Source organism: Formosa haliotis, from assembly GCF_001685485.1.
Taxonomy (GTDB): Bacteria; Bacteroidota; Bacteroidia; order Flavobacteriales; family Flavobacteriaceae; genus Formosa; species Formosa haliotis.
Window position 1 is genome coordinate 865,071 of sequence record NZ_BDEL01000001.1, and the last position, 57,430, is coordinate 922,500.

At 34.3% G+C, this 57,430-nt stretch carries 44 protein-coding genes and 1 pseudogene (2 of these 45 only partly in view); 9 read left to right on the top strand and 36 right to left on the bottom strand.

Features of this window, described 5'->3' with window-relative positions; translation table 11 throughout:
* The 4 genes in view from A9D35_RS03625 to A9D35_RS03640 are tightly spaced (at most 42 nt apart) and all read right to left on the bottom strand, a layout consistent with a single transcriptional unit that may run on beyond the window.
* Nucleotides 1-1,084 carry the 5' portion of a RagB/SusD family nutrient uptake outer membrane protein gene (locus A9D35_RS03625; protein WP_066219162.1) on the bottom strand. It extends 422 nt beyond the left edge of the window, so only the first 1,084 of its 1,506 coding nucleotides appear in the window; the start codon lies at nucleotides 1,082-1,084; its stop codon lies beyond the left edge, outside the window.
* 33 nt (nucleotides 1,085-1,117) lie between these two features.
* On the bottom strand, nucleotides 1,118-4,045 hold the full coding sequence (locus A9D35_RS03630) for a SusC/RagA family TonB-linked outer membrane protein (protein ID WP_141675465.1): 2,928 nt from the start codon (nucleotides 4,043-4,045) through the stop codon (nucleotides 1,118-1,120).
* 42 nt (nucleotides 4,046-4,087) lie between these two features.
* Nucleotides 4,088-5,182, bottom strand: a complete 1,095-nt coding sequence (locus A9D35_RS03635; RefSeq protein WP_066219170.1) for a hypothetical protein — start codon at nucleotides 5,180-5,182, stop codon at nucleotides 4,088-4,090.
* Between the two features lie 4 nt (nucleotides 5,183-5,186).
* Nucleotides 5,187-5,708: a DUF5004 domain-containing protein gene (locus A9D35_RS03640; RefSeq protein ID WP_066219173.1), complete on the bottom strand. Its 522-nt coding sequence runs from the start codon at nucleotides 5,706-5,708 to the stop codon at nucleotides 5,187-5,189.
* Between the two features lie 486 nt (nucleotides 5,709-6,194).
* On the opposite strand from A9D35_RS03640, the gene A9D35_RS03645 reads away from it, so the two are divergent.
* The 6 genes from A9D35_RS03645 (at nucleotide 6,195) to A9D35_RS03665 (ending at nucleotide 18,952) form a co-directional block, all read left to right on the top strand.
* Nucleotides 6,195-7,862 (top strand): tetratricopeptide repeat protein, encoded by a 1,668-nt coding sequence (locus A9D35_RS03645; protein ID WP_066219176.1) that lies wholly within the window; start codon nucleotides 6,195-6,197, stop codon nucleotides 7,860-7,862.
* A 233-nt stretch (nucleotides 7,863-8,095) separates the two neighbouring features.
* Nucleotides 8,096-8,236: a hypothetical protein gene (locus tag A9D35_RS18650; RefSeq protein ID WP_159427036.1), complete on the top strand. Its 141-nt coding sequence runs from the start codon at nucleotides 8,096-8,098 to the stop codon at nucleotides 8,234-8,236.
* A gap of 14 nt (nucleotides 8,237-8,250) precedes the next feature.
* A complete protein-coding gene (locus tag A9D35_RS03650) occupies nucleotides 8,251-15,723 on the top strand; it encodes a S8 family serine peptidase (RefSeq protein ID WP_066219178.1) in 7,473 nt (2,490 codons plus the stop codon).
* Between the two features lie 438 nt (nucleotides 15,724-16,161).
* Complete coding sequence (proC, locus tag A9D35_RS03655; RefSeq protein WP_066219180.1) at nucleotides 16,162-16,968, top strand: pyrroline-5-carboxylate reductase; 807 nt, start codon at nucleotides 16,162-16,164, stop codon at nucleotides 16,966-16,968.
* 46 nt (nucleotides 16,969-17,014) lie between these two features.
* Nucleotides 17,015-17,743, top strand: coding sequence for a glutamate 5-kinase (proB, locus tag A9D35_RS03660; protein WP_066219183.1), 729 nt, complete (start codon nucleotides 17,015-17,017; stop codon nucleotides 17,741-17,743).
* 9 nt (nucleotides 17,744-17,752) lie between these two features.
* Nucleotides 17,753-18,952: a glutamate-5-semialdehyde dehydrogenase gene (locus tag A9D35_RS03665; protein ID WP_066219186.1), complete on the top strand. Its 1,200-nt coding sequence runs from the start codon at nucleotides 17,753-17,755 to the stop codon at nucleotides 18,950-18,952.
* A gap of 893 nt (nucleotides 18,953-19,845) precedes the next feature.
* Here A9D35_RS03665 and A9D35_RS03670 read toward each other — a convergent pair.
* The 6 genes from A9D35_RS03670 to A9D35_RS03695 form a co-directional block, all read right to left on the bottom strand.
* Nucleotides 19,846-21,234, bottom strand: coding sequence for a sugar transferase (locus A9D35_RS03670; RefSeq protein WP_066219189.1), 1,389 nt, complete (start codon nucleotides 21,232-21,234; stop codon nucleotides 19,846-19,848).
* 260 nt (nucleotides 21,235-21,494) lie between these two features.
* On the bottom strand, nucleotides 21,495-22,232 hold the full coding sequence (locus A9D35_RS03675) for an energy transducer TonB (RefSeq protein WP_066219192.1): 738 nt from the start codon (nucleotides 22,230-22,232) through the stop codon (nucleotides 21,495-21,497).
* A 590-nt stretch (nucleotides 22,233-22,822) separates the two neighbouring features.
* A complete protein-coding gene (locus tag A9D35_RS03680; RefSeq protein ID WP_066219197.1) occupies nucleotides 22,823-23,836 on the bottom strand; it encodes a glycosyltransferase family 4 protein in 1,014 nt (337 codons plus the stop codon).
* Entirely contained in the window at nucleotides 23,790-25,178 is a 1,389-nt protein-coding gene (locus tag A9D35_RS03685) for an O-antigen ligase family protein (RefSeq protein ID WP_066219200.1), read from the bottom strand. Before A9D35_RS03685 ends, A9D35_RS03680 begins: the two co-directional genes overlap by 47 nt.
* Before the next feature lie 4 nt (nucleotides 25,179-25,182).
* Entirely contained in the window at nucleotides 25,183-26,283 is a 1,101-nt protein-coding gene (locus tag A9D35_RS03690; RefSeq protein WP_235817842.1) for a glycosyltransferase, read from the bottom strand.
* 800 nt (nucleotides 26,284-27,083) lie between these two features.
* Entirely contained in the window at nucleotides 27,084-28,004 is a 921-nt protein-coding gene (locus A9D35_RS03695) for an NAD-dependent epimerase/dehydratase family protein (RefSeq protein ID WP_066219206.1), read from the bottom strand.
* 346 nt (nucleotides 28,005-28,350) lie between these two features.
* Between A9D35_RS03695 and A9D35_RS03700 the strand changes: the two genes are divergently transcribed.
* The gene (locus A9D35_RS03700) at nucleotides 28,351-28,647 is read left to right on the top strand and encodes a GIY-YIG nuclease family protein (protein ID WP_066219210.1); all 297 of its coding nucleotides are present in this window, start codon (nucleotides 28,351-28,353) and stop codon (nucleotides 28,645-28,647) included.
* 993 nt (nucleotides 28,648-29,640) lie between these two features.
* Here A9D35_RS03700 and A9D35_RS03705 read toward each other — a convergent pair.
* From A9D35_RS03705 to A9D35_RS03755, 12 genes are all read right to left on the bottom strand, one after another.
* A complete protein-coding gene (locus tag A9D35_RS03705) occupies nucleotides 29,641-30,774 on the bottom strand; it encodes a glycosyltransferase family 4 protein (protein WP_066219213.1) in 1,134 nt (377 codons plus the stop codon).
* A 17-nt stretch (nucleotides 30,775-30,791) separates the two neighbouring features.
* Nucleotides 30,792-31,787 carry a glycosyltransferase family 2 protein gene (locus A9D35_RS03710; protein ID WP_066219215.1) on the bottom strand — a complete coding sequence of 332 codons (996 nt, stop codon included), beginning with the start codon at nucleotides 31,785-31,787 and terminating at the stop codon, nucleotides 30,792-30,794.
* A 6-nt stretch (nucleotides 31,788-31,793) separates the two neighbouring features.
* Complete coding sequence (locus A9D35_RS03715; protein WP_066219217.1) at nucleotides 31,794-32,822, bottom strand: glycosyltransferase family 47 protein; 1,029 nt, start codon at nucleotides 32,820-32,822, stop codon at nucleotides 31,794-31,796.
* Nucleotides 32,815-33,768, bottom strand: coding sequence for an O-fucosyltransferase family protein (locus A9D35_RS03720; RefSeq protein ID WP_066219219.1), 954 nt, complete (start codon nucleotides 33,766-33,768; stop codon nucleotides 32,815-32,817). The genes A9D35_RS03715 and A9D35_RS03720 overlap by 8 nt, the downstream gene beginning before the upstream one ends.
* The gene (locus tag A9D35_RS19090) at nucleotides 33,758-34,267 is read right to left on the bottom strand and encodes a glycosyltransferase family 4 protein (RefSeq protein WP_235817932.1); all 510 of its coding nucleotides are present in this window, start codon (nucleotides 34,265-34,267) and stop codon (nucleotides 33,758-33,760) included. Before A9D35_RS19090 ends, A9D35_RS03720 begins: the two co-directional genes overlap by 11 nt.
* A gap of 11 nt (nucleotides 34,268-34,278) precedes the next feature.
* Nucleotides 34,279-34,908 (bottom strand): glycosyltransferase family 4 protein, encoded by a 630-nt coding sequence (locus tag A9D35_RS19095; protein ID WP_235817843.1) that lies wholly within the window; start codon nucleotides 34,906-34,908, stop codon nucleotides 34,279-34,281.
* A 2-nt stretch (nucleotides 34,909-34,910) separates the two neighbouring features.
* On the bottom strand, nucleotides 34,911-36,308 hold the full coding sequence (locus A9D35_RS03730) for a UDP-glycosyltransferase (protein WP_066219222.1): 1,398 nt from the start codon (nucleotides 36,306-36,308) through the stop codon (nucleotides 34,911-34,913).
* Entirely contained in the window at nucleotides 36,305-37,426 is a 1,122-nt protein-coding gene (neuC, locus tag A9D35_RS03735) for a UDP-N-acetylglucosamine 2-epimerase (RefSeq protein WP_066219224.1), read from the bottom strand. The genes A9D35_RS03730 and neuC overlap by 4 nt, the downstream gene beginning before the upstream one ends.
* 316 nt (nucleotides 37,427-37,742) lie before the next feature.
* On the bottom strand, nucleotides 37,743-38,138 hold the full coding sequence (locus tag A9D35_RS03740) for an endonuclease domain-containing protein (RefSeq protein WP_066219227.1): 396 nt from the start codon (nucleotides 38,136-38,138) through the stop codon (nucleotides 37,743-37,745).
* A gap of 250 nt (nucleotides 38,139-38,388) precedes the next feature.
* Nucleotides 38,389-38,775 (bottom strand): endonuclease domain-containing protein, encoded by a 387-nt coding sequence (locus tag A9D35_RS03745; protein ID WP_066219228.1) that lies wholly within the window; start codon nucleotides 38,773-38,775, stop codon nucleotides 38,389-38,391.
* A gap of 542 nt (nucleotides 38,776-39,317) precedes the next feature.
* A complete protein-coding gene (locus tag A9D35_RS03750) occupies nucleotides 39,318-40,358 on the bottom strand; it encodes an N-acetylneuraminate synthase family protein (RefSeq protein WP_066219231.1) in 1,041 nt (346 codons plus the stop codon).
* Nucleotides 40,359-40,787: 429 nt separating this feature from the next.
* The gene (locus tag A9D35_RS03755) at nucleotides 40,788-41,030 is read right to left on the bottom strand and encodes a hypothetical protein (protein WP_066219234.1); all 243 of its coding nucleotides are present in this window, start codon (nucleotides 41,028-41,030) and stop codon (nucleotides 40,788-40,790) included.
* A gap of 897 nt (nucleotides 41,031-41,927) precedes the next feature.
* Here A9D35_RS03755 and A9D35_RS03760 point away from each other — a divergent pair.
* On the top strand, nucleotides 41,928-42,677 hold the full coding sequence (locus tag A9D35_RS03760) for a hypothetical protein (protein ID WP_066219238.1): 750 nt from the start codon (nucleotides 41,928-41,930) through the stop codon (nucleotides 42,675-42,677).
* A gap of 280 nt (nucleotides 42,678-42,957) precedes the next feature.
* Here A9D35_RS03760 and A9D35_RS03765 read toward each other — a convergent pair whose 3' ends face one another.
* The 11 genes from A9D35_RS03765 to A9D35_RS03815 form a co-directional block, all read right to left on the bottom strand.
* Nucleotides 42,958-43,629 carry an acylneuraminate cytidylyltransferase family protein gene (locus tag A9D35_RS03765; protein ID WP_369692142.1) on the bottom strand — a complete coding sequence of 224 codons (672 nt, stop codon included), beginning with the start codon at nucleotides 43,627-43,629 and terminating at the stop codon, nucleotides 42,958-42,960.
* Complete coding sequence (locus A9D35_RS03770) at nucleotides 43,622-44,635, bottom strand: hypothetical protein (RefSeq protein ID WP_066219241.1); 1,014 nt, start codon at nucleotides 44,633-44,635, stop codon at nucleotides 43,622-43,624. The genes A9D35_RS03765 and A9D35_RS03770 overlap by 8 nt, the downstream gene beginning before the upstream one ends.
* A gap of 63 nt (nucleotides 44,636-44,698) precedes the next feature.
* On the bottom strand, nucleotides 44,699-45,550 hold the full coding sequence (locus tag A9D35_RS03775) for a glycosyltransferase family 2 protein (RefSeq protein WP_066219244.1): 852 nt from the start codon (nucleotides 45,548-45,550) through the stop codon (nucleotides 44,699-44,701).
* A gap of 125 nt (nucleotides 45,551-45,675) precedes the next feature.
* A complete protein-coding gene (locus tag A9D35_RS03780; RefSeq protein ID WP_066219247.1) occupies nucleotides 45,676-46,311 on the bottom strand; it encodes a glycosyltransferase in 636 nt (211 codons plus the stop codon).
* 248 nt (nucleotides 46,312-46,559) lie between these two features.
* Entirely contained in the window at nucleotides 46,560-46,814 is a 255-nt protein-coding gene (locus A9D35_RS03785) for a hypothetical protein (RefSeq protein ID WP_066219250.1), read from the bottom strand.
* Nucleotides 46,811-47,716 carry a glycosyltransferase family 2 protein gene (locus A9D35_RS03790; RefSeq protein ID WP_066219255.1) on the bottom strand — a complete coding sequence of 302 codons (906 nt, stop codon included), beginning with the start codon at nucleotides 47,714-47,716 and terminating at the stop codon, nucleotides 46,811-46,813. Before A9D35_RS03790 ends, A9D35_RS03785 begins: the two co-directional genes overlap by 4 nt.
* Entirely contained in the window at nucleotides 47,713-48,675 is a 963-nt protein-coding gene (locus A9D35_RS03795) for a glycosyltransferase family 2 protein (RefSeq protein ID WP_066219258.1), read from the bottom strand. The genes A9D35_RS03790 and A9D35_RS03795 overlap by 4 nt, the downstream gene beginning before the upstream one ends.
* Nucleotides 48,676-48,679: 4 nt before the next feature.
* Entirely contained in the window at nucleotides 48,680-49,891 is a 1,212-nt protein-coding gene (locus A9D35_RS03800; RefSeq protein ID WP_066219261.1) for a glycosyltransferase family 4 protein, read from the bottom strand.
* The gene (locus A9D35_RS03805) at nucleotides 49,881-51,179 is read right to left on the bottom strand and encodes an ABC transporter ATP-binding protein (RefSeq protein ID WP_066219264.1); all 1,299 of its coding nucleotides are present in this window, start codon (nucleotides 51,177-51,179) and stop codon (nucleotides 49,881-49,883) included. Before A9D35_RS03805 ends, A9D35_RS03800 begins: the two co-directional genes overlap by 11 nt.
* A 74-nt stretch (nucleotides 51,180-51,253) precedes the next feature.
* Nucleotides 51,254-51,622, bottom strand: coding sequence for a four helix bundle protein (locus A9D35_RS03810; protein ID WP_066219267.1), 369 nt, complete (start codon nucleotides 51,620-51,622; stop codon nucleotides 51,254-51,256).
* Nucleotides 51,623-51,701: 79 nt separating this feature from the next.
* Nucleotides 51,702-52,583: an ABC transporter permease gene (locus A9D35_RS03815; protein ID WP_066219271.1), complete on the bottom strand. Its 882-nt coding sequence runs from the start codon at nucleotides 52,581-52,583 to the stop codon at nucleotides 51,702-51,704.
* Between the two features lie 738 nt (nucleotides 52,584-53,321).
* Here A9D35_RS03815 and A9D35_RS03820 point away from each other — a divergent pair.
* Entirely contained in the window at nucleotides 53,322-54,128 is an 807-nt protein-coding gene (locus tag A9D35_RS03820; RefSeq protein WP_066219274.1) for an HAD family hydrolase, read from the top strand.
* A 156-nt stretch (nucleotides 54,129-54,284) separates the two neighbouring features.
* On the opposite strand, the gene A9D35_RS03825 is transcribed toward A9D35_RS03820, so the two are convergent.
* The 3 genes and pseudogenes from A9D35_RS03825 to A9D35_RS03835 all read right to left on the bottom strand — a co-directional run.
* On the bottom strand, nucleotides 54,285-54,707 hold the full coding sequence (locus A9D35_RS03825) for a secondary thiamine-phosphate synthase enzyme YjbQ (protein WP_066219276.1): 423 nt from the start codon (nucleotides 54,705-54,707) through the stop codon (nucleotides 54,285-54,287).
* A gap of 909 nt (nucleotides 54,708-55,616) precedes the next feature.
* Nucleotides 55,617-56,800 (bottom strand): annotated as a pseudogene (locus A9D35_RS03830) (asparagine synthetase B).
* Between the two features lie 382 nt (nucleotides 56,801-57,182).
* Nucleotides 57,183-57,430, bottom strand: partial view of an outer membrane beta-barrel protein gene (locus tag A9D35_RS03835; protein WP_066219279.1) — the end only. Its footprint extends 397 nt past the window's final position; the window shows 248 of its 645 coding nt (coding positions 398-645); its start codon lies beyond the right edge, outside the window; the stop codon is at nucleotides 57,183-57,185.

Genomic DNA, 57,430 nt, shown 5'->3' on the forward strand with positions numbered 1-57,430 from the left:
TCGACACATCCTCTGTATAAGATAGTGGCTCTCCGCTATCCATAATAATTACGGATCCTGTTGCTAAATTAATTTGATCGCCTTGTAGCATGGCTGCTTTCCGTCTATCGGCATCCTCAAAAGTAGAATATACGCCAGGCGTTGCACACATACCATTTGCCGACCACGGGTAATCTCCCGTTGGAGACACCGCGAAGCGTTGCAAGTAATGGTAAGACATCGAGCTCATATAATTTCCTAAGGTACCAGCATCGTTGGCATACGGAATAGCTAAAATTGATTCTCCAGAGGTTTCATTATTTGTTGCGAAATTTGCGAAGATGTCTGGTTCTAGCGTATACCCCGATATTTTTTGGCAGACTTCTATACAATCTTGCCAACGCGGTGTTCCAATAAAAGATTCTGCATTTAAATAAAGGCGTGCTAATATGGCATTTGCAACATGCTGGGTGAATTTAGAGTATACTTTCCCCGATGGTAAATACGGAATAGTTTCTAACAACTCCTGCTCTACAAATTGGAATACTTCTGCTCGAGTTGAATTTGAAGGTAAATCTAAATCTTCAAAATCTGTAATGATTGGCACATTACCAAAAAGATCTAATAAATTATAATAGTAATAGGCTCGAACAGCCCTTAATTCGGCATAAATAGGGGTTTTAGCATCTTCTGTTAGTCCAGATTTATCGATTTGATAAATGATGGAATTAATTTTTGAAATTCCAGCATAATTATAACGCCATGCCGATAAGATCATCTTATTTTGAGCATCCCAAGTATGCCTATGTGCTTGAATATATTGTCCGCCATCGTACCAATCTGTACCTCGTGTAGGAATAATGGCTTCATCTGAAGCTACTTCATTCAAAAAAAACACGTATTCGCTGGCAGGCCAATTATTAGAAATTTCGTCTGCAAACCCTCTTAAAGAGGAATAGGCACCACCTACTAGAGTTTCAATTTCTTTAGGGGTTTGCCCAAAATTGTTATCCTGAACTCTATCGTATAACTCTTCATCTAAATTAGTGCAGGAGCTAGAGAATAGAATTCCACCAAGTAATAATAAACTTATTTTAATTTTCATTTGATTCTGTTTTAATATTCGTTATCCTGTAGCTTAATCTTTAAGTGTAATATTTAGCCCAAAGGAGAAGGTTCTCGGTCTTGGGTAACTATTAAATCTATCTATTCCTGGATTATCTAAACCAGTTAAACCTACTTCTGGATCTACGCCACTATAATCTGTAAACACTGCTAAATTTTCTCCCAAGAAATAAACGCGCATTCCACAGCTTGAATTGACATTTGTAGGTATGTTGTACCCCACAGAAAGTGTTTGTAACCTAAAGAAAGAGGCATCCTCTATCCAATATCCAGAGTACGTAGCAGGCGAAGTAATACCGCTACTTAAAAAGTCGTCTGTTACATTATATGTTGGCAAGCGATTAGGGTCGTTAAGCATCATATTTGTAGCATTTAATACCTTTTGGCCAAAATTGCCATAACCTGAAAGTGCTAAATCGAAATTCTTATATGTAAAATTCATTCCGACCCCGATGGTAAAATCTGGTTGCACATCGCCAAGCACAGAATCTTCGTCTGCTAATATAAATTCACCATTGTCGTCTAACCCAGAACTTTTCTTACCCCAAAACGTTCCCACGGGATAACCTTCCTTAATAACTTGAGAAAACTGTCCAGACATACCAGATAGTCCATGTAATGAACCACTGTAAATAACATCGGTTTCGTAAACTTGATTAGATAACTTTTCTATGATTTGCTTATTACTAGATAATGCTACGTTTGCATTCCATGTAAAATCTGAACCTTGTATAATATCGGCATTTAAAGACAATTCAAACCCTTTATTACTTAACTCACCCACATTGGCAAGCATAGTACCTACTAAATAAGGTGGTTGTGGTACTTGGTAGGTGTATAGTAAATCGCTCGTTAACTTATTATAAAACTCTAAAGATCCGCTAACTCTATTAAAAAAGCCAAAATCGATACCAATGTTTGCTTGCGCGGTAGATTCCCATTTTAAATCTGGATTTGGGTTTTGAGTTGGGGAATAGGCCAACTTCCAACTATCGGTAGCCGGATCGTAATAACTATCGCTTCCTACACCTAATATTGCCAGAGATTTATATTCTCCAATACCATCTTGATTACCAGTAACCCCATAGCCCGCACGTAATTTTAAAGTTGTTAACCAAGACGAATTGTTTGCAAAGTCTTCATTAGTTATATTCCAAGCTATAGAAGCAGAAGGAAACACACCCCATTTATGGTTGTCACCAAAACGGCTAGATCCATCGCGTCTTACCGTAGCCGTGATCATATATCGACTATCGTACGAGTAATTAACTCTTCCAAAGAAAGAAATTAATTTAGAATTACCTTTATAAGAATAGACATCTCCTAATCTGTAATTTTGCCCTGCGCCTAAATTATTGTATCCAAATAAATCGGTGTCGAAACCAGCGCGCTGTGCACCAAAGCCGTCGTAAGTATTATCTAAATACGAATACCCAGCCATAGCACCAATGTAATGATTACCTACATTTTTATTATAATTTAGATAGGTTTCCAACTGCATGGTGGTATATTCTCCTAAAGTTTTCTGACCATAACCCCGTTCTGGACGTCCTTGAATAACGGCATAAGAGGGTCTGTAGAAACTATTTTTTGTAGAATTATTTTCTAAAGACATATTAACAGTTGCTTTAAAATCGTTGAAGAAATCGAATTCTGTTTTAAAGTAACCCAGTAAACGATCTTTTTTACTATCTGCAATTCTGTTCGTTAATATTTCTACAGGATTTTCATTTAAGGTACCTCCTACCTCGGTAAAATCACCATTAGCATCACGTACAGGAATTGTTGGATTTAAATTGAAAGCACGTTCGAAAATACTATAATCCACAGGATGCCATTTATCTATATTTGCAAATAAGCCTGCATCAAATTTTAACCGGTTATGAAATGCATATTGATGCCCGCTTAAATTAGCACTAAGACGTTCTAGACCAGATTCTTTTATTATTCCTTCTTTATCTAAGTAAGAAATTGAAGCGCGAAGCCCACTACCATCTCCTCCTGAATTAAAACTTAATACATGCGATTGCGACAAAGCTGTTTGTTCCAACTCTTTTTGCCAATTTGTATTTGCTCCATAATCTATGGCATCTTGAACATTGTTATCTCTAACATAGCCACGCCATTGATTTGCGGATAAAATATCTAAGTGACTGGCTGCATTACTTACACCTGTTAAACCCGTATAGGTTACAGATTTACCTTTTTTAATACTTTTAGTTGTAATCATAATAACACCATTTGCTCCACGAGAACCATAAATTGCCGTAGCTGATGCATCTTTTAATACATCCATGGTTTTAATATCAGACGGTTGCACCGTATTGATATCTACTCCAGCAACACCATCTACAACTACTAACGGATTATTACTTGCTGTTAACGAAGTTCCTCCTCTTAGTCTCATTGATGCCCCTACACTAGGGTCGCCAGTATCTTTACTAATAACCAATCCGGATACTTTACCTTGTAATACCTGCTCTGTAGAAGACACGTTACCTTGTAAAAAGTCGTCTGAAGTTACCGAAGAAATAGCACCAGTTAGATCTGATTTTCGCATAGAGCCATATCCTACAGCCACTAACTCTACAGCGTCTAAGGCATAGGTATCGCTTTCTAACATAACGCTTAGTGGTAAACTTGTTGCATTACTTATAACTAACGATTGTGTAACAAATCCGACATAAGAAATATCTAACTGACTTCCATTTTCTACAGTTATACTAAAATGACCATCGAAATCTGTTGTTGTTCCATTTTGAGTTCCAGATTCTATAATCGTGGCACCTATTAAAGGCTCCTGATTACTATCTACAACTGTTCCTTCTATTGTTTTTTTATCCTGTGCATACATCTCTACCGAGACCATAAGCACTAAGCTCAATACACTTAACCATTTTAAAGTTAAAGTATAGGTAGAGCATATATGTTGTTTTTTCATATTCATTCTAATCAAAAATTTAGTGATGATTGAGTAACTTAATTACTCTACGTTTTTTAAAGGCATTACGGTATCGGAAATAAGTCGATCATTATTATCGGTAACCATTACATGTATTTGTGTTAATCCTGTAATACCATATAATTCCGAAACTAAATCTACAAAGCCTTTAATTTCTGAAGTACCGCCAGAAAATTCGCCTGTAATTACTTTAGGTCCTGCAGTTATTTTATACTTAAGCATAGTAACACCGCGCTCATTATTAATTCTACTCATCCCTAAAAAGTCTTTCTGACTGATATTTAAAGGAAAGAATCTAAACTCAGGATCTGGCGGTTGCACATATTCTGCAGCTAATAAAACTTGGTCTCCAGAGTTTGCTACCCAATCTTTGGCAACCATCAAGAAGTTAATTTTTTCCATAATATACCCGTCATAATACCCTTCTTGGGTACCATAATACTCTGAAGGAATTAAATCCATTCTATAGAAACCATTACCTAAATCTTTTAATTTAGTTTTTTCTACAACTTCGGGAACCCATGCTTGATATTCCTGTAATACCTCCCAATCGTTTAAACCACTATGAAAATGAACACTTGATACACCTTCAAATCCATCTACTAGGTTAGCATTAAATAAAATACTTAAACCACTTGTTAAAGTTGGTTTTTCAGGATACGATCTAATCATTTCGTTAGCCGAATAAAAGGAATCGAAAGGCGTGTAAGGCACTTGCGATACACTAGATTGCATACTTCCTGTTTTGTCCTTAAGGCGAAACCAAAACCCAGCACTAGCGGCAATATCGTCTGCACTTACAGAAAAATAGTCTGTTGGTGTTAAAGTGAAACTCCAAACCATGTCCCCTTCATACTTTAATTTTGCAAAATCTGATGAGTTTTCCCAATTTCCAGCATCCGGTTCAGATGGAGACCAAATCCAAATATAAAGGTCTTGGGCCTCTGCAAAACTGGTATTTACCAAATCGAAATACCAGGTGGTTTCCTCATTATAATTATAAATAACAGGATACGACCATATTTTGCCAACATCTCCAGCTTCAACCTGTGCTTTAATCGTATAAGACGACAAGGAAAAAGCTATTAGTAAAACGTATAGTAAAGTCTTTTTCATAAGTTTAGTTGTTAGCTGTTAAGTTAAATGTGTAAGAAACAAAGGCCACACCGTCGGCAACACGTACAAGCTGAACTTGCATTTCGCGATTACTACCAGGGACAGAGATTACTTTTAAATCGTCTGTTTTTTCAACTCTAGATTCATCTTTAAACAAATGAATTAACAAAGGTGTACCATTAGTTTGCTGGAAAAGGTCGCTCAAAGACCAAAATCCGCTTGGCTCGAAAAGTGGAGGAACATCTCCAATAACTTCGTATGTAGTTGGATTCATATTTCCATCTACATTAAAGTTAATTTGAAAAGTGTCGTAATTAAATAAAGTAGATAAGTTTTGCTCGTCTGGTTTTATGGCGTTCGACTTAGCAAATTCATCAACCATCTTTAAATTCATCAAACTCCAACTACCATTTATTTTTTCATAAATTGTAATAGGATTGACATAATTACCATCGTCTGAATCATTACAGCCCCAAAAGCTTAATGCCATACAAACAAGAAGTAACTTTAAAGTAAATTTTCTCATACAGTTTGGTTTATTAATTAGTTATTTGTTTCACTTTATTCTGTGATATTCAAATGTATTTGGTATTTAAAGGGAAAGAAAAATATTATTAAAAAATCAAGATGATTTTTAATAGACACAAAACATAATTAACTTATTTTCAGTATTTTAAACTTAAATAAAGAATAACAAAATCAAGATAAATCATTTAAAAATCAAGAATAAAAACAAGAGTTAAATCATAAAATCATCAATTTTACCTCTATTTTTTTACGAATCACACATTAAAACACAACTTAAATTACACTTTTATGTTTTAAAAGCATATTTTTAAACAATACACTAATTTAATGCCTAATAATATGATTTTAAGCAAAAAAATCACCACAAATAGCCATTCCTTAGATGGTATATTTCTAAAAAATAATTTTGAAATTTTAGAAACTACAATTTAAATTGTTTAGTTTTTTTAAAAGACTTTTCTTTGTAAAGAACCCTTTTTAATCTATGCATTCCCAATTTTATAAACATACTGTATTATATATCTACTTCTGTTTCCTTGCTTTCAGTACAATAACTACTGCTCAAAACATAGATAGTTTAAAACAAGTATATAATAACCTAACAAAAGACACAGACAAGGTTAATATTTTACATAAAATTGGAGATTATTATAATGCTAAAAATTTAGACTCTTCTCTTTTCTTTCATAAAGAAGCCCTAGTATATGCGGAAAAATCAGATAGTGATAGTTTAATTGCAAAAAGCAATTCTAACTTGGCAATCGTGTACCTTATGAAAGGGAAATTGGATATTTCCATGAGTCATGTATTACAATCCTTAAAATTTTATGAAACACAGGATGATGTAAAGGGTATCGTAAAAAGTCTGAATAACATTGCTTTAATCCATTTTTACCAATCTAAATTTGAAGATGCTTTATTGAATTATAATAAATCTTTTGAAATGGTTGACAAAAGTGCTGAATTAAGCACTAAACAAAAGGCAAATTACAAAGGACAAATTCTAAATAACATTGGTATTATTTACGATAACCAAGAAAATTTAAATAAAGCCTTAGAATACTACACCAAGGCATCTACCTTTAGTAAAACTGCAGAAGACAGCAAAACGGTAGCTTCCATTAATTCGAATATCGGACTTATTTATTTAAAGATGGATAAATACGATCTCGCCGAAGGCTATTTTAATGAATCTTTAGACTTAAGAATATCGGAAAAAGACAATTTCGGGCAATGTAAATCGTATCAACATTTAGGAAATTTATATAAAGCCAAAGGCGATTTAACGACATCGGAAAAGTATTTAGAGTTAGGTCTTCAAAAATGTAGCGAAGCAAATGCTAGCCGAGCAAGAGCACAAATTTTATCTATTTTAAGCGAAACCAACGCACTACAAAACAATTACCAAAAAGCCTATAATTATCATGTATCCTTCTCTACGCTACAAGATAGTTTATCTAATAGCGAAGTTCACAGAAAAATTACAGAGGCAGAAATGCAATTTAAATTCGATAAAGAAGTCCAAGAGAAGGAAGCCCAAATTCAAAAAAGACAATTCATATATATCATCATTGCCATTGTACTGGTATTAGGCTGTTTAATTTTTATTACACTATATTTTCTCTCTAAAACCAAAGCAAAAAACCAAAAATTACTTACAGAAAAAGTCGATTTAGAAAATAAAGAATTATCTCTTCGCAAATTAAATCTTGAACAAGAGCTAGAAACCAGAAGTAAAGATTTAACTACTAATGTGATGTATTTAATTAAAAAGAACGAACTTATTAGTGAAATTTCTCTACGCTTAATTGCCCTTAAACGCGATATGAAAAAGGAAAACCAAAAAGATATCCAGAAAATTATAATGGATCTTCAAACCGCTAAAGACGATGCCATTTGGGATGAGTTTGAAGTCCGTTTTAATCAAGTGTATAATGAATTTTACGAGCGTTTAAACGAGCGCTTTCCTAACTTAACGAGCAACGAAAAAAAGATTTGTGCCTTCTTAAAATTGAATCTTACCTCTAAAGAAATCTGTACGCTTACCAGACAATCTACTAACAGTTTAAACGTGGCCAGAACACGCCTTAGAAAGAAACTTGGTTTAAATAATACCCAAGTTAATTTAACTACTTTTCTAGAAAATATTTAATATTTTCTTAATGGCACCCTATGTTTTTCGCCAGAAACACAGGTTTTCACACAGGCAATTCCATAAAAACTTTCACTACCTAAAGCACTATTTAACAATAAGTTAACTCGCCCTGTATTACTAATGTAATACAGGTGAGCAAGTATGTACATGCTTTGTAATTGTTATTTTTTCTTCAAACCTCAATTTTATCATTAATTAGTTCACATAACAGTTCAAAAATTTAACTAATAATGCAAAAACAAGATGATAAAAAACCTCCCCGAGACCTAGAGAAAGATGATAAAAAATTAAAGGAAATCATCAAAAAAAGAGAAGACCAAACTTCTGCTCTAAAGAAAATTTTAGACCAATTCAAAAATAACAATAACTAAAAACAATTACGTAAATGGTAAACAATTACAAAAGTAATATTCGAGCAGGCTTATTAGTACTGCTATTATTTTGTACCGCCCTTTCGTTCGGGCAAACACCCCAATCTTATAATAACAAAGGTGAATTACAAGGGGTGGTTAGAATTAAAGTCACAAAACCTGTGGCTACAATATTAAAAACAGCCCCTTTACAAACGCAAAGAGGTATTGTTACAACAGGAATTTCGGCAATAGACGAAGTTTCTAAACAAAGTCAAGCAACACATTTAACACGATTATTCCCAGAAAATCCTAATCCTAGATTAGAAGCTAAATTGCGTAAGCATGGTTTAGATTTATGGTACGAAGTACAAATAAACCCTAACCAAGATGCTGCCGAGGTTGCTAGACAATATCAACATCTAGGCGATGTAACCGTTGCAGAAACAGAACGTTTAAAGGTATTATCAAACTATACAACTATAGAAAAATTAGGGACTATAAATACCTTAAATACAGCGCCATTTAACGATCCTTATTTAAAAGACCAATGGCATTATAATAATACTGGGCAAACCGGATATTCTGGTGCCGATATCAATCTTTTTAAAGCTTGGGAAGCAACAGCAGGAAGCAGTGATATTATTGTATCTGTTCACGATGAAGGGATTGATATTGAACATGAAGACCTTAAAGATAATATTTGGATTAATGAAGCCGAATTAAACGGTACAGACGGTGTAGATGATGATGGAAATGGTTATATCGATGATGTTTACGGTTGGAATTTTGCCAGTAGAAACAATGTCATCGACCCAGACCCACATGGTACGCATGTAGCAGGAACCGTATCAGCCGTTAACAATAATGGTATTGGAGTTAGTGGTGTAGCTGGTGGTACTGGTAATAACGATGGTGTTAAAATTATGTCTCTAAAAATTATTGGAGGAACTAGTAACGCTGCAAACTCTTATATATATGCTGCCAACAATGGAGCCATAATTTCTCAGAACAGTTGGGGATATACAGTTCCTGGTAATACAGAACAAGCCGTAAGAGATGCTATTAATTACTTTATTGCTGAAGCTGGAGATTTCCCAGGTAGCCCAATGAAAGGTGGTATTGTTGTCTTTGCCGCTGGAAACGACGACTACGATGCCGAATGGTATCCAGGATTCTATCCAGAAGTATTAACCGTTAGCGCTTTAGGTCCAGAAGGTATTAAGGCTAGTTATTCTAACTTTGGAACTTGGGTAGATATCGCTGCCCCAGGAGGAAATTCAGGAGTATATGGTTCTGCTAGTGGGGTATTAAGTACCTTACCAGGAGATAAAATAGGATATTTAGATGGTACTTCCATGGCGTGTCCTCACATTTCAGGGATTGCTGCTTTAGCCATAGCTAATGAAACGAAGCAAATTACAGCAGACGAGTTACTAAATAAATTATTGACTGGAACCCGAAACATAGACCATTTAAACCCTGATTATATTGGAAAACTTGGGGAATTATCTGATGCCTTTTTATCCATTCAAAATGATTTAAAAATCGCTCCTGAAACTATTACAGATTTAACTGTAGATGGTGTATCTCAAGAATTTGCTACACTGTCTTGGACTGTACCTAACGATCAAGATGATACAAAGCCTCTTAGTTTTGAGTTGTATTATAGCGAAAATGAAATCACGAATGAAAATTTGGCGAGTGCTACAAAGCTTACAATTAAAAACACTAGCGACCAAGGAGAGAAAATAACGTATACGGTTGAAGATTTATATGGTTTAACTACCTATCATTTTGCGGTACTGGCGTTAGATAGATGGGGTAACAAATCTACTTTATCTAATCCAGTATCTGGAACTACAAATTCAGGTCCACAAATAAATGTAGACGAGAATAGTAAAGCTATTACTATAGATGTAGATGCTGCTACAAACCTACTTACAGGAACTCATGATATTAATATATTAAACGAAGCGGAAGGTATTCTAAAATGGGAATACGAGGCAAGACATAAAACAACTTCTTTATCTTATAACAGAACATCGGCATACCAAGTAAAGGGTAAAACTAAATCTGCCACAGCTGCAAAGGTTGGAATGCAAGAACTTCCAGGAACTAAATCGAAAGCCAATGCTATTCCAGCTCCTATGCAATTCGAGAGAGAAATATTAAAGTATTATTATTATGAGAGCGATATAATTGGAGAAGAAGACTTAGAAGTGCCTAACTCGTCTGCCACTAAATTTATGGTTAACAACGAGAAAGGCTTTAACCTAACCCATGTTCAGGCTTTTCTAAATTTCGATCCAGCTTTAGGTCCTGTGGTCATAGAAATTTATAAGGGAGAACAACTTAATAAAGGAAATTTAATATTTAGCCAAGAGTATACCTATTATGCTCACGAAAGACATTGGGCATATGCGCAATTAAACGAACAATTATTTTTTGAAAATGGTGAAACTTTTTGGGTAGTATTTCATGCTCCTTCAGGCAATTTATATCCTTTAGGTATTGGGCCAATGTTAGATCCTGAATCAAATTCATTCAATTATTGCTTTATGTCTTTTGATGGTGGTTCAACTTGGAGTAAATTATCAGATGCTATTAATAGTGAAGATTTTGTTTGGACTACTGCTGCATTTAGCCAAAATGAATATTTAGGCGAATACCTAACTCTAGACCCAGAATCTGGTCAGGTTTCAGGAAACTCAGATGCTATAACTACGCTTACTGCAGACGGATCAAACTTAATTAATGGTAATTATAAGGCCAATGTTATTCTAAAATCTAACGACGGAAAACAGCCAGAATATAGATTACCTGTAACGCTTAACGTCACTAATCATGAACCTGAATTAAGTGCTGTTAGCCAATTAAATTTTGGCAGTGTGTTTCAAGGAAAAGAAAAAGAGTTAACCTTTACCCTATCTAATGTTGGTTTAGGAAACTTCTCTAATATTACTGTAATGAGTACGAATCCTCAATTCGAATTAGTAGGATATGCACCGTGGCAAATTGCAGCAAAACAATTTGTAGATGTTACCGTAAAATATACACCGGGAGCAAATATAGGTAACGACAATGGTGTTTTAAACATTACCTCGTCTAGCACTTCTAAAAATGCGAAAGTTATTTTATTTGGTGTAAGTACAGAACCAGGAAAAATGGTGGTAACACCAGAAGAACAAACCGTAGATAATATCACTATTGGCGATCCTGTATCTGCTAAAATTACTGTTAAAAACGAAGGTGCTTCTACCCTAAGTTACTTTATTCCAAATTTCGATACAAACGGCATAAGTAACGACTGGGAAGATAGTTATAGTACAGCAGGATATAAAGTTAGAACTAATCATCAAGGCGACACCTCTCCTATAGATTATGAATACGAAGATATTTCTGCTACTGGAGAAAATATTACTCAGTATTTTAAAGATAATGGTAATGTTTATAAAACTGTAGAGTTAGATTTTAATTTCCCATATTACAAACACCAAGATCTTCGTACGTTATATATTGCTCGAGGCGGATTTACAACCTTCGATAATACATATAACCCGATAAATAGTCCAACTATTGGTGGTGCCCCATGGACACCAAAAGGTTATATCTCTGTTCTAGGTACGTATGTAGACCTAACAGATGGTGGTGCTGTTTACTACGAAATGAAACCAGACCGTATAATCGTACAATACGATAACATTAATGATGGTTACTGGGGGAATACTATTAGTGCACAAATGGTGTTATTTAAAAACGGAAACATTCGTTTTTACTATAATGATGTTAACTTCACAGAGGATGTTTTATCTTATTTAAATATCCTAATCGAAGATTACGATCAAACAGAAGGTATTTTATATAATTCTTTTGACAAAACACAACCTATTTATACAGGTATGGCTCTTGGATTCGATTACCCTGGTCCAGACATTATTACAAGCATTACTAATGGTAGTGGCGTATTATTACCTGGAGATTCTGCAGAGTTAAATATAAATTTATCTACAGATATTTTAAGCGAAGGGATTACAAATCGTTATATAAATATTATTTCTAACGATCCTAAATCGCCACAATCAATTGCCTTAGTTAAATTAAATGTAACAGACGGCGGTACTCCTGATGTAGCCATTTCTCATACAGAAATTGATTTCGGATCTGTATTTCAAGGTTTAAAAACTTCAAGACAATTTGTATTAAACAACAAAGGTAATGCAGATGCAACTATTACAGATTTTACACAAAGTACAAATAGTTTTAATATTACTGGCGAGACTTCTGGTACTATTGCTTCAAGCTCTATTTTAACCTTTGATGTAGAATTCCCTACCGATGTACTTGGAGATTTTAACGACATGGTAAGCATTACAACAGACGATGGGTCTACCTTCAATGTTAATATTAAAGGTTCTGTTATAGATCCACCTGCGATTGATGTAGACTTAACTGCAATTTCAGAAACTTTAAATCATGGCGAAAAAGCGTCTCATGAGCTTACAATTACAAATCCTGGAAAGGCAAACTTAGAGGTTGTTGCCTCAGGTAACCAATGGTTATCGTTTGGAGATCAAGCAAAACTGTCTAGTAATTTACCAAACTTAACTTATGCAGTAGACACCTACAATACAGGTGAAAACTACAATTGGTTAGATATTAGAAGTCCAGAAACTCAACTTCCTTTTATAACAGAGGACATTTTCGATCCGAAAGAATATTACAGAACAGTTAATTTAACCCGTCCTATTCAATTTTATGGCGAAGAATATTCAACCATTTTTATTGCAGAGAATGGAGCTATTTATTTCGATATGCCTTCAGATGTTATTTTAAGTGGGGAGACAATTCCTACAGAATATACAGATAAAATCATAGCACCTTACTGGACTTTTGGAAGCTTTAACACCCTTCTATTCGAACCTCATGAAGTTGGTATTTTCTATACATCAGACGAATTTAAAACGGTTATTTCTTGGGAATATATAGTTGATAATTTTGGAGGAATAGGTGCCCCAATGTCGGCTCAAGTTATTTTCTATAATAACGGTTCAATGAAATTCCAATATAAAGTAAACGGAAATTTAGATGTTGCTTCGAGCTACACCCTTATTGGTGTTCAAAATAATGACAAAAATGATGCCGTATTAATTTCTATGAAAAGTAGAATTCCACATGGTAATGGTTTAGCTTATATTTTATCGCCTGCAGAAAAGCAAATTATCGAACCTGGTAAAAGCTTTACTGGCCATATAAATATAGATGCTGGAAGTGTATATGCTGGAACGTATAACGGTAATTTAAAATTAAGAACGAATGTTCCTAATCAAGACACTTTAGATAAGCCTATAAACCTTACTGTAATTGGAGATGCAGAAATTTCACCTTCTGTAGATGCTATCGCATTTGGTAGTATTATGGCTTACACCACAGAAAATGGTCCTAAATCTTACATGCGCAGTTTCGATATTACCAATACAGGTGTTGCAACTTTAGACCTTACTGCTGTTACTATTCAGGACACCCCAGAAGATTATGTCTTAGAAATGTATGTGTATGATGATTGGTTTGGTTCTTGGGTATGGACCAACGTAAACTTTGTATGGAACTGGCCTAGTTTAGCTCCTAGCGAAACTGCTAAATTCCGTGTTACTTACGCTCCTAAAGATGCCGGAGAAGTTTCTAATACTATTAATATAACAAGTAGTTTACATAACTTACAATTACCTTTAACCGCTACAGTAATCTTACCTCCTGTACTTGGTTTAGACACAACAGAAGTATACAGTACTATCGCTACTGCTACCGGTACAGATAGTCAAGTGGCGACATTTAACAATGCTGCAGGTAAAGGCGATTTAATGTTCGAAGTAAGTTTAGATTATTTAAGAGCACCATTAAAAACATCGTCTGTAACTACTCCAGAAACAACAGAATCTTTTGCAAACAATAAACATTTAGCATTACACGCAAAAAATGCTGAAAACAATACAATTGCAACAAACTCTGTTAATGATTTTGAAAATGTGTTATCTCATGACTCTAAAACATACCCAGATACTTTTATGGGCTTTAATGGAGTAACAGATTTTATTAGCGGAACACGTTTTAATGCTGGTCCAAATGGTTTTAGCTTATCTCATGTACAAACTTATCTTAAAGCAGATGAGTTATTAGAAGGTACTATAGATTATGAAATTAGATCTGGTGGTACTACAATAAGTAATGCTACAGTAATAGGTAGTGGTAGTTTTAATTATTCTATAACCGATGGAGTTGATGCTGAAATTATTGGTGCATTAAATGAAACGTTTCATTTTTATCCAAATGAAGACTTTTACATCATTCTAACATATCCATTCGAATTAAAATTCCCTCAAAGTGTTGCATACGATGTGGACTATTCTGCAGGTAGATTTACAACTTTAGATAGCAATAAATGGTACGATTTACAGGAAGGATATCCAGATTACGGTTGGATGGTACGTGCCTTAGAGCAAACACACACTTCTAACGCTTGGGTTGTTTTACAAGATGTTAATAATAACACGATAAACATTGGAGCATCACAAGATATCAACTTAGATTTCTTTGCAGAGTTCGCAAACCCTGGTGTTCAACATGCGCAATTAGTTGTTAAAAGTAACGACCCGTTTAACTCGGTAGCACAAATACCTGTGACTTTAAACGTTAACCAAGCTCCTAGTTTCGAAACCAAGCCTGAGTTAATCATGGTCCTTGAAGGAGAAACTAAAATGTCTAGCTTAATGTTGAAGGATTATGAAAACGACGACATCTCGGTTAGTATTGCAAACGCTCCAGAATGGTTAACATACACGGTAAATGCGAATACCTTAAATCTGGAATTAACTCCAGATTATGGTACTGCAGGTGTTTATGAAGTAGCTGTAACACTTACAGATAGCAATAATGCCGCTGCAACAGAAATGTTAAACATTGAGGTGATGCACTCTAACAGAGCACCAGAAGCACTTGAAGTTGAAGACTTATATTACAAAGACCTTAATGTATTCGACAATCAAAGCTTTAGTCGTTATTTTGTAGATCCTGATGGCGATGCTATGACATACCAAATCACGGTAGAAGATCCGAGTATTGTAACGGCATTCACTTCTGGCGACGAGTTTGTAATTAAAACAATTGCTGAAGGGGTTACAACCTTACATATAATGGCTACAGACGCTTACGGTGCGGTAACAGAAATTGATGTGATGGTTTACGTAGGACAAAATTTAAGTATCGGAGATCAAGATAAAATCGATCTTAACTTATTCCCTAACCCAGCAACAGATGTTTTAAACATCACCTCTAATATAACTTTAGATCAAGTTGAAGTATACAATATTAGCGGTCAAATAATTATTAGCACAGATTTAGATGCAGTTAATAAAACAGATTTAGATGTTTCTAATTTAGAAAGTGGCGTTTACTTTGTAAAAGCCATATCTAAAAACAAGAGCTCTATCTTTAAATTTATTAAGCAATAATTTAATTGTAATCAATTCCCTCATGGCTTCTAGTTAATGAGGGAATTTTAAATTCATTTAAACCAAGTGATACCCCTATTTAATTAGAATTTTTGTTTTGAAAATCCGTTCGGTGAAAATCGAACGGATTTTTTTGTGTTTTAATCTTTAAAAATCACAGTAATTATCATCATAAAAAGCGTCAAAATAACATCCCTAATTAAGCCTCAAAACCACATCAATTTCTATCAAAAAAGTCTACAAAATTAGTCGGGTAATATAGAGTTTCCCTATACAAGGTATAAAGCCTAGTTATTACAAATTTCACAATATATCCTCAAAATACTTTCATATTCCTAAAAATACCCCCTAAAAATGGCATTAAAACGCTCAGATTTTGATAATCCATATAATTTACTAGTTTGTACCTATCATTAATTTAATAATAAAAATAACGTAATGAAATTATTAGTAATTGGAGCCGGAAACATGGGTCTAACCTATGCCGAAGCCATGTCGAAATCTAAGCTTCTTAAAAAAAGAAACATTATGATTTTGGACAACTCCGACGAGAAGCTCGAAAGTTTAGAAAAAATCTCACATTTCGATGTCTTCAAAAATCCAAAAGACTGCGTACCACAGGCAGATTTAATTTTTCTAGCAGTAAAGCCTTATCATGCCGACGAGCTTTTTGCTAAAATGGCACCCTTAGTCACTAAAGGTCAAATTGTAATCTCTTTAATGGCTGGAGTCACAATAAGTCATATTCAAACGGCCTTAGATTTAGCCAAAGTTGTTCGTACTATGCCAAACCTTCCAGCTAAAGTTGGTAAAGGACTTACCTCCTACACCGCTTCAGACGAAGTGACGCGTATAGAACTTTTAACTATAGAAAACCTGTTAAATACCACAGGAAAATCCATTAAAGTAAGTAGCGAAAATTATATCGATGCTTCTACAGGTATTTCTGGATCTGGTCCTGCATACGTTTTTTACTTTATGCAAAGTATGCTAGAAGCCGCTTTACAAATGGGCTTTTCAGAAAAAAATTCTAAAATATTAGTGAGTCAAACCTTTACCGGTGCCATAGACTTGTTTAACCAAGAAGACCTTTCTCCAAATACCTGGATGGAACGTGTTGCGTCTAAAGGAGGTACAACCCGTGCTGCTTTAGATAGTATGGACGATAATAATGTAAATGAATTAATCAAGGAGGCTGCTTTTGCTGCCTTTAATAGAGCTATAGAATTAGGTGCAGACAAATAAAACAAAATACAAACAACGAATCGTCATTAAAGTTGGAACCAACGTAATGACCAATAGAGACAACAGAATTGTAAGACCGGTGCTAGACCGTTTAGTCAAGCAAATTGCAGAACTATACGAGCGTGATATTATTACCGTCCTCGTATCATCTGGTTCTGTAATTGCAGGTATGGAGGTTTTAGGACATTCAGACATTAAAGACAAAGCGTCTAGACGTCAAGTATATTCCGCTATCGGGCAACCCCGAATGATGCGTTTATACTACAACATTTTTCACGATTACGGAATGAAATGTGCGCAGGTGTTACCTACTAAAAACGATTTCGATCCGGGGGAACATCGTCGCAATATGCAAAACTGTTACGAAAATTTATTAGCAGAAGGCGTTATTCCTATTGCAAATGAAGATGATACCGTATCTTTATCGCACGCCATGTTTTCTGATAACGATGAGCTAGCTAGCTTAATCGCCGAGATGATTGACGCCGATAAACTTATCATACTTACAGATATAGATGGGCTGTATGATGGGCATCCAGATGCCGATGATTCCTCATTAGTAGGAGAAGTTGGTATTAACGAAAACGTAAATCACTTTATAAGTGATAGTAATAAAGGTGAAGCTGAAGGCCGAGGTGGTATGTTATCAAAATTAAACTACGCCAAACAAACAGCTGCAAAAAATATTCCTACCATTATCGCTAATGGAAAAAGCGAAAACACCATCATCGATATTATAGATGGTAAAGCCGTAGGAACAAAAGTTGAAATTTAAAAAACAAAGATGAAATTATTAAAAACCGACTTAAAAAATAAAGTACTACAATCCATGATTAATTTAATGGATAATAATAGAGCTTTACTTTTAAGCGCGAACAAGAAAGATTTAGAAGCATTTAAAAAAGACGACCAAGCCATGTACGATCGGTTAATCGTAGATGACAAAAAGATAGACGGTATGATAACCGCGGTTACCGAGGTTATGCAACAAGACGACCCGATTGGAAAAACCATTTCGCATCGTGTGTTAGACGACGGATTGGAAATTACCAATAAAACAGCTCCTTTTGGAACAATCATGATTATTTACGAATCGCGACCAGATGTTACCATAGAAGCAGCGGTATTGGCCTTTAAAGCCAATAATAAAATATTCCTTAAAGGAGGAAAAGAAGCCATACACAGTAATAAAGTGTTGGTAGAGTTTTGGCACAAAGCCTTAACCGAAAACGGATTAGACACCAGCTGGATACAGCTTTTAACCCTAAACCGAGAAGAAACGCAGGCCTTCTTAAAAAATCCTACAGAACCATTAGACCTAATCGTACCACGCGGTGGCGAACGTTTAATACAATTTGTAAAAGAACACGCCCGTTGTGCCGTATTGGTGAGCGGCCGTGGTAACAATTTTCTTTTTATCGATAAAACTGCCGATTGGGATAAAACCCTTAAGGTAATTTTAAACGCTAAAACAGATAAAATTTCGGCTTGTAATGCCTTAGATAAAATTCTTGTCCATAAAGACATTCCAAATTACGAAGCCAAATTAAAAGACCTAGAAACCACTTTAAAAGCTAAAGAGGTTACCATCTTAGTCGATGCTAAAACACAGCAGGTTTTAAGCGATGAAGCCCTTATACCTAACGAAGACGTTTGGTATGAAGAATTTTTATCGTTAAAATGCTGTATCGGTACAGTAGATAGTTTAGATGCCGCTATAGAAACTATTAATACGTTTTCTGGCGGACATTCAGCAACCATAATGACAAATAACAAAGAAAAAGCTATTCAATTTATGGAAAATGTAGACTGTGCAGCCGTGTACCAAAATGCCTCTACCCGTTTCACCGATGGTGGAAAAATGGGCGTTGGTGCCGAACTTGCCATTAGTACAGACAAACTACATCACAGAGGTCCGTTAGGACTTAAAGAATTAGTAACTAATAAATATTATATTTTTGGCGACGGACATGTACGCGTGTAACCCAAAGTAATATTTTCATTATAGAACTCAAAGGCTGCTTTTTTAAGTGGCCTTTTGTTTTTGTAGAAACAAGATGCAAGAGTCAAGATGCAAGAGTCAAGAATCAAGAGTCAAGAGTCAAGAGTCAAGAGTCAAGAGTCAAGATAATTAAGTTCGAATTAGGCAAATAACTAATCGAGAAGCAATTAAAAAAGTAAAGCTTATTCAGGCTAGATCAAACAAACAACTAAGAACTAACGACTAACAACCTAACTCATTTCGATACACTGTAATTCCGTTTCTCTGCATTACAGCACTCAATGACCAGGTGTCAATGTAATAATTAACTAATTTGAAAATGTAGCAATTTGATATTTTGAAAACAGGGTTCTCTCTAACAACTAACAACTAAGAACTAACTCATTTCGATACACTGTAATTCCGCTTCTCTACATTACAGCACTCAATGACCAGGTGTCAATCTAATAATTCACTAATTTAAAAATGTAACAATTTGATATTTTGAAAACGGATTCCTCTAAAGACTAACAACTAAGAACTAAAATCACTTCCCCCATTTCGATACACTATAATTCCGTTTCTCTGCATTACAGCACTCTATGACCAGGTGTCAATATAATAATTTACTAATTTGAAAATGTTGCAATTTGATATTTTGAAAACGCATTCCTCTAAAGACTTACAACTAAGAACTAAGAACTAACGACTAACGACTAACAACCTAACTCATTTCGATACACTGTAATTCCGTTTCTCTCCATTACAGCACTCAATGACCAGGTGTCAATGTTATAATTAACTAATTTAAAAATGTAGCAATTTGATATTTTGAAAACGGAGTTCCTCCAACAACTAACGACTAACAACTAACGACTAACAACTAAAAACCTAACTCACTGCCCTCTAAAGAAAATAACGGCACTTACTGTTTTAACCATAATATTTAAATCCAAGAAAAAACTACGATGCTTAATATAAAACAAATCGTATTGCAACTTCATTAAGCTATCGGCTACCGATTCACCATAGCGAATCTTTACCTGTGCCCACCCCGTAAGCCCAGGTTTAATCATTTGTCGTGCTTCATAAAAGGGAATCACCTCAGCCAATTCCTTTACAAATTTTGGACGTTCGGGTCTCGGACCAATTAAGCTCATATCCCCTTTTAAAATATTGATACACTGCGGAATTTCATCTATTCGTGTCAATCTTAAAAACTTTCCAAAGGCTGTGATACGGGCATCGTTTTTAGTCGCCCAAACGGCACCGTTTGTCTCGGCATCCACCACCATGGTTCTAAATTTTATAATCGAAAATAAGTGTCCGTGAAGGCCAACACGTTCTTGCCTATAAAATAAGGGACCGCGATTCCCGATGGCATTTCCTAGTAATACAAAGGGAAGAATTAAAAGACCTACTACACACCCAATTAATGCCGATGCTTTATCGAATAGCCAGCGCTGTAATAAATACAGTTTGTTTTTATTATTCCTACTAAACGGAAAATATTTATAAAAATCCTTTCCTAAATATTGCACCGGGATTCTATTAGTCATTTCCTCAAAGGCCTGAGTATATTCCCGTATAGGAAAACCACGTTCTAAAAGAAACATGAGTTCTTGGTACAAGGCCGGCGTAATTAATTCGGAATTATAGGTAGCTACCACAACTTCAGAAACCTGATGTTTTGCTATCACCTCATTTAAAGCTTCAGGAGCATAAGCTTTAGCCAATTTAGGCAAAGGGTTTGTTGTTTGAGTTTCACAATTAATAAAACCTACTATATTATAATTAGGATCTACTTCCCGAAACGCTTTTACAATATCATCAATATGGCCGGGTTCTCCAACAAGTAATACATGCTTGTAAAATCTTGGACTGGCAATTAGCTTAATGTAGAACATGCGCCAAACAATGATCCCCCCAAGAATTCCTAGAAAAAAATATAAAATCTGTATACGTTTTACGGGTAGAAAAGGTGTAAATATTGGTGTCATTAAATAAAATCCCACCACTACCATGGACATTACAAACACATTGGGTAGAGTCGATTCTAAGGCACTAGATTTCCGAAGGTCGTAAATTTCAAAAACAGTACCGAATATTGTAATATAAACCACAAGTACAATCACCCACGACCAATTCTCATCTGTAATAGTAAAGTAATCAAAGGAAAAAAAATGACTCAATCCAAACAATACAGCTAGTGCCATTATAAGATCTACCACACGCAAGAGAATCTTCCGTTCAGAAATATTGAAAGAGATAGGGGTTTTATTCATAGACTAATAGCAATTTCGAAGTAAATATATGAATTACAATGATACATTCGAGACATATCCAAATAATCTAGAACTTTTAAGACTTAACATTATCAATAAAAATTATAAGCCATATCCTTAAATTAGGCCGGCTAATAAAACACCATTTTAACATTTACGCAAAACTGACGCAAAAACATCCATTAAATACAAATAACGCCTCTATTTATATTATAAATAGAGACGTTATTAAAGCCTTGAAAGGCTAATCTATTTTTCAATTATTGCGCTTGAAACTTAAAGAAAATCGGTAAGGTATACGACACTTTAACGGGGCGACCTCTTTGCATACCCGGTTTCATTTTTGGCAATTCTTTTATGATACGTTCGGCTTCTTGCTCAAGTAATTTGTCTGGACCTCTAGACCGCACTCCGGTAATATTACCATTTTCATCGATGATAAAAACGATCGATACCCGTCCTTGTAAGCCTAATTCAAGAGCTTTTTCAGGATAATTAAAGTGTGTTTTAATATGGGCATTCATCTTTTCTTGAAAACAAGCTTTTGCTGCGGCATTAGACAAGCCCTCACAGCCGGGAAATAAAGGAATTTGTTCTATAACTGCAAAAGGCACCTCAACAACTTCCTCGACCTCTTCGGTCTTCACATCTTCTATCGCTACCTCTTCTGGCGGGGCTGGAATGGCATCCTCTTGCGATGATTCGGTACTTTCTATCACCGTTTCTTCAATATCTTCAAACGATTCTACCACCTGTATCGTTTCGGATATGGCTACCGGAGGAGGTGGTGGAGGCAATGGAATATCGATTTTAGTAATAGGAATATCTTCGTCTACTTCGGTCTCCATAGTAACCAATTCTATAGGTGCCGTACTCCGATCGTAAGTTCGTAATTCGAGAGCTTTCCAGGTTAAGAGTAACATAATATTTAACCCAATAGCAAAATATATACTGCTATTTCTCCCGATGTCAATTTTTGGGTTCTTTTTAGCTTTCATAACGATATATTTTAATAGTGAACATCCTTTTACCGGCACTATTAAGTTACGTTATTATTGCATTATTTCATATGATTTTTGTCAGGTTTAGACACGTGTTTTTGCGGTATTCACCTAATAATCATGTAACAATGTAATAATTTAGAAATGTATTAATGTAACAATTATCCCCTCGATTCACGACTCACTACTAACGACTAAGGACAACTCACGATTTACGATGCAGAGATTTGAAGATTTGAAGATTTGAAAATGTAACATATTAACTCCAATTCACGATTCACGATTTCCGATTCACAATTCACTAATAACTACCAACTAAAAAAAAGATTGCCGCGCTCCTCACTGTTCCGCTCGCAATGACGTTATCCAAACAACTTCTCCTTCCGATTCACGACTCACCGACAACGATTAACGATTAACGATTCACTAAAAACTAAAGACTAACAACTAAGAACTCCCGATTCACGATACACGTCTCCCGACTCACAATTCACTAATAACTATTAACTAAATACTAACAACTAAGAACCCCCGATTCACGTCTCACGATTCACTAATAACTAAAGATTAAAGACTACCAAAAAATCCTACTCCAATACAGAGATCCATTTTGCTTTTACAACCTCCCAGTCATAAGTTTCAACTTTCGCTCGGGCTTGCTTCGTTAATTTTACGACTAATTCTGGTTGATCTTTTAATCGATTAATGGCTTCAACAAAAGCATCAGCATCATTGGGAGGAACTAAGAGACCGTCTTGTTCATGATCGATTAAAAACGGCATCCCTCCTACATTTGTAGAGATTACTGGCAAACCTAAAGCCATAGCTTCTATCACACTTACTGGCATATTGTCGAAGTTCGTGGTGTTAATAAAAACATTATAATCTTGGGCTAAAGTAGTCCATTTTTGTTTGGTGAGTTTCCCGGTAAATGTAACAAAAAGACCTAGAGTATCTGCATATGCTTTCACTTCAGATATCGATCCATCGGTATCTGGTCCCACCATACACAATTCGGCCTTGTGGCCTGTATCTAAAAGTTTTTTTAATATATCAATCGCTAATTTCGGATTATAAATCGTAGAAAATGAACGTACCCATAATAATTTTATTACGGCTATAGGTTTAGATTGAAACAGATAATTTTCTATTTGCAAACTATTAGGGATATATACCACATTTGTATACCCATGAGTTTTAAATACCGATTCCAAATACCGAGATGGAGACACTAACGCTTTAGCAGGTTGAAATAGCAGCTTACATAATTTAGGATTACGCGTTAAGCGCTGTGGTAAATTTCCACCATGCAAAATAGGGATATATGGCAACCTAATAAAACGACACACCTGACTTACAACTAGAGCATAATAAAAATTCTGCGTACTATAAGTATCTATTAAAGCATAATCCCTTTTAGGTCCATATTTAAATGTACTTAAAACCATATCTAAAATACGGCGTCCTTTATTTAGGTATGCCGACTTGCACAACACGTTAAACCCTTCCCGTTCTAGTGCTACCGACAAGCCTTTCATATATGACACATTGGTCTTAGTACTGCTTAAGTTGTTGCCTAAGTATAGGACGTTTTTTTTCATGTACAATGTTTAATAAGGATAAGCCATAAATAAAACCTGGAGCCGCAATACGCATGGCAGAATGATTTATGGTAGCAAACCAAAAAATTAAAAAAGAATAAAATAAAAGATTTCCTTTATGCTGTGTTCTATAAATAAGAGGTATTGTTATTAATAAAACTAAAATAATGATACCGAAAACACCATGCTCGGAAAATAAACGACTTACCTCATTATGCGATGCTATAACTTGCCCTTCCTCCTCTAACCGTACTTGTTTCATACCATTAGCACCAACGCCTAAAAACGGATGATGTAAAAACCCTTCAAATTCTCTAACAAATAAATCAACGCGGCCAGTAGAGGCATCTTCCTTTTCTCTACCAATGGCATCTTTATTAGTATAACGATTTTCTATTAAACCATCTGTTTGGTTAGCCGCTATTACCCATGTTATCATAACCCCAACGAACAATAGAACCAAAGCTCCTAATATTTGTTGACGTTGTTTAAAACGGGAGCGACCATAAAACACCACTAAAAATCCTATCATCATCATAACCGCTGCTATTACCCCACCCCTACTGAAAGTCACCAGAGCCCTAAATGAAACCAATGCAAGTAATACTAAATTAAATATTTTTAAAAATACCGTTGGCGATTTTAAAAAGAAACGAACGGTAAGAGCAACCATACCTAAGCCTAACAAGGTAGATACCTGATTAGGTCCATAGCCACCAGAAGCCGCAAAGTTAGATCCCGTACCTTGTAATACCTCTTTTATACTCGGGTTATACAGAAACAGGTAAACCATCATAGCAATAATAGGAAAGCTCATACAGGCTAAAACTTGAAGTAATTGCTCCTGACTTAAACGTTTATCGTAACAAAACAAAGCAGAAGCTCCTAAACACACCGGACCACTAAGGACGAAGGCTATAGATTTTCTAAAATTTAAATCGTAACCTAAAGTCATCGATGCGACTAGTACCGAGGGTAATAACAAAATAAGATAAATAAAATAAGGATAACTTTTACCTGATACCCCATTAAAAAACATCCCCATTAGAACTAATAAAATAATATAGTATTTAGAAAACTCATAGAACAAGCCTCCGCCTGTCATTCTAAAAAAAGATTCTGCGGCTGCAATATAGGCACAACCAAACAAGACCCACATCGTCTTAGCTACATTAGGAACAAAAATAATTTTCCCAATAAAAAACAAGGCGGTTATGGTAAAATATAAATTTGAAAACATCGGTATAAAATATACTCCTACACCAATAAACAAATGCATAACCACCAAGGCCACATACAAATCGTTAGTAAATCTATATTTTTTAGTTCTATTGTGTCTCATTTCGTTATAGTGTCCACTGTCTATATACTTGCAATACGTGTTTTAATGCTCCCGCTTTAGAATAACGCTTCTTAACAAAATGATGTAAAGCCACACTAGAATTTAAACGCCATTGTTTATCTTCAATTACTTTAATTAAAGTTACTGCCAAACTGTTTGCATCAGAGGCAGGAACTAATCGCCCTATATTTGTATTCACAATCACCCGATTACAATCACCAACATCAGTAGCTATCACAGGTAATTCTGCAAACCCATATTCTAAAAGCGCCAAAGGTAAACCTTCAGATTTAGATGACAACACCCCAATATCCATATGCTTTAAAATAGCCGATACATCTGGGCAACTCCCATAAAAATAGATCTGTTTTTCTAAGCCCAACCGCCTTACTTCGGTATAAACCTGTTTAGCATAGTCGTCATTAAAATCTTTTCCTACGCAATGTAAGGTCCAATCCGGATGTATTTCAAGCACTTGATTAAAAGCATTCACTAAATTAATATGGTCTTTTTGTGGTCGTAAATTTGCTAAACAGACTATACGTTTACCTGGCTCGCCATACAACTTCGTTTCTAATGCACAGCTTTGTAAAGTCACAAAATTAGCCACTACCTCAACTTGTTTACAGTGTAATTGCCTTTTATCCCATTGCCCCAAAGTTTCATTAACCGCAAAAATGGCATAAAATAATCGAGAACACGCCTTTAACATTTTTTTGGGGCGTTCTTCAACAAATTGACTATTTCCGTAGTGATCATGCCACACGAACTGTACTTTAGGAAAATATAATTTTAAAAGAGTAGCTATAAAAAAAGAAGAGGCATGCGCATGAACAATGGTTATTTGTTCCTGTTTCACATAAGCAACTAATCGCTTTACAGCAGATACATCTAAGGTTTTGGTTCTTTTTAAGAACAAATAACCAACACTAGAATCCAAACTTGCTTTTAATAATCCTTCTGCTCGTGTAGTACATAAATAAGAACCATTTACCTCTGTAACTAGGGCATTTGCCAAGTTCACAGCCATACGTTCCGCGCCTCCGGCTTCTAAGGTGTCTATAAGTTGCAATACTCTCAATGCGAGTTCTATATTTTTGGGCATGAAAGTACTAAAATATTCGGACTTATATGAACGAAACTGAACGACATTTTGTGAAGACACAACCGAAGCAATCCATCGTCATTACAAAGGAGGAACGATTGAAATAATCTGTTGAATCAGAACTCCAATCAAGAGATTGCTTCGGTGCCCTCGCAATGACGGGAAGTACTTGTCATGCAGAGCAGAGAGCAACGTAGCGAAGCATCTATGCCCTACCAATAAAACCACAATACAAGGTATATACAACCGAAGTAAATTATTATACTGAAACTTCTAACCTAGCCCCACCGTCATTACGAAGGAGGCACGACTGAAGTAATCTGTAACATTAGAAATCAGATTTATAAGATTGCTTCGCTAAGCTCGCAATGACGTTCTAACAACTAAAAACTAAGATCTAAGATCTAAGAACCAGGAGTAAAGAGTAAAGACAACACACGAATAATAAAGTATTGGGTATAGAGTATTTAGTATTGAGAATCGTGCTAACAACTAAGAACTACCAACTATTCACGAACCCCACTGTCATTACGAAGGAGGCACGACTGAAGTAATCTTTTAAATTAGAACTCCAATCATGAGATTGCTTCGGTGCCCTCGCAATGACGGGAAGTACTTGTCATTCAGAACGGAGAACAACGATGTGAAGCATCTATGCCCTACCAATAAAACCATAATACAAGGGATACACAACCGAAGTAATCTTTTGAATCAGAACTCCAAACATGAGATTGCATGGGTACCCACAATGACGTACAAAACATGGTAGAGCCTGCTGTTATGATCGTAGGAAAGACAGATTACCCCAGCCCTTGTATCATATTTTGTAAACCTTGTTCTAAAGCGGTTAAGTCACGATTTAAAACCTGTTTCATTTTAGTAGTATCAGGACAGCGCCTGCGCATGTCTCCTTCTTCCAAAGCAGGAAGGTGAATAATTTTAGAATCAGATTGTGCAACCTTAATTATAGTTTGTGCCAGATCTAAAATCGTCATTTCTTTATCGTTACCAATATTTAAAACATCATTTATATAAAGTTCTCCTTCTAAAGTTTTTATACAAGTTTCCACCGTATCATCTATATAACAAAAAGAACGGGTTTGTAAACCGTCTCCATGAATGGTAATCGGTTCCCCTTTTAGTGCGGACTTTAAAAATCGAGGGACTACAAAATCATCACTCTGTTGAGGACCATAGGTATTAAAAAAACGAAAAATAGTATACGATAAATCAAATTCATTTCGATAGGCCTTACAAAAAGCTTCTCCTGCATTCTTAACTATGGCATAAGGTAACCTGGAATTTAAGGGTGTTGTATTTTCATGCTGTGGTACTTCAAACGGTTCTCCATAAACTTCAGAAGAACTGGAGTAGAACACACGCTTAACCCCCGTGTTTTTAGAGAGAGATAAGATGTGTTTAATCCCTTCTAAATCTTCTAGCACTGCTATAGGATGTTCTAACGTACGCTTCACCCCTACTACGGCTGCGAAATGAAACACATAATCAAAATTATAACGCCCAAAAACAGCAACAATATCATTATAATCGTTCACATTGGCTTTAATAAACGTTACATTGGGTAATTGAGGTATATGTGTTTTTACCCCTGTAGATAAATTATCTAGTATAACTATTTTATAATCTGATTTTTTTGCTAAAAGAGATGCTAAACGACTTCCAATATTTCCGGCACCGCCGGTTATTAGTATAATGGGCATATTGTGATTAATTAGGAGGTTTTTAAAGAGGGGCTAAGATACATATTATATTAACTTGTCCAACAAACCTCAACTTCATTACGAGAGAGGTACAACCGAAGCAATCCCACGTCATTACGAGGAGGTACGACGAAGTAATCTGTTACATTAGAACTACAATTAAAAAGATTGCTTCACTACGTTCGCAATGACGAATCCTAACGTCACTACAAGAGAAGCACAACCGAAGCAATCCTACGTCATTACAAGGAGGTGCGACGAAGTAATCTGTACTCATTGGAACTACAATTAGAAAGATTGCCGCGCTACGCTCGTAATGACGTATAAAAAATCAGTATATTAAACTATGAAAACTTCATACGTATACTTTATGACGAATAAAAACAACACCGTAATTTATGTTGGTGTAACGTCTAATTTAAAACGACGTGTGTTCCAACATAAGTCAAAGACCTATAAAGGCTTTACAAGCAAATACAATTGTGATAAATTAGTCTATTTTGAAATATTTCAGGACATCAAATTGGCCATAGCCAGAGAAAAACAAATAAAAGCAGGTAATAGAAAGCGGAAAATCAGTTTAATTACGTCTACAAATCCCAATTGGACAGATTTATCCAACGGGTGGATATTTGATGTGTAATCTCACGTCATTACAAGAGAAGCAGAACCGAAACAATCCCACGTCATTACGAGGAGGTACGACGAAGTAATCTGTTACATTAGAACTACAATCAGAAAGATTGCTTCACTACATTCGCAATGACGAATCCCAACGTCATTACAAGAGAAGCACAACCGAAGCAATCCCAACGTCATCGCGAGGAAGGCACGACCGAAGTGATCTGTCACATTGGAAATACAATTAGAAAGATTGCCTCACTACGTTCGCAATGACGAATCCCAACGTCATTACAAGTGAAGCACAACCGAAGTAATCCCTTCGTCATTACGAGGAGGTACGACGAAGTAATCTGTTACATTGGAACTACAATTAAAAAGATTGCTTCACTGCGTTCGCAATGACGAATCCCAACGTCATTACAAGAGAAGCACAACCGAAGCAATCCCACGTCATTACGAGGAGGTGCGATGAAGTAATCTGTTACATTGGAACTAAAATTAGAAAGATTGCTTCACTGCGTTCGCAATGACGAATCCCAACGTCATTACAAGAGAAGCACAACCGAAGCAATCCCACGTCATTACGAGGAGGTGCGATGAAGTAATCTGTTACATTAGAACTACAATCAGAAAGATTGCTTCACTGCGTTCGCAATGACGAATCTAAACGTCTTTGTGAAGGAAGCACCACGTAGCAATCCCACGTCATTACGAGGAAGTACAACGAAGTAATCTGTTACATTAGAACCACAATTAGAAAGATTGCTTCACTACGTTCGTAATGACGAATCTAAACGGCTTTGCGAAGGAAGCACCACGAAGCAATCTCCCCCATTGGAACTACAATTAGAAGATTGCTTCACTGCGTTCGCAATGACGAATCTAAACGGCTTTGTGAGGAGGAGAGACGAAGCAATCCCACGTCATTTCGGGGAGGTGCGACGAAGTAATCTGTTACATTTGAACTACAATTAGAAAGATTGCTTCACTGCGTTCGCAATGACGAATCACATCACACATTACTCTCAAAAGTACCATCTAACACTTTAGCAATATCAGATTCTAGCCGATTAAAAGTATACTGCTGCGACCAGTTTAAAGCCTTTTCTGCCATAACATTTAAATCGTGTTGCTTAAATGTATTTATAAAATGAGATACCGCGGCCTCAAGTTCAGGTTCAACGATAATACCACGTTCGCCATAGCCTACCATCCAAGCGACGCAAGATACAGACGTGGTTACAGGAATACATCCAAAAAACATCCCTTCGGCCACAGCTTTTGGCCAGCCTTCACTTTTAGAGAGTAAAATATTAAAATGAGCCGTTAATAAAGCTTTTTTTACGACCATTTTATCTTGATTTCCATGAACAGTAATCTGCGGTTCTAACCGTTGTGTAGCAATATAAGCTTCCAACTCCCCTCTCAACGGCCCATCGCCAAATAATTCTAAGCGCGCTGGTATATCGCGTTTATTTAGTTCCTCGATAAATTGAATCGTCAATAAAGGTCGTTTTCCGGGCACCAACATCCCTGCAAATACAAACACCAGTTCTTTGGTATAATCTTTAGCTTGGAAAACTACCTTTTCTGCGTCGGTATAGGTTGCCGAAATAAACGGATATATATTTTTAGTTTCTCCCGGCCATTCCCCATACACCAAAACCTTCATGTTTTTAGTTAGAACTGTATTCCTAAGAATAGCCTGTTGCAAACGATAGGTCCAGGGCTGATTGCTGTTAGGGTCCCAATTCCCAGCATATTTAGTTGATTTCTGTTTCGATGGAAATAGAATTTGAGCAAAACAAGCTACTAAACTCACATTCGCAGGACAACGCAAATGGATGTAGTCTGCCTGTCTCATAACATTTACACATTTAAAAAAAACTATAGGTAATACCAATAGGGTTCTTATTATAGCGGCAAACCCCAACAAACTAAAGTTTGGCACAGCAACAAATTTAATATCTTGGTTGTAAGCACAATCTATTGCATCTACTACATTATTTGGTTTTTGAATCCCTACCACAGTAACATCGTTAACGTATCTAGACCATAAGTTCATTTCACGCACATAAGGAGCATATCCATAATAGGTATTATCCTTTTTACTGTGTTGTACTAATGTGAAGATTGCTAATTTCATTTATCAAATAATTTTTATTACTGAATACATGGCTTATTAAACAACAACTGCCACCAACCGTATACTCGACCTATTCCTTCTGTAAGCATAGCCTTTTTATTTCGAGACAAGACACAACCTAGAAATATTAATACGGTTAATAATAAAGCAGTGGAATGCCATTTAAATTTAGATTTCACATGTGGATTAGGATATTTAACTCGCCAAATATACCAACCATTTCTAATCACCATTTGTCCATATTTAAACATATTTGGGCGCCCTTCTTCAGCATGATAATGACTACATGTTGCTGCAGTATTCACAAATAGTGGTCCATGCTTAGCTATTCGCAAACAAAAATCGGCGTCTTCGTACAAGCCATAGCCTTCAAAATAATTAGAAAATGATAAGGCTTTAAAAACAGACATTTTATAAGACGATACTCCCCCCATAAACATTTCTACGTTATAAATCTTCTTAGTTGGCGGTAAAAACCCAATCGAACGCATATGCGAAAATGATGGCAACCACCCAGGAGGTGCATCTGGTTCTAAACCAAATAACCGGCGGACTTTAAACCGCGAAGGTTCCTTTCTACACCAATTATCAAAACAAAAATAGTCACCAGTTGATGTAATTTTTTTATTCTGTTCCCAACGAACTTCATTTGTAATATAGCCCCCTACAGCAAGAGCTACAGGATAGACCGCATAGGTCGCTATTATGTTTTTAAAATAATCGGCATCTAAAACGATATCATCATCCAAAAAACACACGATTTCTGAACGTTTACTTACTTTTTCTATACCAAAGTTACGTTGTCTCGTTAAACCACGTTCTTTGGGTTCAACCAGATAATAGCTTAAATTCTTAAAGTAATTCTCCTCTAGCATAACTCGCGTCTCGTCATTTACAGAGCCATCAACTATGATAATCTCGTCAGGATATAAAGTCTGATTAACCACAGAATTAAGTAAGGTCAATAATGCTTTCGGGCGCATATAAGTGCAAACAATCAATGTAAATGTCATAGATAATTATGATTTAAACACATCGTGTATTTCCTTAAAAAAGGCATTTCTATTCATATAAGTTTGCCATAAAACTCTATTTTTAGATTGTAAGTCTTTAAAATCTGAAGGACTTAATTTGTTATGAAAATCCACAATACTTTGTTCGATCTCAGAAGCCTTAGAACTATTAACATATACCATGTGCTTAGACCAATTTATTTTCCAATCTAACGGCAAACGACAATCAGTATCTATAAACACTGGGATTCTCCCCATAGCCAGTGTTTCATATAAGCGAACAGAAAAATTCCCTACACCACGTAAACAAAAGGTGTAACCCGATTCTTCTATATTTTCAAAGAATTCAAATGTGCTTTTAATTGTATCTGACTTTGTTCTTGCACCACCTCGATATTTATCTCTAAATATAAAATTAGGATTAACAAACAGACTCTTATTAAGTTTTTTTAAAATGGTTGCTCTCTTAATACTAGAGGGATAGAATGATTGATAATCTAAATGTTGTTTTTTCAGAAAATGATTCAAAATATTTACTTTTAAGTAAACCAAAAACTCTTTTATAGCTTTTAGGACACTTAGCTGTGCATGTCCAACAAAACCTAACGTAGGCTTAATTTTTTTTTCAATCGGATAAAACTGGGTTTTCAATGTATACTCATAAGGATCTACTATAAAAGAAGGCATTATAAATGTATTGGCGTTCATTTTAGAATGAAAACCACCTAGTCTAAAATTATAAATTTCTTTTTCTTTAAATGAATATCCAAAATCTCCACCAATGTAAATCCATAATGGAATATTATGTTCTCTAGCAAGATTTAAATACCTAGTCTTAATCCCTGGCTCTAAACTTCGGATGTAGTTATACTCTAAAGGGAGTATAATAATATCTGCCTCTTTAATACAATCTGTAATACAATAAGATTCACTTATTGTATTACTTTTTTTATAATGCAAATCTAATAGCATGGGAAACACATACCGCCGATGATCAGGAATTAAAAATGTTTTTTCTGTATATATATTAAGCATTCTTTATCGCTATTATTTTATCAAATTTAGTGTTTCCAACTATAGAAGCATACTTTGAAAAATTACTATTATACATTGGGGATAATTGTACTAAGAACACAAATTCACAAGTGCTCATAAAATAAAAATCTATAAACGTTTTTAAATCAGATTCTACGCTGTCATTATTATTTAAATCTATATGTTTTGGCTCCCCTTCTAATACTTTATAAGAAGTATTTTCCTTGATATATTTAAGAAAATTTATACTGTCTGAAAACATATAAATATCATAATCTTGAAATGATGCCGTTTTTTTATTTACTTCAACTAACACTTTTTCAATCAGATTCACTTTCTCGGTCGCTTTAAGTTCTAAGTTAGTAGTATCCTTGAAATCGCCTAACAATGTAGTGAATCGTGTATGAAATGCAACAGCATTACGCGTGCTTTTAACCGTTTTAAGTTTTTCTTCCAAGAATTTTGAAGGCTTAAATAATTCAATAAAATTTTCTCTCCACTTTGAATGAATTTCATTTTCAACATCAGTATTTAAGATTTTCCCCAAATAATCTATGTTACTATAGACAATGAATCTATTATGTTTAGAGTTTTTTATAGTAGTATAAGGATCACTATTAAAATCATTCATTAAATATAATACACCTGTTGTAAAAGGGTTATAAAACACTTTATCTTTCATCCAAAATACTTTATTTGGGACTAAAAAATCGGTTAAATTAAAAGGAGAGTTAAAATGAATAAAAAAGTTATAATCTAATCTCTTTGCTATCTCGTAGAAAGAAATTATACCTTTAAATCTGTCGACCAATCCGCCATGAGAGAAAATACCATCAAAACATATAATAATTTCACCTTTGGATTCTTTTTTAAAGGATACTCTATTTAAATAGTAAATCCATATTAAAAACCATTTATAATAAAATTTAATTTTTTTAGTTAGCATCAATTATTGTTCTATAAAACTCAATATTTTTTAAAACTTGTTTCTCAATATCAAAGTCACGCTCTACCTTTAAACGCGCTTGTTTTCCTAATGTAATACATAATTCAGGATTATTAAACAGTTTTAAAATGCGATATGAATATAAACTAATCTCTTTTGGATGAACCAAATAACCATTAACACCATCATCTATTAATTCCTGGCCCCAACCTATGGATGTGTTTACAACTGGTTTTTGTAATGCCATAGCCTCGACAGTAACCATCCCGAAAGTCTCTGCAAACGACGGGAACACACATACATGTGCTTGTTTTATATGAACCTGCACCTTTTCGTAAGGGATCTTCCCCAAATAGGTTACACCCTTTTTGGCTTGTTCAGTCAATAAATTAAAAAACATACTATATGTGGAAGCCTTTTGTGTTATAATATCCGGCGCATCACTCCCTATTAATATTAATTTTGAATTTGGTTCTTCTTCTAAAACCGTATTAAAAATTTGAGCTAATTCTAAGACCCCTTTTTTCTAATAATAGTCCCTACGTACACTATCGTTTTATGCTGAAAGTCTAAAGGCGAACTATTTTTAAATGTAATTAAGTCTAGACCATTATGTATGGTACTGATTTTATTTCTATCTAAATTAAAAAGCCTTTGAGTTTGCATACCTGCAAACGATGATGGTGCAATATATGCTTTAGCGCTCCTTAGCCCTAAACGTTCAAACCACTTATTTTTTAATCGTTGTTGTCTACCTTCTAGCTTACAAAAATAGGCATCACTACCATGTAACCGAATAACAAGAGGCACTTTAAACCTCATAAAAGCCGTAATACCAGTCCAATCTGGTGCTTCTAATATATCTATGCTTTCTTTCTCAACTATATCGTTTATATAGGAATTAATATACTTTCTATGCAAAAACCACCCCAACATGGGATAAGATTGATTTTTTATTAAATGAATAGATACCCCGAAATCGTCCAGTTCTTTAGATAACTTTTGACCATATACAAATACGATAACCTTTAATCCTTTCTTTACCAATGCTTGCGCTAGAATCTGAGTACTAGTCCCTATACCAGCTGCATGATTCACCAAGGCATGGGGATATTCGGGTGTAACAAATCCAACAGTCATAATTAGACCTTTTTTAGTTTATTAATTTCTCCTAAAATCCGTTGGGATGCCTTGTTACTAGGCTGCTCATTAATCTTTGCAAACCAATCTTCTGCATGTTTAATCTCAATAGCTTCATGATTTAACATGGCTAACAAATCTTCTTGTATTTCATTTGGATGATTTAACCAAGTTACGGCCTGCTTAGTGGGCATCGATCTAAAATGCACATAATCATACACGTGTACACCAGGTTTAATGTTGTTTTGCTCATCGTAATGATAATACATATAAGCACAAGCCTTATTATGTGCTACATAATCAAACACCATAGAAGACCCTAAATTGATAACCCCAACGGTATGTTCGGCTAGATTAGCTAATAATACTGAATCCTCCTGTGTTGGTAATTTGGTATTCCACCCCTTTCCAATAGCGTCCCATAAGGGTGCAATGGGGATAATAATATTTTTAAATTTCTCTAACACCGCATCAAAACGACCTGAAAAATCGACTGGACAGCGTCTAAATATGATTCCCAATTGATGGCCTTGACTATTTAAATTCTTAATAGCCTTGGCAACATCTCTTAAATACATAGGATCTTGAGGGGACGTTGTTACATCGTCTCCACTAAAACAAAAATAAGTCGTGTCGCTATCTAAATGATACTGCTTATAAAATGCCGCTTTAGACACTAGAATGTCCTTATTATAATGCGGTTCAAATTGTGGGGTCCCAGTAACCTCAATCTGTTTGGCTTTTACAAATGGGTAATATTTTAGCAACTCGGTTTTCATATGTTCGCTCCATACATGGTAATAATCCGTTTCCACATCTAGCATGGACTTGGGTAAATTATCCCAAGAAAAGACAAAGCCAACCGTAGCGACCCTTAACGCTTTGGCAGCTTCTATGGGCGCTATAGATAATATAGAACGTTGACTTGCGCTATACACCACATCTGGAGCTACTTGTTTTATAATTGCAATACATTCCTCATAATACTTTGTTTTAGATTCTAACTGACGTATACGTTTGCGAAGGCTTAAAATACCGTGCTCTGAGTTACAGAATCCAATTAATACTTTGGTTAAACTATGTTTTATAAAGCTTTTAATCCCTGAATATTTTAAAGGAAACCAATATTTATGATATACCGTATCCTCATCCCTACGTATAAATTGGTTTAATTCTACGCGCTTCTTGGCGTTCTTAAAACTATCGGTTAATGGATGCTGTTTAACCCCTTTGGGAACCACCTCGCGCAACCCGAGTTCCGATAAGGGTAAAGGCGTTAGATTAAGAAATACGATGTCCATATCCATAGCTTGTGCCTGTTTATAAAACGATGTAAAAACAAAGTTCCTTAAACTTACACCATCAGGAATGATAAAGAGTATTTTTTTTGACTGCCTCACAGGTCTCTAAATTGCTTTTGATGATTTAATTGCCATAATGTATTATGCTCTAAAGTTTTTAAAAACAGTACAGCACTTTGTCCAGTCCCAAAATTAGGCGTATTATTTTTAAAAGGTTTTATTTCAATATCTTTTAGGGATGCCTTAATCGTTTCGGTATCATAGTCTACATTAATAATATCGGAATGGGACACACGATTATTTTGACGTGAACCAATATTGATTACCGGAATACCATAATAAGGCGCTTCTCTAACCCCTGCACTACTATTTCCTATAATAAATTGAGCATGTTTTAAGAAGGTTAGAAAATACTCAAATCGTAAAGACGGGAAAATTCTAAACCTTGGATCGCCATGTAGTCGTTCATAAGCCTTTAAAATGGCCTTACTACCCAAATCATTATTAGGAAAAATCACTATATAGTTATGAGTATCTTTTAATAAAGCATCGACAAAGGCATTGGCATAGCGTTCCATATCTTCAAACTCTGTGGTTACAGGATGAAACATTACAATACCGTAATCATTAAAAGGAATTTCATAATAAGTTTTTACCGTTTCTAAATCCGGTAAGTGTTTAGAAAACATAATATCGACATCCGGGGATCCGATTTCAAAAATTGCTATTTCTAGTTCGCCCATTTGTATCAAGCGGCGTTTGGCTTCTGCATTTGCCACAAAATGAATATGACTCATTTTACTTGTAGCATGGCGTATTAACTCATCGATTGTTCCCGACACTTCACCTCCTTCAATATGAGCCACCAAAATATTATTTAAACTCCCCACGATTGCCCCAGCTAAGGCTTCTACCCTATCGCCATGAATAACTATTAAATCTGGCTGACAGGTTTTAACGTATGCCGATAAACCTGTTATGGTTTTAGCCAAGGTTAAATCCATAGTCGTTTCGTCTGTATGATTCTCAAAGGTATGGACGTTAGAAAATCCGCAACGCTCAATTTCTAGCAAGGTGTATCCATAGGTATGCTGTAAATGCATGCCTGTAACAAATACGTATGGCGTAAATGCTTTAGCCTGTTCAACAATTTGAATAAGGGATTTTATTTTTCCGAAATCGGCGCGTGTGCCTGTTAGAAACAGGATGTTTTTCATATTGGGGTTGACTCTAGGTTAATAGCTTGTGGTTTATAATCGGGGTCAAGATACTAATTTTAATGTATTTTTCTAGGGCTAAATACGTTTACATCCTTGTTTTTTATCTAAAAAATATAAGTCAAAATTTTTAGCATTTTTGGGGTATTACACACCCCTAGCCCCTCTCAAGAGGGGAATACTCGGGCAGGCTTACTCTTGTGGTTTTTTTTAAGTTTTTTAAGTTACCTTATATTTCAATCTTTACACTGAATACTATAAAGACTACAATGCAACTCCCCTCTTGAGAGGGGTCGGGGGTGTGTGAAAACGGATGTTACAACCCAACTCTATTTTCATTTTCATAATCCTCTATATAATCTAAAATAGCCCGTAAAACAGATTCCATTTGTGTTTTCACTTCATGGTCAGTAAAGCGCAACACCTGTATACCCAATTGATTTAAGCGTCGTTCTTTAATAGCATCTTTCCGTTGTGTCTCGGGAAATTCATGCGTATACCCATCTACTTCTATCCCCAACATCAATTCATAGCAAAAAAAGTCGACTATAAACCGATCTATAGGCTTTTGCCTATGAAAATCGTAGCCATGCATTTGTTTACCTTTAAGTTTTAACCATAAATAAATTTCTGCTTTGGTAGAATTATTCCGCAATTCTCTAGCATAGGCTTTTAACTTTGGGTCGTAAGGCATTAGTTTTCGCTTTTTCATAGCGCATTTAGATTTACACATAAATTTACTATTTTATTAGGACATGCTTGGTATGGCTTACTCTTACCCATAACACACCCCTAACCCCTCTCTAGAGGGGAATACTCGGGCGGGCTTACTCTTGTGGTTTTTTTTTAAGTTTTTTAAGTACCTTATATTTCAATCTTTACACTGAATACTATAAAGACTACAATGCAACTCCCCTCTTGAGAGGGGTCGGGGGTGTGTGAAAACGGATGTTACAACCCAACTAGATATTTTCATTTTCATAAACCTCTATATAATCTACAATAGCCCGTACAACAGATTCCATTTGTGTTTTCACTTCATGGTCAGTAAAGCGCAACACCTGTATACCCAATTGATTTAAGCGTCGTTCTTTAATAGCAACTTTCCGTTGTGTTTCGGGAAATTCATGCGTATACCCATCTACTTCTATACCCAACATTAATTCATAACAAAAAAAGTCGACTATAAAGCGATCAATAGGCTTTTGCCTATGAAAATCGTAGCCATGCATTTGTTTGCCTTTAAGTTTTAACCATAAATAAATTTCTGCTTTAGTGGAGTTATTCCGCAAATCTCTAGCATAGGCTTTTAACTTTGGGTCGTAAGGTATTAGTTTTCGCTTTTTCATAGCGCATTTAGATTTATACCTAAATTTACTATTTTATTAGGACATACTTGGTATTGCTAACTCTTACCGATACACACACCCCTAACCCCTCTCTAGAGGGGAATGTTTAGATTATGGTGTGGTTTGTATAAATGTATTTGATCTCGCTTAACTTACTTACTCTTGCACAGGACACACCCCTGGCCCCTCTCAAGAGGGGAAAACTCGGGCGGGCTTACTCTTGTGGTTTTTTACAAAGTTTTTTAAGTTACCTTATATTTCAATCTTTACACTGAATACTATAAAGACTACAATGCAACTCCCCTCTCTAGAGGGGAATGTTTAAGTTATGGTGTTGTTTGTATGAATGTATTTGATCTCGCTTAACTTACTTACTCTTGTACAGGACACACCCCTAACCCCTCTCTAGAGGGGAATACTCGGGCGGGCTTACTCTTGTGGTTTTTTATTAAGTTTTTTAAGTTACCTTATATTTCAATCTTTACACTGAATACTATAAAGACTACAATACAACTCCCCTCTCGAGAGTGGCCGGGGGTGTGTTATTTTATATCTTCCAACTTCAATTGCACATCATTCTCTAAATCCCGCGTAGATACTTTCCCTAACACATCATTAAAATGTTCCGCTAGAATTTCGCCCGTCCCTGGACGTTTTACCCAAATATTGTCTTTAGTAAACACCTCGCCTTTTTTAATAGGCGCAATAGTACAAACGGTAGCAAAAGCAAAATCTATAGTTACCTGTTCTTCTTTTGCTGGTGCCTTTGTGCCACCTCTCATTTGTGCCATTTCTGCACTGTTTACTATAAGCTCTTTACACGCCTGCTCGTCCATACTACATACTATATCCGGGCCTGTGCGTTGCATATGATCTGTAAAATGACGTTCTAAAATACTAGCCCCCAAAGCTACAGCACCTAAACAGGCATTATTATTTAGGGTATGATCGCTTAACCCAAAGACTTTATCAGGAAATGCGGCATGTAATTCTTGCATGGCACCAAAGCGCACCAAATGGATAGGCGTCGGATATAAATTCGTGGTATGCAATAAAGCAACGGGCACATCATATTTATCAAAAATAGCGACTGCCTTATTCACACTCTCTATCGTATTCATACCTGTACTTAAAATTACAGGCTTACCAAATTGTGCAATATGCTCTAGTAACGGATAATTATTACATTCGCCAGACCCTATTTTATAAGCAGGCACGTTAAAGCCTTGTAATCGGTCTGCTGCAGCTCTTGAAAACGGGGTAGAAATAAAAATCATACCCTTACTTTCAACATACGTTTTTAGAGCCAGTTCATCGGTTTCATTTAACGCACAACGTGCCATAATATCATATATCGATATATTGGCATTTCCGGGAATCACTTGCTTAGCTGCTGCGCTCATTTCATCAGCAACTATATGCGTTTGATGTTTTACCACCTCTACCCCTGCTCGTGCAGCCGCATCAACCATGGCTTTAGCCACTGCTAAAGACCCTTCATGGTTAATACCGATTTCGGCAATCACTAATGGCGGATAATCTTGACCAATTTTACGGCCTGAAAGCTCTATATATGGACTCATTTCTTGTAATATTTACTCTGAGCGGTAAACTTAAGAAATAGTAAGGAAGGATGAAAGCCGTTTTCTGTAATTGTTGGCAGCCAAGTCCTACATATTATTTGTTAATGAAATGACACAACAAAAATAGATTATTATGAACCTCATCATAGTTAAACACCTTAACTCTCAGGTTATAATTTTTCGTTGAGACTTGGAGTTGAATTTCCTATATGAAGAGGTATGTAGTCCAAAAGAATCCTCACTAGAGTGAGATACCGAATTCCCTCTTCATTTTTATCTATAGAAGATTAAAAGATGACAGGCATATATACTAAACGACCAATTATTATGGTTTATAAAGTTGCATTTATATTATCGCATGCGCTTAATGCAACTGTCTCCCATTTTATCATGTAACATTAAAGAAAGCCACATTTTTATGTTTTATAATTACGATGCTTTTCGATTTTGCTTATCATTTATATTCCTAGATACATACTGAGTACCATTAATTTCAGCCCTCACTTCCTCTACATCTAGATGCATATATTTACAAAATTCGGTAATGGTTAATGGATGTTCCTTTTTTTTACCTAAAACTTTTTTAATTGTACGAACAACTTTACGTGCATAGCTCGGGCTTTTACCTAAAATAATGCAAACTTCTTTAGGGTCTATACTTATTTTTTTCATGCGCTAATATAATTTTACGATTTAGGGTTACTCTAACTGATTTTGAATTTAGGAGGTTCATAATACTTGATTTTGATTAATAGTTGATTTCATTTTAGTAAAGATACGCCAAAAGCAACAAGCTACATTAAAAACTTATAAACATTTTATTGTTAATAATGAAATAATTTTAGCCAATTAACAGTTAAATTCGTTAAAATACAGATTTTATCTGTTTAATATTTCTGTTCACATACTTATATTTACTTATATTCTTAATCCAAAATAATATTATTTGCAATACTCTATCTATATACTAACTATACACCATATATACACCATCTATACACTATCTATATACTAGTAATGCAACTGCTAAACATTACTTATAACCTACACGATATCTTTATTACCTAAACTTTTTTTATTCTGTTTAGAAATATATTATACAGCACTGTAGCATTCCCTTCCATCTACAAGCATATTAAACATCTAAATAAGAAAGGTTATGCTAGTAAACCTCTTAGAAAATGCAAAAGTCTAATTCTAAATTCTCTAATACGTTTTCCCAGATTCCGATAAAAACTAACACAAACGGTACAAATGACACCAATACCATTAATGGGAGATTTGAAATAATTTTACTTAAACGATATAAAGTTGATTACTCAGCGATAACTTCCTATTCTTATAAAATCATCATTAAACACATCAAATGATACCAAATAACTAGTTCGGAACCAACTACTTGCATATACAATTTATTACCTCTATGTTTGTCTTGTTAACATTTAAAAGTGGTTTAGATTATATATGTTAAACAGGAGCTCATGTTTAATCTCGCGAGATAATTTATACCCTTTTTAGAATTCAATTTTAATAACATTGTCGTACAGACATTTAAAAACAAAAACAAAAATGGCAAAACTTAAAAGCCTTATAAAAATTGAAGGCACTCTAGAAGAGTTAACCTTTTATAAAACGCAAGATGGTTATATGGTACGCACTAAAGGCGGTGTAAGCAAAAACCGTATAAAAAATGATCCTGCCTTTGCTCGGACCCGAGAAAATGGCACCGAATTTGGTTTAACTGCAAAAAGCGGCAAATATTTAAGACGTGCGATTACCTCTTTATTGGCCGATGCGAAAGACAACCGAATGAGTTCTCGTTTAACCCAGGTGTTTAGCCAAGTGAAGAATGAAGATTTAATTTCTGTTCGTGGCCAACGGAATGTTCCTGTGGGCTTAGAAACTGAGACAGGTAAAGCCTTACTTAAGGGGTTTGATTTTAACAAATTCGCTACTTTAGATAGTGTATTACAAGCCGAGTACAATTTAAATTCTACCACTGGTGAGGTAATTATAACAGATATTGTGCTCAATCAGCAATTAGGTGTTCCTGAAGGTGCTACTCACGTGAGTTTTAGTTGTGCTTTTTTAAATTTGGATTTAAACACCAATGTAAAAGATTTACAACTTAGTCCTGTAGAAAACTTCCCTATTAATGGGACAGCAACTACTGTGACCTTAACCCCTAGCACCGCTGCTATAGGTAGTGGCTTTAGTTTTTACTTTTTGAAAGTCTCTTTTTACCAAGAGGTTAATAATATACAATACCCAATAAACAATGGAGCATATAATGCTTTACAATTGATAGAAATATTGTAATTATTTATTTTTTAAAAAGTCATATAGGGGATGCGGCGCATCCCCTATATAATTTAAAATTAGAGTTTAAATTCCAAACATTCATTCACCTTTTAAATCACATACACAAAGACCGACGATTAATTAAATACACTTGTTTACTATTTATTCTTAAAAAAGCCATATTTAAAAATTAACTGGCATAAACTTAACTTTATAGCAACTTTAAAGTGAAAAATTAACAATATTAGTCATGTATCCTATATATTAGTATTAAACCAAATGAATCATTTAACTACGATTACTCTATTCTATATTTATTAAACAAAAATTCAGCGTAATCAAAATCATCTTGCGTATCAATGTCTATATGAGCTAAGGGGTGCTCTACAATGAAAGGCAAGGCATCTGGAGTCATGACGTGTCCAGCTTTAATAGCCTCAACATCTGTAATATATAACAAGCCATTTTCATAATACAAGGGTTCTAAATCTTGACTACGCTGCCCAAAGACATAATTAAATGGTACAAATTTATTATTGACAATTCGACCAAGTTTATCATGATTACGACTTACAGAGAATATACTCGAACAATTTTTAGCTTTAAATTGTGAATACATATCTTTAAATAATGATTTAGGACGTAATGGATTAGTGGGTTGTAATAATACTACAGTATGTATAGTATCATCACCTAACTTACTTAAAACATGCTGCAAAGCACTAATAGTAGGTTCTAAATCTCCCGACAACGCTTTTGGGCGATCTATTACCTTTGCTCCAAATTCTAAAGTAATTTGTTTTATCGTTTCATCATCGGTACTCACAAACACCCCATCTATTTCTGTCTGTTTTAAGGCATATTTTATACTGTGTACCACTAAAGGCAAGCCAGCTAATGGTAACATGTTTTTATACGGCAAACGTTTGGATCCGCCTCGTGCTGGGATAATGGCTATGGTTTTAATCATGAATTTCTTCTTTTACACGACCTTTATTTATAAAGCACTTAAACACCTTTTGAAATACACGTCTTTTAAAATCGAAAAACAAATTTGGAGTTGTAACCTTAAACTTTATTCGTTTTATTTTTGATTCATATTCTACATTCTTATTTTCTAATACATTAGTTTCCTGAATTAATTGCATCCATGGTTCGACAGTATTCCCCATATGAAATGCATAATTATTATATGTTGACAATCTCATACCTCCAGAATAATCAATTGGCAAATCACAATAATTTAACTCTGAATCATTTCCAACCAAGATAAAAGATGGTTCTTTCGGCACGACATTCATAATAATTTCCCGATTCAGTGTCATTACTTGATGCATACTTCCTAAAACCGATTTTATATTATTAGATTCTATTACAGGCCAAAGTAAATTTTTATCAGTTTCCTTTTCCCAACCAACACTTTCCAAAAAACGATTATAACTATCAAAATTTTCTGGTATTGCCTGTGGACTATATTTTACTTTATTTAGAATTATCCGTTTCAAGGTCGAAGAGGCTCCATAATATAATGAGTTTCTAACGGGTATAGGTGAAACTGAACCAACTTGATTCATCCCATAAAAAATAGTTTCTACTGCTTCCTGCCAACCAGTTTTATATAAAATATCAACATCAGACAACGTTATTAGTGGCTCTCTACTTCCTCTTGCTGCGCCAATAAGAGCATCCATTTTACCAATATTTTGTTTATGATGTATAACACTATCTACATCATCCTTTTTTAATTGGTCATTTATATAATTTACTACAGTCTCGCAACAACCATTATTTACAATAGTTATAGCACATTTATTGTTTTTTGTAGTTGTAACAGAGGCTAAACATAATTTAAAAACCTCAAATACTTCCTTATAATACCCTTCCAAAGATGGTATATATACCACAATAATTACTCGATGCTGATAATTTAACCTTATTTTCCCTTCTTGTTTCTCGGGATTCATTCCAATTCTCATAAACCTAATTTATACTCAACATTCTGTTAATTAAAATCCCTTTCTTCATATTAATAAATTATATTATTGTTTCAATAATTTTTCTGATAACTTATAAGCTTTTATAGTTCTACCCAAACCTCTAATATCTGCTTTAAAAACCATTCTTTTCATAGCCAATAATTTTGCGAATAAATATTCCTTTTTTAATACTGCATTATCAAAGTGTTTTCTTAAAAAATAATAATATAACATATCTTTTTCTAACGCAACATCTAACTCTTTTTTCTTAGTCCTTTGTCCTCCAGAGTCAATCTGTAAATGTTCAACTAAAATATCGGGTTGAAAATAAATGTTTGCCCCAGCTTGTAATAGCCGCATACCGTAATCCCAATCGTCCCCCCAAATAGTGTAGGTCTCATCAAAATAAAACCCAGCATCTTTAAACGTTTGAGATTTTACAATATTTAAACCTGAGCACACCTGTAATCTAAAACGTCCTTTTGAAAAATCACATGGTTTTGATATTGTATCTAAAATGGTATTATATTTAAATTTTGTAAGTTCCATATCTTCAAATTGAATACCTGGAATTAATACATCAATAATATTAGGTGTTAAATGTTCTATAATCTTCTTAAAAGCTAATTCTGGTATTCTCAAATCGTCATCTAAAAAAAACAACCATTCCTCATTATTATAATATTCTAAAGCTAAATTTCGTGAATGATTAACACTTTTTGTCTTATCTCCTTTTACAACTTGATAGGAGTAATTTAAAGGTAATTCCTTTAAAGCGTCTTCAACACATGGTTCTGTTTGATCTACAATAACTACTTGCGATATATAAGAACTGAATGCATTTAAATCTATTAATAAGTTTTTTAAACACTCTAAACGTTCTCTTGTAGGTATAACTAGAAAAAAATTATTCATAAAATAACACTTATTTAGGTATTTTTAATGAAAAAAACATAATAACAACCTCACAATTAAAACAATTAGAGTATATTTTAAAAATGCAACTATTATTAGTCAATAATAAAATTTAAAAAATTTTATTATTTTAAAAGTTCAATATATTTATTTTTAATATTTTCTTGATTATACTGCCTATAATAACTTCTAATATTGGTAGATAAATCAACAATTTCCTTTTCTGACATTAATTTAACTTTCTTAATTAAATCACTTAAATCATCAACATCATTACTAAACCATAAATTATAATCTAATAATCTTTCTGACATAGCTCCTGTTCTAGCTGATAAAATTATTAATCCAGCAGCCATTGCATCAATAGCTGTTAAGGGCCCTGTTTCTAAATCAAAATGCGAAACTATAAAACAATCTGCCTGATCATAATACTTTACCAATTCATTGTTTGGCACAAAACCTATAAATTTAATATTCTTATTTTCCTTAGCAATTTCCTTTAATCTTATTAAATCTTCTCCTTCTCCTACAACCAATAAAATATCATTTATACTTGAAGATTGTATAAATGCTTTAATAACTACATCTAAGTTTTTTTCTTTTACTAATCTAGAAACAGTTAAAAAAACCTTTGTCTTATCCTTATTTTGTATATTCAATAACGCTTGTTGATTATAAGAACATTGGTCAATAATAACAAATTTGGAATTATTTAAAACATCTAAATTTTTTGTATTATTGTAGGAGTGACAAACAAACATATCTACTTTTTCTAACCATTCTTTATTCCCTAAAACCTCTCGATTACTTATTAAATTAGATGGTCTAAAAATAATTTGACATTCGTTTTTTGAGGCTTCTAAAATTATGTCTTTAATATTTTTGGTAGAAAAGTTGGCGCATAAAAAAACACAATCAGACTCTATTATATGACTTTTAATAATTGAAACTAATTTACTTTCATATCCTACTTTTTTTGAAATGGAATTAGATATTTTAAAATGATTCTCTACTTTATTTTTGATTTTAAACTGCTTAAAATTGCTAATACTTTAAAAAATAAATTTGAATTATATAAATGTTTTTTAAGATTAATAATTTGTTTATCTGACACAAAATTAAATATCTGAGAATTATGTGTCATATTTCCAGTACTAAGAATCTTCACACTAGCTACACTTGATAACGTTTTAGCTATAAATCCTGTTTCTAATTCACGTCCTCCAATATCACCAATTGGTCCTATAATTAATACTTTTTTCAAACCAACTTTCGTTTTAATTTATTAAAAAATGAATTATATTTAATTTGTTCTTCAAAAAATTGTCTATAATTATTAATAAGGGAAGGATTATACTTTTTTATCTCTAAATACAAATAATCCTTTGCATTTTTTACATAACAGACGTTTTTACAGCCTTCTTGGTTTAATATATGTTCCTCAATCAACTCCCAGCTTTTTATAGCACTTTTTACCTTTAAATCTGTATTTATTACACTCAATTTGAAAGTATCTAATTCTCTGTAATATACTTCTGCTATTGGTGAAAAAATTACTTTTTCGGTATGTAAAAGTACTCTTGTAAAAAATTCTCCATCATCATTATTTGTTAAGGATTCATCCCAAAATCCCGAACTTTGCAATATGAACTTATTTATAAGGTAAACATGTGGTGGAAAAAATTCCTTATTTACTCCGAATGATTCCAAAAGAAGGTAGCCCGAATTAAAGTCTTTATAAGAATTATATTCTACTTTTAATTGTTTCCTTATAGCTTCTAGATGATCGAACCTACCCCACTTACACGTGGCAATAGCTTTATTTCCTTGATTAACGAGCAGGTTAATTTGACTTTCAATTTTGAAATCACTTAATATATCATCAGAATCTAGAAATTGTAGATAATCTCCTTTACTTAATTTAATCCCATTATTCCTACATCCGCTTGCACCTTTTAAATAATTATTCGTACGCTTATAATAATTAAACCTTTTATCTCTATTAATATATTCTTGTAATACCTTTTCGGTCTTATCCGTACTCCCATCATCTACAACAATACATTCCCAATTCTGGTAGGTTTGTGCTAAAACAGAATCCAAGGTTTCACCAATTAGGTGTTCCCTATTAAATGTGGGGATAATTATAGATACTAATGGTTTCATAATTCATATTGTTTCCAACGTTGCTCAATTTTATAACTACCTCTTTTTATTTGAATAAAAAAATGTCCAAAAATTTTAATTTCTTGATATACATTATATCTTATTTTTTTTAAAATAGGTAATATCTTTTTATAAACGAGTTTCGCATTATCTATGTCGTTATACTTTAAAGCTTCAAAAAAATAATATAAAGAGCCATTGTAACAATATTGAACCAAGTCGGAATCATTTAACACTATACTCTTTTCAAAATTTGCTATACAATTTAATATTTGAGATCTCTTATATTTGGATAGATACTTAGTATTCTCTTTTGTTTTTGTATTATTATGCTGCCTATATAAAAACAAGGATTTATTAATTATTTTGTAATGCTTTTCAGCCATATTAAAAAACAACCTCGAAAACAATTCTGTTTCTTGGCCCCGTAATATTTTAAGGCTAAACAAGTCTTTTTTCTCTATAAAAGACCTTCTAAACATAACATTATTTGTTACTATTTTAAATTTCCAAAGCACATAATCTTTATATAAAAAAGTATCAATTTTAAGGTCTATTAGTTTTGGTTTCTGCAGAAATTCATCAACATAGCTTCCAGAACAAATTACAAGATCGACACCTTCAATAAAAGCATTTAGTTTTTGACTTATAAAATCAGGTAGCATCACATCATCGTCATCAAACCAATTGATATAATCACCTCTACTTACTTCAAATCCATAATTACGAGCCGCATTCCCTCCAGCTAAGTGGTCTGCTGGGCGGTGGTAGTATTGAAAGCGGGTATCTTTAGTGCAGTACTCCGCCATGAGTTGATCGGTGCCATCGGTACTACCATCATCTACCACTAAACATTCCCAATTTTGATACGTTTGACTTAATACAGAATCTAAAGTCTCTCTAATTAGATTTGCACGATTATACGTTGGGATGATAATTGATATTAAAGGATTACTCATGTTTTCAACATTTTATATAAACATCTAAGAGTTTTAACATCTGTTTTTCTGATTCAAACTCTCTTTTAACAATATTATAACCGTTAACCCCATATTCATTCCATTTATCCTTATGGCTAAACATTTTTACTAATCCTTCAAATATACTTTTAAGGTTAGCTTCTGTTAAGAAGCCTGTTTTATTATTTATAACTACACTTGATATATCTCCTACATTCGTGGCTAATACTGGTAATTTTAAAGCTTGGGCTTCTAAAATAACCGTCGGTAGTGCTTCATTAATACTACTTAATAATAAAAAATGAGAGTCTAACATTTTTTGTCTAACATATTCAGAATTTTGATATAAATGAAAAGTAACATGAGCTGTTAGGCCCAATGTTTTTGTTAATTCTTTTAATTCTGTTTCTAACTTACCATCCCCTATAATATTATACTTCCAAATTATATCAGGGTATTCTTTTTTCAATAAACTTAAAGCGTTTAAAGCAAGATGAAATGCTTTTTCCTCTACTAATCTACCAACTGATAAGATATTACAGACATTAGTTTCTTTATTTGAAATTTCATCTTTTACAAGAACTCCATTATTTATACTTTCTATTTTATTTTCATCAAGTCCAAATGAGACAAGTTTTTCATAATTATAATTTGATATAGAAATAATTTTAGAAGAATATTTAAATAATGAATCGTAAAACCCCTTGGGCCTAACATCGCCTAACCTAATGTCATACCCATGAAAAGTGCATATTAATTTAAATGAGAGGCCTATTTCTTTATATGTACTAGCTTCAATACCATTTGGTCCAAAGTGAGCATGAACAATATCTATCTTAGCATTTAATAAAAAATGAGTAAATAATAAATGCTTAAAAGATTTTGCTCCATATCCATATTTATTGCTATTTAATGCCCTTTTGTATTTTAAAAAATCGGTAGAAAACAAACCGCGAAGTAAAATTTTAATTCCTTTATATAATCTAGACCATTTACTTTTTGGAAAAATATCTGATTTCAGAATAATTCGTTGATCTATTTCTTTAATGCGTCGCTTATCAAAATTCCCTTTATTTAAATCATTTTTAATATAGGTATAAATTAAGACATTTACATTATGGTCTAAAAGCCAAACTATTTGATTATTTATAAAAGTTTCTGAATAATTCGGGAAATTATACATCCAAAATAATACATTTGGTTTGTTATTTAACATTGTAACATTTGTTTTTCAATAAGACATACCCATGCTGTTTAGCACGCGGCACCTTACCTGTTCCAAAAAAATCTGTTTCTTCAACATCAAATTCAATACACTGTTCTAAACAATCAAAAACTTTTCCGCCAACTTCTTCTCCCCAAAGAGATAATCTATACTTTTTACTTATTAGAGGGATATGCTCTATTTCAAATCTAATTTTATTGTATTCGCCTTCAAGTAAAATAGTATTTCCATTAAATTGATTACTTACATTTGATACTGATATATTTTTACTATCACTAATTTCGTAAGATAAATAAATTTTACGTTTTAGGTTAGATTTATTTTTAATTACAACATCTATAAAACACTTAGAGTTTGAATAAATCGCATTTACATTCTCATAAATTCGACCTTCATACTCACAACCTAAAGCAACTGATGTAAAAACAGAAGATTGGTCGCCTCGTCTTTCTTTTAACAACTCTAAATTATTAAAATTGTTATTTGCTGGATTTGTGTTTTCTAAATAAAAATCTATAGCATCAGCTGTGTTATTTTCATAAACTAATTCTCCATTTTTAAGTACAAGTACCCTATTACATAAGCTTTGAATAGCTGCCATGTCATGGCTCACAAACAACACAGTTCTACCATCTCCTCTACTAATATCCTGCATCTTACCTATGGCTTTCTTTTGAAATTCGGCATCGCCTACGGCTAGTACTTCATCAATTACTAAAATATCAGGTTCTAAAAAAGCGGCTACGGCGAAGGCTAAACGCACGCGCATTCCGCTACTATAACGTTTTACTGGCGTATCAACATAACGTTCGCAACCACTAAAGGCAATAATTTCGTCTTCTTTGGCTTTAATCTCGGCTTTGGTCATCCCCAGAATAGCCCCGTTTAAATAGATGTTTTCACGCCCTGTTAATTCTGGATGAAAGCCTGTACCTACCTCTAGCAAACTGGCTATACGCCCCCGGGTTTTAATTTCGCCCGTCGTTGGACTCGTTACCCGCGATAAGATTTTTAACAAGGTACTTTTTCCGGCGCCGTTTTTACCAATAATACCTAAAACTTCGCCTTGCTTCACCTCGAAATTTATATCTTTAAGCGCCCAAGCATAATCGCTTTTCCCCTTACTCGAGCGGTCGTTAGTTTCACCAATCTTTAAATACGGATCGTCCTTACCCCGCACGCGATGCCACCACCGATTTAAATCGTGACTTATGGTACCCGTGCCTATGAGCCCTAGGCGGTATTGTTTGCTTATATTTTCGGCTTTTAGTATGGTCATTTATTCTTAGTTGGTAGTTGTTAGTTCTTAGTTGTTGGAAAATAATGGTTCAAATATAATATTTATAATATCTTTTACTTCTTTAGGTATTTAGTTAATCCACTTAACATTTTTGATAATTCTTCTAATTGCCTTCTAAATAGTACATCCTGATCTTCTTTTATATACCCTAACCGAAACGCAATTGTTGAACAAACAACACACTCATTGACAGAACCTATAGAAATTTGTATAAATCGATTAAATTGAGCATTTGTTCTACCTTGTCCTTCTGAGATATTCAAAGCGATAGAGATTGCTGCCCGTTGAAATTGTGAAGTTAATTGATAGGTTTCGTTTTTAGGAAATGTTTTGGTTACTACATATACGGCATCTACAAAATCTAAAGCCTTTTGATACACTTGTAAATCTTCAAATTTAAAATATGGATTCTTATCATTCATTTCCAAACATTTTTTAATTCACGCTAAAGACTAATATCTATCTACTACAGACATACGACTAAAGACTAACAACTACCAACTAAACCGTATCTACAAACTTCTTCTCGGTACTATTAAACACAATTAAACCAAATAAAAACACCAACACACTTACTACACTTACGTACACTAATTGCATAGTAGAAATGGTGCCAACACCTAACATAATATGCCTAAAGGCCTCGATAACAATCGTCATGGGGTTATACGCCACCAACCAAGAAATACTAGGTAATTTTTCTTGAAAAAAGGACAACGGATACATTACTGCCGAACCATACATAAGTAACTGCACCCCGAACTGTACTAAAAAAGTTAAATCGCGGTATTTAGTAGTCATAGAGGAAATAATCATTCCGAAACCTAAACCTAATAAGCCCATAATACCTACTAGGATGGGTAAAAGGACTAAGCTTATTTCGGGTCTAGCGGCATAGGCCTGCTCGGTAAATACAGTAAAGTATATATAAAAGCCTATAAATACGAGCATTTGTATACCGAATTTCACCAAGTTAGAGACCACTATTGACATGGGGATAATAACACGAGGGAAATACACCTTTCCGAAAATTGCTTGGTTTTTTGTAAACGTATCGCTGGTACCTGTAAGACAAGCCGAAAAATAATTCCATGCGGTAATCCCTGCGAGGTTAAACAAAAAAGCCGGCACACCAGGTTTAACAGGAATGGCTGCCAAGTTGTTAAAAATGACAGTAAATATAATTGAAGTAAATAACGGCTGAATAAAATACCACAACGGCCCTAAAATAGTCTGTTTATACACCGTAACGATATCGCGTTTCACGAATAAAAAGAGTAAATCTTTATACCTCCAGATCTCTTTAAAATTAAGATCGATAAGTTTCCGCTTGGGCGATATGGTATATAACCAAGGTAATTCTGGTTGGTTTGAAGGATTCAATAGCACTGGTTTTAGTAGCTGCTAATATAGGAAATCGGATTTAATCGTGAAATGTTTTATTTAGTCTTTAGAAAAGTGAGTACAGAGTATTGAGTATTGAGAATCGTGCTAACAAATACCTACTACAGACTAAAAACTACTCACGTTTCACGATTCACGGCTCAACTAACAACTAACAACTAAGAACTATTCATGAACTCCACCGTCATTACGAAGGAGGTACGACTGAAGTAATCTGTAACATTAGAACTCTGGTTCATAAGATTGCCGCGCTACGCTCGCAATGACGTTCTAACAACTAAAAACCAAGATCCAAGAACCAGGAGTAAAGATTAAAGAAGATTCACAAATAATAAAGTATAGAGTACAGAGTATTTAGTATTGAGAATCGTGTTAACAACTAATAACTACCTACTAACAACTAATGACTACCAACTATTCACGAACCCCTCCGTCATTACGAAGGAGGTACGACTGAAGTAATCTGTTGAATAAGTGACCTTGATTCATAAGATTGCCTCTCTATGCTCGCAATGACGTTATCCAAACAACTTTCTCCTTCCGATTAACGACTCACCGACAACGATTCACGATTCACTTATAACTAAAGACTAACAACTAAGAACTCCCTATTCACAATTTCCGACTCACGATTCACCATCTATAAACCAGAAAATAACACCCGCTTAACACCTCGAAACCAATTATTCCCGTACTTTTGCGTCTTAAAAAAATACTATGGAATTATCGCAAGTGAAATTGGTGGTTACCGATATGGATGGGACTTTATTAAATTCGAAAGGTGAAGTAAGTCCTAATTTCTTCAATTTATTTAAAGAACTTCAAGCCAACAACATTCAATTTATTGCAGCAAGTGGTAGACAGTATTTTAGTATCATAGAAAAACTCGACGCCATTAAAAATGAAATCACCATCATTGCAGAAAATGGTGGGGTTACCAAACGTGGTGGGGTCGAATTGGCTAATATGCAATTGTCTAAAGAAAAAATAAACAGTATTTTACCCCTATTGCGAACCATAGATAATATTTTTATTGTGCTTTGTGGGAAACAAAAGGCGTATATAGAAACTAAAGACTTACATTTTCCTAAGCTTTTGAGCGAATATTACACCGAGTTTAATACGGTAGATGATCTTACTGAAGTGAATGACGATAAGTTTTTAAAGCTTGCCATTTACCATATTGAAGACTCTGAGGCTTGTATTTATCCGCATGTAAAACACTTGGAAGATGAATTTCAGATTAAAGTTTCAGGACAAAATTGGTTAGATATTTCGCATCATGATGCCAATAAAGGCTTTGCTTTAAAGCAGGTACAAGATACCATGGGTATTTCCGAAAATGAAACTATGGTTTTTGGAGATTATAACAACGATCTAGAAATGTTAAGTAGGGCATATTTTAGTTACGCTATGGAAAATGCACACCCAAATGTTAAAGAAGCTGCTCGCTTTGAAACGAAAAGCAATAACGACCAAGGTGTGGAATTTATTTTAGAACAACTTATTGCGTCTAGAAAGTAGGCTTTGGTTAGTTGTTAGTTGTTAGTAGTTAGTAGTTAGTAGTTAGTAGTTAGTAGTGAAACTATTACATTAAAACAGCCTATAGTATAAAATTATTACATTTTTACATTACTACATTGATACATTGTTAAATTAGTACATTGAAAAATTGTTTTATTAAACCCCAAAAGCAGTAAGCACAAGGTTTCGGGAACCTCCATAATCACGATGTTCACAAAGGTAAATCCCTTGCCAAATTCCCATATTTAATTCCCCGTTAGTAATTGGAATCTGTACACTAGCCCCCATTAGAGAAGATTTAATATGCGCAGGCATATCATCGGCTCCCTCGTAGGTGTGTATGTAATAAGACTGATTTTCGGGCACCATAACGTTTATATGACTCTCAAAATCTAATCGGACTGAGGGGTCGGCGTTTTCATTAATGGTTAGACTCGCCGAAGTATGTTTAATAAATACCTGAAACATCCCTGACTGAATCTGTTTTAATTCAGGAAAGGATGCTAAAAGCGTATCTGTAATAATATGAAATCCGCGTTTATACGGTTTTAGAGTAATTTCCTTTTGAAAAACTTTCATACGAAGTAAAATTAAAAGCTGGCAAATATATTTATCTCATTTTTATGCCCTGTCTAAGGTAGTAATTTCATAAAGAATGAAAAAAGTATTGAGTTTAGAGTATTTAAAATTTAATATTGAGAAAGATACTTACGACTAAGAACTAAGAATCAGGAGCCAAGAATCAAGACTAATGAAGTATTGAGTACTGAGGATTTAGTATTGAGGATCGTGCTAACAACTAAGAACTACCTACTAACAACTAAGAACTATTCACGAACTCCACCGTCATTACGAAGGAGGTACGACTGAAGTAATCTATTGAATAAGAAACCTTGATTCATAAGATGGCCACGCTACGCTCGCAATGACGTACTAAAGACTACCGACTAACAACTACTAACTAAGATCCTCGAGCAAAGATTAGAGACGATTTACGAATTCCGATTTACTATTCACGATTACCGATTCACAATTCACGGCTCAACTAATAACTACTACCAACTATTCACGAACTCCACCATCATTACGAAGAAGGTACGACTGAAGTATTCTGTTGAATAAGAAACCTTGATTCATGAGATTGCCACGCTACGCTCGCAATGACGTTCTAACAACTAACAATTAACTACTAAAGACTAATGAAGTATTGAGTAAAGAGTATTGAGTATTTAAGATTGAGGATTGCACTAAGAACTAACGACTACCAACTACTAGCGATTTTCGATTCACGATTCACCATACAGTTATAAGAAAGATTGCTTCACTGCGCTCGCAATGACGTACTAAAGACTACCGACTAACAACTACTAACTAAGATCCACGAGCAAAGATTAAAGACGATTCACGATTTCCGATTTACTATTCACGATTACCGATTCACGGCTCAACTAACAACTAACAACTAACAACTAACAACTAACAAAAAAATCACGTTTTCTGTTTCTTCTTCTTAGCTGCAGGAAAAAGCACATTATTAAGAATAAGACGATACCCTGGAGATGTAGGATGTAATTCAAGCTCCGTTTTAGGATCTCCTACTTTGTGAGTGTAGTCTTCAGGATCATGACCTCCGTAGAACGTAAAAAAGCCTTTACCTTTTACCCCATGAATATATTTAGCTTCACCATTGCTTCTATTTTCTCCTAACACCAATACATTCGATTTTATTTCATCTCGCGTAAATGATGTAGTTTGCCCCATAAAACCTTTTACCAAGGCTGTATGATTCTGACAAAGCATAGTGGGTACCGGATCCCATTTGGCAGAGAAATCCATAAGAGAAAAATAATCTGACTCTTTAAAAATTCGTCGCTTATTCGTCATGTCTATAGATGAAAATTCATAAACCTTTGGATTCCGTTCTAAAGTATAGTTGGTAAAAGCAAAGGTTTTTGAGTAATCTATCCGTTTCTGGTAATCAGGATCACTACCATCTCCATCAAACATGGCTTCACATATATCTACACCTTCTGCTGACAAAGCGATATCGAACGAATCTGTAGCGCTGCACATAGCAAACATAAAACCACCACCAACTACATAATCTCTAATTTTTAGGGCCACAGCTAGCTTAGATTCAGACACTTTATTATACCCTAAACGTGTTGCTAAAGCCTCCGCTTCCTTCTTGTCTTCTATATACCAGGCAGCCGTTCTAAAACTATTGTAAAATTTACCAAACTGTCCCGTAAAATCTTCATGATGTAGGTGTAACCAATCGTAAAGTAAAAGCGTGTCTTCTAAAACATCTTCATCATAAACGGTCTCGTAAGGAATCTCGGCATAAGTAAGCACCATAGTTACGGCATCGTCCCAAGGCAATTTTCCTTTAGGCGTATACACCGCTATTTTAGGCGCTTTTTCAAGCACAACAGCTTCCATATTCTGACTCGGACTATCAATTAACTCTAAGATTTGTTCGGCCTTTTCGTTCGACACTACTTCAAACGAAACCCCACGAATCTGACATTCCTTTTGAATGGCTTCGGTATCTGGTAATAAAAAGATCCTCCCCTATAGTTTAGCAACCATTTTACTTTTAACTGTTTTTCTAAAGTCCAATAGGTAATCCCATAGGCTTTTAAATGATTTTTTTGTCCTTCAGCATCCATGGGAATAAGGATATAGGAAGCAAAACTCTTTGCTGAAAAGACTAAAAATATGAGAAAAATTAAAATACGTTTCAAAATAGTAGAGGCTGAAAATTGAATGTGAAAGATACTTAATTTTTAAGGCTAGTTAAAGTACTTTATCATAATATTAAGCTTCTGGATGAGGAGTTTAATCAGGATATTGTTTAACCCCTTAAACAACAAAATAAAATCTGCAAGGGTTTAACAATACCATTACTCAAATCTATAACACCACGTTTCACTAAACCTGAAATAGTTGTAAACAAAAAAAACCTGAACAATACAATTATTGTTCAGGTTTAGATATATTATAATCCTATATAAAACCGAAGTTTACCACAGGTTACACGTATTATATAAATTAGAATTTATATAATAAACCAAATTGAGGTTGTGCAAAAATGTTGTTGAATAGGTTGATGTTTAAAGCAAAGCTATTTGAAGGATCTGCATCCTCAGGGTTTGCATTATTATAAGTTAAGATATCAGCTAAAACAAACGTTGCAGCAAAATGTTTTGTAAAGAAATAGTTTAAACCTAAAGTAACATTAGCTTTAATATCATTACTAGTATTATCAAAATCTGTAGTTTCATTTTTTCTACGAGAAT

Coding starts and splice junctions, on each gene's coding strand:
- neuC (WP_066219224.1), bottom strand. CDS start 37,426: ATGAAAAACATCCTGTTTCTAACAGGCACACGCGCCGATTTCGGAAAA.
- A9D35_RS18650 (WP_159427036.1), top strand. CDS start 8,096: ATGCAAAAACAAGATGATAAAAAACCTCCCCGAGACCTAGAGAAAGAT.
- A9D35_RS03635 (WP_066219170.1), bottom strand. CDS start 5,182: ATGAAAAAGACTTTACTATACGTTTTACTAATAGCTTTTTCCTTGTCG.
- proC (WP_066219180.1), top strand. CDS start 16,162: ATGAAATTATTAGTAATTGGAGCCGGAAACATGGGTCTAACCTATGCC.
- A9D35_RS03650 (WP_066219178.1), top strand. CDS start 8,251: ATGGTAAACAATTACAAAAGTAATATTCGAGCAGGCTTATTAGTACTG.
- A9D35_RS03795 (WP_066219258.1), bottom strand. CDS start 48,675: ATGAGTAATCCTTTAATATCAATTATCATCCCAACGTATAATCGTGCA.
- A9D35_RS03705 (WP_066219213.1), bottom strand. CDS start 30,774: ATGAAATTAGCAATCTTCACATTAGTACAACACAGTAAAAAGGATAAT.
- A9D35_RS03745 (WP_066219228.1), bottom strand. CDS start 38,775: ATGAAAAAGCGAAAACTAATACCTTACGACCCAAAGTTAAAAGCCTAT.
- A9D35_RS03740 (WP_066219227.1), bottom strand. CDS start 38,138: ATGAAAAAGCGAAAACTAATGCCTTACGACCCAAAGTTAAAAGCCTAT.
- A9D35_RS03680 (WP_066219197.1), bottom strand. CDS start 23,836: ATGAAAAAAAACGTCCTATACTTAGGCAACAACTTAAGCAGTACTAAG.
- A9D35_RS03670 (WP_066219189.1), bottom strand. CDS start 21,234: ATGAATAAAACCCCTATCTCTTTCAATATTTCTGAACGGAAGATTCTC.
- A9D35_RS03720 (WP_066219219.1), bottom strand. CDS start 33,768: ATGCTAACTAAAAAAATTAAATTTTATTATAAATGGTTTTTAATATGG.
- A9D35_RS03750 (WP_066219231.1), bottom strand. CDS start 40,358: ATGAGTCCATATATAGAGCTTTCAGGCCGTAAAATTGGTCAAGATTAT.
- A9D35_RS03690 (WP_235817842.1), bottom strand. CDS start 26,283: ATGCCCAAAAATATAGAACTCGCATTGAGAGTATTGCAACTTATAGAC.
- A9D35_RS03800 (WP_066219261.1), bottom strand. CDS start 49,891: ATGTTAAATAACAAACCAAATGTATTATTTTGGATGTATAATTTCCCG.
- A9D35_RS03695 (WP_066219206.1), bottom strand. CDS start 28,004: ATGCCCATTATACTAATAACCGGCGGTGCCGGAAATATTGGAAGTCGT.
- A9D35_RS03710 (WP_066219215.1), bottom strand. CDS start 31,787: ATGACATTTACATTGATTGTTTGCACTTATATGCGCCCGAAAGCATTA.
- A9D35_RS03810 (WP_066219267.1), bottom strand. CDS start 51,622: ATGAATGATAAGAATCCATATTTTAAATTTGAAGATTTACAAGTGTAT.
- A9D35_RS03755 (WP_066219234.1), bottom strand. CDS start 41,030: ATGAAAAAAATAAGTATAGACCCTAAAGAAGTTTGCATTATTTTAGGT.
- A9D35_RS03775 (WP_066219244.1), bottom strand. CDS start 45,550: ATGAATAATTTTTTTCTAGTTATACCTACAAGAGAACGTTTAGAGTGT.
- A9D35_RS03685 (WP_066219200.1), bottom strand. CDS start 25,178: ATGAGACACAATAGAACTAAAAAATATAGATTTACTAACGATTTGTAT.
- A9D35_RS03805 (WP_066219264.1), bottom strand. CDS start 51,179: ATGACCATACTAAAAGCCGAAAATATAAGCAAACAATACCGCCTAGGG.
- A9D35_RS03675 (WP_066219192.1), bottom strand. CDS start 22,232: ATGAAAGCTAAAAAGAACCCAAAAATTGACATCGGGAGAAATAGCAGT.
- A9D35_RS03665 (WP_066219186.1), top strand. CDS start 17,753: ATGAAATTATTAAAAACCGACTTAAAAAATAAAGTACTACAATCCATG.
- A9D35_RS03780 (WP_066219247.1), bottom strand. CDS start 46,311: ATGTTTGTTTGTCACTCCTACAATAATACAAAAAATTTAGATGTTTTA.
- proB (WP_066219183.1), top strand. CDS start 17,015: ATGACCAATAGAGACAACAGAATTGTAAGACCGGTGCTAGACCGTTTA.
- A9D35_RS19095 (WP_235817843.1), bottom strand. CDS start 34,908: ATGACTGTTGGATTTGTTACACCCGAATATCCCCATGCCTTGGTGAAT.
- A9D35_RS03765 (WP_369692142.1), bottom strand. CDS start 43,629: ATGATTAAAACCATAGCCATTATCCCAGCACGAGGCGGATCCAAACGT.
- A9D35_RS03700 (WP_066219210.1), top strand. CDS start 28,351: ATGAAAACTTCATACGTATACTTTATGACGAATAAAAACAACACCGTA.
- A9D35_RS03790 (WP_066219255.1), bottom strand. CDS start 47,716: ATGAAACCATTAGTATCTATAATTATCCCCACATTTAATAGGGAACAC.
- A9D35_RS03640 (WP_066219173.1), bottom strand. CDS start 5,708: ATGAGAAAATTTACTTTAAAGTTACTTCTTGTTTGTATGGCATTAAGC.
- A9D35_RS03825 (WP_066219276.1), bottom strand. CDS start 54,707: ATGAAAGTTTTTCAAAAGGAAATTACTCTAAAACCGTATAAACGCGGA.
- A9D35_RS03645 (WP_066219176.1), top strand. CDS start 6,195: ATGCATTCCCAATTTTATAAACATACTGTATTATATATCTACTTCTGT.
- A9D35_RS03760 (WP_066219238.1), top strand. CDS start 41,928: ATGGCAAAACTTAAAAGCCTTATAAAAATTGAAGGCACTCTAGAAGAG.
- A9D35_RS03820 (WP_066219274.1), top strand. CDS start 53,322: ATGGAATTATCGCAAGTGAAATTGGTGGTTACCGATATGGATGGGACT.
- A9D35_RS03715 (WP_066219217.1), bottom strand. CDS start 32,822: ATGCTTAATATATATACAGAAAAAACATTTTTAATTCCTGATCATCGG.
- A9D35_RS03630 (WP_141675465.1), bottom strand. CDS start 4,045: ATGAAAAAACAACATATATGCTCTACCTATACTTTAACTTTAAAATGG.
- A9D35_RS03770 (WP_066219241.1), bottom strand. CDS start 44,635: ATGAGAATTGGAATGAATCCCGAGAAACAAGAAGGGAAAATAAGGTTA.